Raw genomic sequence first — 42,749 nt, 5'->3', positions numbered from 1 at the left:
TTTTGGCCAAGTCTTGCTATTCAGCCAACTGAATTATGAAATTGACTCTATTGTGCAGTTAAAAACAGCGAAAAGGGCTGCCCGCATTTTATAACTGTATTCTGTACAACTAAATCTGCCCGAATGGGTGAGAACCAAGGTCCAAAGGCAGTTTAATTGTACGAAATACAACTAAACGGATAATCGGCTGAAAATCAGACGTTTTAGTTGTACAAAGTACAACTAAGCATACGCATATACCGGAATAGGGTCACTGCAAGCAAACCATCAGTAAGCGATTTACAAAATTAGTTATCATTAGTTTAAATCAGCCCCGTCATTCTTAATCATAGTGTCACTGTGACTAATCACCGTTTGAATAAATTTCAGTGAAGCCTGCAGTTCCGCTTCCGAGAATGTGTTCAAACCCTGAATAAAGTTCTGTTCAAGGCTTTTATGCATCTCGGCGTGAACGGCAAAGAGCTGCCTGCCTTTGGGCGTAAGGCTCAAATAGACTTCTTTCTTGTTGTCATTCATCCGGCTGCGCTTAATGCAGCCTTCCTGGAGGAGCTTGCCGCTGATTTTCGTAATGCTCGCCTTGGACAAATTCATTTTTTCCGCAATCGAGGTGCTGTTAATGGGCTCGTGGTTGCCGATGCAGTCAATGACATGAATGCTTGTCAAAGAGTTTGAATTGAAACTTAGCCCATACTGACGGGTAAGATCAGCGAAAGCATCGAGCTCGGATGCAAAAAGCTGTTCGTTTAAATGCGTTAAGTGGAGTAATCGGCCATACAGCAGCCGCTTAAGTCCTTCGGATGAGTTCATAAGGCTGGGCATCTCCCTGTTATGCAAAATTATCTTTATCCTACCCCGAAATTATTCACTTGTAAACTAACGTGCAGTTTCGCTGTTTAGCTATTAAAGCTCAGCCTATATTCTAATAAATAGATTGACAGCTATGTTATTGCGAAATATAGTTTACTGGTAAACAATTTAAATTGTTGAATGTTAACAATATTCCGGGGAGGATAAGCATGAAGAATGTGTCTCAAACGATAAGAGAACGGCGGACCATTCGGAAATTCAGCGTAAGGCCGGTCGGACAAGAAGGGATCGTTTCTTTGCTGAATGAGGCGGCAAACCTGTACGAAGCTGAGGGGACGCCGCATTGGCGCTGTCTTTATTTCGGCACACCGGAGTCACGTGAAGAGCTGGCTGACAGTATGATTGCCAAGGTGAAGGATAGTCATCTGGGAAAACTCCTTCCTGCCAGGATGACCGGATTTCTAAAAAAACAAATCACTGCTACTCCCGCCCACATCATCTTCATTGCTGAATCCGCCGAAACGCAGCGGCAGCGCGACGAAAATTACGCCGCCGTTTGCAGCATTATGCAGAACGTTCAACTGCTGGGCTGGGAACAAGGGCTAGGAATGCTGTGGTACACGGATTCCATGTTTTGCAGCGGGGCATTTTTTGAGAAAATGGGCTTGAAAGAAGGAGAACGGTTCGCCGGAATGTTGGAAATCGGCTACTTTGAGAAAACGCCGAGGGCCCGGAAAAGAACCCCGGCAGAGGAGAGTTGGAGTATAATAGGTGAGGACGACAGATTCCATCCGGATCTCAACCCTGTTTCTTCGCAAAGCGTCCTGAAATTGCTCAACGAGGCTGTATGGGCACCAAATGATGGAATGAGAGAACCCTGGCGTTTTATCTATGTAACGGGTGGTCAAGCTGCCCGGAAACTGCGATCCCCTGGAGAGGAAGCTTCAACACCTTTCCTTATGGTCGTGGCCACGGAGGAATCGGATCTTCACCGACAGGAAGAGGATTATGCGGCGGTGTGCTGTCTGATCCAGAACTTTCAGCTGCTGGCCAAGTCCGAACCATGGAACCTGCGCCGCCTGATTCCGGAATGGATTTATGACGCGGAGCAGTGCAGGTCATTCGGAATTCGCCCCCGGGAACGGATCGTTGCTGTGCTTGAACTGGGGGGAGAGAAGAGAGTCTCTAATTCCGTGTCTGCTCCAGTGGTTTTCGAACAGTTCAGCAGGGGGAGCGAGCTCGGGCAATAATTTCTATTATTAGCTGTAGATACAGGCGACAGAGTTATAAAATTAAAAGTCGGTATTTGTAAAAATCGGGCCTTTGTAATAAAATTAGTGAGAATCATTGATAATCATCCTGATTCAATTTATAATAATTACAATGTGATATAAAATCTAATTGCTTGTAATCAGGGAAATCCTGTGACAATACAACTTTCTGATTTCGCAAATCGATCAATGGAGGGAATAATAATTATGGCAGCAGATTTTGTCATTGAGGGACTGAAAGCGACGATTGAAGGAAAAGAAATTCTGAAGGGGATCAACCTTCAAATGAAAGGCGGAGAAATTCACGCCATCATGGGACCGAACGGTACTGGTAAAAGTACTTTGGCCTCAGCCTTGATGGGTCATCCGAAGTATGTGGTTACAGAAGGCACAGCCGTGCTTGAAGGTGAAGATCTGCTGGAAATGGCGGTGGATGAACGCGCCCGTGCCGGCCTGTTCCTAGCTATGCAGTATCCGAGCGAGATCAGCGGGGTAACCAATTCCGACTTCCTGCGCAGTGCAATTAATTCCCGGCGTGAAGAGGGCAGCGAGATTTCCCTGATCCGTTTCATCCGGCTGATGGAAGCTAAAATGAAGGAACTGGATATGAATCCTGAATTCCTGCACCGCTACCTGAACGAAGGCTTCTCCGGCGGTGAGAAGAAACGTAATGAAATTCTCCAAATGATGATGCTGGACCCTAAGATCGTCATTCTTGACGAAATCGACTCCGGCCTTGATATTGATGCACTCAAAATTGTTGCCGATGGTGTGAACTCCATGCGCAGTCCGGAACGCGGATTCCTGGTTATCACTCACTATCAGCGTTTGCTTAACTACGTCAAACCTGATTATGTACATGTCATGATGCAGGGACGGATTGTGAAATCCGGCGGCCCGGAGCTTGCAGAACGTCTGGAAGCAGAAGGTTATGAATGGGTTAAGGAAGAACTCGGCATTGAAGACGAAACTGTAGGACAAGAAGCTTAGAAACGCTGGAAGGAGGAAACCACTTATGACGACGCAAACCATTCTTCCCGTGGATGCCCAGAAGCTCGGCGAATTATCGCAGAGCAGCGGCGAACCGGGCTGGCTGAAGGACAGCCGCTTGAAGGCACTGGAGCTTGCCGCTGAGCTTGCCCTGCCGAAGCTGGAGAAGACACGGATTGACCGCTGGAACATTAACAACTACGGAGAGTACAAGGCAAGCCAGACTTTCACATCTCTTGGCGAAGCACCTGCTTCAATTGCCGCTCTGATTAAGGATCAGGAGGAAGGCAGCCTGATCATTCAGCGCAATTCGGGAGCCGTATATGCCCGTCTGGCTCCTGAGCTGGCTGCGCAAGGCGTGATATTCACCGATCTGCAGACAGCAGTCAGAGAGCATGGAGATCTGGTGCAGCGTTATCTGCATAAGGCAGTATTGCCTGAAGAGCATTCCATCGCCGCACTGCATGCAGCGCTGTGGAACGGCGGGGTATTCCTCTATGTTCCGAAGAATGTCATCATCGAAACCCCGCTGCAGGCGGTGCTGTTAACGGATGATGCCGAGGCTGCATTTGTTCCGCATATTCTGATTGTTGCCGATAGTAATAGTTCATTAACCTACGTGGATAACTATGTATCAGATAAGTCCGAAGCGGGTCTGCATAATGGGGCCGTTGAGGTATTTGTAGGCGCAGGTGCCACAGTACGCTATGCTACGGTGCATCAGCTTGGGCAAGACACCACGGATGTTACCTACCGCCGTGCGGTAGTGGAGAATGACGGAACGATCGAATGGATCATCGGTGAGATGAACTATGGCGATACCGCCAGCGACACCAAGTCTGTGCTGAAGGGTAACGGCTCAAGCTCGGATGCCAAAGTAATTGCTGTAGGTACCGGTTCGCAGAAGCTGAGCTACACTACGCAGGCCCAGCATTTTGGCAGAAACACTCCGAGTGATATGATTACCCGCGCAGTGATGCGGGATTCGGCCACTTCCATTATTAACGGAATTACGAAGATCGAGAAAGGTGCGACAAGAGCGGACGGGCAGCAGACCGAGAAGGTTCTGATGCTGAGTCCCAAAGCACGCGGCGACGCCAACCCGATCCTCCTTATAGATGAAGATGATGTAACTGCAGGCCATGCCGCTTCCGTAGGACAGGTCAATTACGAGCAAGTCTATTACCTGATGTCCCGGGGAATTACGCGGCATGACGCAGAAACACTGATCATATACGGCTTCCTGGCTCCTGTTGTGTCGCAAATTCCACTGGAGGGACTGCGCAATCAGCTCCAATCTCTTGTGGAAAGGAAGTTAGGCCAATGATTAGCAGCTCAATTCGGGAGCAATTTCCCATCTTGAATCAGAATATTAACGGCCACCCGCTGGTGTATCTGGACAGCGCGGCAACTTCCCAGAAGCCGCGCCAGGTCATTGAGGCGGTCAAGTCTTATTATGAATGGGATAACGCCAACGTCCACCGCGGAGTGCATACGCTGGGCAGCCGGGCAACGGATGCATATGAAGGCGCCCGCGAGAAGCTGGCTAAGTTCATTAATGCCCGCAGCACGAAGGAGATTATTTTCACACGCGGTACTACAAGCGCACTTAACATTGTAGCTTCCTCTTACGGACCTTCTGTCCTGCAGGAGGGGGATGAGATCGTGATTACCCAGATGGAGCATCACAGTAACTTCATTCCCTGGCAGCAGCTGGCCAAGAAGACAGGGGCAACCCTGAAATTCATTCCTCTGCAGAAGGATGGTACGGTGACGCTGGAGGATGCAGAGAAGACGATTACGGCTCAGACCAAGATCGTAGCTATTGCTTATGTATCCAATGTTATGGGTATCACACATCCTATCAAAGAGCTTGCAGCAATTGCTCACCGTAACGGCGCCGTAATCGTGGTGGACGGAGCACAGAGCACGCCGCATATGAAGGTGGATGTGCAGGATCTGGACTGTGACTTCTATGCACTGTCCGGTCACAAGATGCTTGCCCCTACGGGAATCGGCGCTTTGTACGGTAAGAAGGCACTGCTAGAGGCCATGGAGCCTGTCGAGTTCGGCGGCGAGATGATTGATGATGTAGGCCTGTACGAATCGACCTGGAAAGAGCTGCCCTGGAAGTTCGAAGGCGGGACACCGATTATTGCGGGTGCCGTTGGACTGGGAGCAGCGATTGATTTCCTGCAGGAGGTTGGACTGGATAATATTCACCGTCATGAGATGCAGCTTGCCGCTTATGCGGAGGAGCGCCTGTCAGAGATCAGTGATCTGACGATCTACGGTCCCCGGAACCGTCAGGTTGGAGTAGTAACCTTCAACCTTGGTGATGTTCATCCGCATGACGTAGCTACCGTGCTGGATGCGGAAGGGGTTGCTGTCCGTGCCGGACATCATTGCTGCCAGCCGCTGATGCGCTGGCTGGAGGTCAGCTCAACAGCCCGGGCCAGCTTCTACCTGTACAATACGGAACAGGATGTAGATTCGCTGGTTCAAGCCTTAATTAAGGCAAAGGAGTATTTCGCCTATGAACTTGGATGACTTATATAGACGCGTAATTATGGATCATTACAAAAATCCCCGGAACCGTGGTTCATTCGAAGATGACGCACTGAAGATTGAGCTGAACAACCCTACCTGCGGCGACCGCATTACGCTTCAGCTTAAGGTAGAGGACGGCATCGTCAAGGATGCCCGTTACAGCGGCGAAGGCTGTTCGATCAGCATGTCGTCGGCTTCGATGATGACGGAAGCGGTCAAAGGCCAGACTGTAGCGCATGCGCTTGAGCTGGCGGACAGCTTCTCCTCTCTGATGAAGGGTGAAGCAGCAGATTTCGGAGACTACGAAGATATTGAAGCCCTGTCCGGTGTTAATAAATTTCCGGCGCGGATCAAATGTGCCACACTGGCCTGGAACGCGCTTCGCAAAGGCATAGATACGGAAGAGAATCACCCACAACATTAGAAACAAGGAGGCTGACACCATGGCTAAGAAAGCGCCTGATATGGAAGAGTACCAGTATGGATTCCGTGACGAGCACAAGTCGATATTCCAGTCTGGTAAAGGGCTCACGGAAGAAATTGTCCGGGAAATCTCCGCAATCAAAAACGAGCCGGAATGGATGCTTAATTTCCGTCTGAAATCCCTGGAGCAGTTCCGCAAAATGCCAATGCCCCAGTGGGGCGGCAATATGGACGATCTGGATTTCGAGGACATTCAATATTATGTAAGACCTTCTGAGAAACAGGGTAAGACTTGGGAAGAAGTGCCCTCCGAGATCAAGGAAACCTTCGATAAGCTGGGCATTCCGGAAGCGGAGCAGAAATTCCTGGCCGGTGTCTCGGCGCAGTACGAATCCGAGGTTGTTTACCACAGCATGCAGAAGAACCTTGAAGATCAGGGTGTAATCTTCACAGATACGGATTCTGCACTGCGTGATCACCCGGAGTTGTTCAAGAAGTTCTTCGGGACGATCATTCCTCCGGCAGACAACAAGTTCGCCGCACTCAACAGTGCAGTCTGGTCCGGCGGTAGCTTCATCTATGTTCCGAAGGGTGTGAAATGTGAAGTGCCTTTGCAGGCCTACTTCCGGATCAACTCCGAGAACATGGGACAATTTGAGCGTACGCTGATTCTTGCAGATGAGGATAGCTTCGTGCATTACGTCGAAGGCTGTACCGCACCGATCTACAGTACCAACTCCCTGCATAGTGCAGTGGTTGAAATTCTGTGCATGAAGAATGCCCGTGTTCGTTACACGACCATTCAGAACTGGGCGCCGAATATCTACAACCTTGTAACGAAACGTGCGGTAGCCGAAGAAAATGCCACCATGGAATGGGTAGACGGCAACATCGGTTCCAAGCTGACAATGAAATACCCGGCTGTCGTGCTTAAAGGCCGCGGAGCCAAGGGTTCGGTATTGTCCATCGCAGTAGCAGGCAAAGGCCAGCACCAGGATGCAGGCGCCAAAATGATTCATCTGGCACCGGACACCACATCCACCATCGTCTCCAAGTCGATCAGCAAGCATGGCGGCAAGGTCACTTACCGCGGACTCGCTTCCTTCGGCCGTCAGGCGGAAGGTGCGAAGTCTAATATCAAATGCGATACGCTCATTATGGATAACCAGTCCACGTCGGACACGATTCCTTACAATGAGATCATGAACGATAACATCGTGCTTGAGCATGAAGCTACAGTATCCAAGGTCTCTGAAGAGCAGCTGTTCTATCTCCAGAGCCGCGGCCTGACGGAAGCTGAGGCTACGCAGATGATCGTTATGGGCTTCATCGAACCGTTCACCAAAGAGTTGCCGATGGAATATGCGGTAGAGATGAACAGATTGATTAAGTTCGAAATGGAAGGAAGCATCGGTTAAACAGAAGCTTCGAGTATAACCAAGTAATATCCAGTACGTGCCCACAGATTCTTGACGCAATATTGTCTAAGATCTGTGGGCATTTTTATGTGGTATGGGAAATTGTACAACGTGAAATAATGTAGTGGACACAGGAGAAACCGCGTAAATTATATCTTTCCGGTCCCAAGGAGGCCCCGATGAGAAAATTGGTCGTATCAGAGTTTTTGACGCTCGATGGAGTAATGGAGAATCCGCAGTGGACTTTCGCCTATGGAAGTGAAGAACAGGAGAAATACAAGTTCGGTGAATTGAAGGATGCCGATGCTCTGCTGCTGGGGCGTGTGACGTATGAGGCATTTGCCGCTGCCTGGCCCAATATGCTGGAGCAGACCGGGGAATACGGCGAGATGATGAACGGTTATGCCAAACATGTCGTCTCCACAACGCTCTCCGAAGTCACCTGGAACAATTCAAGCCTCATTAAGGACAACCTGCCGGAGGAGATAACTAAGCTTAAACAGCAGCCGGGCCGAGATATCCTGGTATTCGGCAGCTGTACGCTGGTACAGAGCCTGATCCGTCTGGGTCTCGTGGATGAATTCCGCCTGATGGTATTCCCGGTGCTGCTTGGCAGCGGCAAACGGCTATTCGGTGAAGGACTTAAGGAGCAGGGACTGCACTTGACAGATACCCGGAGATTCTCCCCGGGTGTGGTTGTTGCCAGCTACGGACCGGTTAAGGATTAGGTCCATGGCAAATCGGATGAAACAAGCTTAATGAACAAGTGCAAGCACCGGAGCATAGCTGTTATGTTCTGCTGCTTGTGCTTTTTTGTGTGTAGTCACGATGAAGCGGACTGAGATTCCGTTATCCTGTATTTTCGCGTCTGAAGGTAGGGTCGAACGGCCAAATAAAGGAATGTGAGTCCGGGTGACGGGCAAATCCTCCTGATTTGCCCGATTAGCGGATTTTCAGTCCGCCTCAGGCAGGAGGGGTCCGTTAAAGGCTTGCAGCGACGCTTTTGTAATATTAATACATAATATTCCTTTTAACGGACGGCCAAAAAGCAGTTTCGCAGGGTTGAATCTTGCTATATCTTAATTGAGCAGTATTTACGAGGAAATAGGAGGAATTAAAGCTATGGGAGGGCTTTACTACCTGCTTAAGCCTAGTTTTTTCCGAAAAAACAAGGAAAATGCTCATTTCTCCCCTTTGCCGCATTAAATCATGGGTGATAAACTGCTTAAAGTCCCTAAATTGAAAGCGCATAAAAAGGTGGCTTAAGATGTGAGGTTTGGGGGCTAAGACCATGCTTACGAAGTAGCTTTACTTCGTAAAGCTTTAAGGAGGAGAGATATGGATGTTCTCAGGCAACTGCGGGGCTTTTATCGGGAGAAACTGCATTATTTGATTCTGTCGATTATATGTTTGGCGGCCGCAACTGCAGTGGGGCTTATTACCCCCAATTTGTTAAGGAGATTGATTGATGATGTTATTGTTCCCCTAAAGTTTACTGAGGTGCCCGTACTCGCTCTTAGTGTGCTTGCTGTAATTATTGTTAAGGCCTGCCTGCAATTTGCCCATGGCTTCTTCGGTGGACGGCTGGGGAATTTTCTGGCCTACCGGCTGCGCAATGCCTGCTATGAGAAGCTGCAATTCCTGTCCTTCCGTTACTATGATACGGCGAAGACAGGTGACCTGATGTCCCGGCTGACCGGGGATTTGGAAGCGATCCGGATGTTCATCGGCTTCGGATTTGCCCAATTGCTGAATGTATTTTTCATGGTTTTGTTCGGTTCCATCATGATGTTCACAATCAACTGGCAGCTTACGCTGGTTACTCTGATCACTATGCCGTTCCTGGCTGTAGTTGCACTCAGATTCGAATCCAAGATTCACCCGGCCTTTCAGGAGATGCGTCTGGCGTTAAGCTCCCTGACAACGGCTGTACAGGAGAATGTCACCGGTGTGAGAACAGTCAAATCGTTTGCCAGAGAGGCTTACGAAGTTGAGAAGTTCTCACACCGTAATGAACGTTATAAGGATAATCAGATTTTTGCCGCCGAGCTATGGAGTAAATTCTTCCCTGTGATGGAGCTGTTGGCTTCGGTCAGTGTAGCGATATTGCTGGGGGTTGGCGGTACACTGGTCATTAACAAGCATATGTCGCTCGGAGAACTCGTCGCTTTCTTCAGCCTGATCTGGTATATTATCGGCCCGGTATGGGGCCTTGGCTTCCAAATCAACAACTATACCCAGTCCAAGGCATCCGGAGAACGCGTGCTTCAAGTCCTTAATCAGCAGATCGATGTGAAGGATAAAGAGAATGCAAGTGAGCTTGTACCGTCCGAAGTGAAAGGCGAAGTGGATTTCGATCATGTTACTTTTGCTTACGGGAACAAGATGCCGGCAGTCAAGGATATTCATTTCCATGCTGAGCCAGGTGCGGTCATCGGATTCCTGGGAGGAACCGGCTCCGGGAAGTCAACCATTACCCAATTGATGATGCGCGCTTATGATGTGAATCAGGGAAGTATCAAGCTCGACGGGGTGGATATCCGTGAATTCCAGGTCCGCAGTCTGCGGGCACAGATTTCGACGGTGTTCCAGGAGACGTTCCTGTTCTCCTCCTCCATCCGCAATAATATCTCCTATGGACTCAAAAATGTCAGCATGGATGAAATCATCCGTGCCGCCGAGCTGGCGAAGGCGCATGAGTTCATTATGGAGATGCCGGAGGGCTATGATACCGTGGTAGGTGAACGCGGGATGGGCCTATCCGGCGGACAAAAGCAGCGGATTGCCATTGCCCGCGCGCTGCTGAAGAACCCGCGGATTCTCATTCTGGATGATGCGACCAGCGCGGTCGACATGGAGACGGAGCATGAGATTCAGGCAGGATTCCAGGAGGTTATGCGCGGACGTACAACCTTGATCATTGCCCACCGGATTTCCTCTCTGCGCCATGCCGACCAGATTATAGTTATGAATGAAGGGAAGATGGTGCAGCAAGGTACGCATAAGGAACTGATTGAGGTTCCGGGACCTTACCAGGATGTATACCGGATTCAATATGCCGATTATTTGGCCAGGGATAATGAACTAGGGGCAGGTGATCCGGCATGAAGCTTGAGACATCCAAGCAGACCGCAAGTGCGCCATTAGAGAAGGATAACAGCAAGGCAGAGGAACAGACTTTGGAGGAGCGTTTCGTCTATAAGGATGATGACGTGATTGACAAGGCTTTTGACTGGAAGCAGTTCACCCGCCTGTTCGGCTATATGAAGCCGTATGCCAGGCAGATGCTGCCGCTCGTCGCGGTAATGATGATTCTGGGTACAGTGACGAAGCTGACGGTTCCGTTCCTGACAAGTATGGCGATCGATAAGGCAATTGCTCCCGAGGACGGCAACTCAAGTCTTACGCTGCTATACACGCTGACGGCCAGTGTTATTGTGCTATATCTGATCCAGTGGATCGCCGGTGTGTACCGGATTAAGTATACGAATGTGATCGGGCAACGGGTCATTTATGATCTGCGTTCGGATCTGTTCCGCCATATTCAGAAGCTCTCCTTCAACTTCTTCGATAAAAGACCGGCCGGATCAGTACTGGTGCGGGTGACGAATGATATCAACTCGCTGCAGGATTTGTTCACGAATGGGGTCGTCAATCTAATGATCGACTGTGTGCAGCTGGTCGGCATTATGGTCATTCTGCTGCTGATCAACTGGAAGCTGGGACTTGCGGTAATGATTACTGTACCGGTTATGTTCCTGATCTCCACCAAGCTGCGGCAGCGGATCCGGATCGCCTGGCAGGATGTGCGGATGAAGAATTCCCGGATCAACTCCCATCTGAATGAATCGATTCAGGGGATTCGCGTGACCCAGGCTTACACCCAGGAAGAAGAAAATATGCATTATTTCGATGCCATGAACATGGACAGCCGGAAATCCTGGAACAAGGCTTCGGCAATGAACCAGGCGTTCGGTCCGATTATTGAAGTCACCGGCGGCTTCGGAACGATGATTCTCTTCTGGTTCGGGGCTTATCTGATCCAGTCCGGTGAGCTTACCGTTGGTTTCCTGGTAGCCTTCAGTACGTATGTCAGTAACTTCTGGGACCCGATCAACCGCCTCGGCCAGATGTACAATCAGCTGCTGGTGGCCATGGCTTCCTCGGAGCGGATCTTCGAGTATCTCGATGAGCAGCCTGCGGTTCAGGATAAGCCGGGTGCAACGCCGCTGTCCAAGATTCAGGGAGACATTCACTTTAACAAGGTCGTATTTGAATATGAAAAAGGCCGCGCCGCGCTCAAAGGCATTGATCTCGATGTGAAAGCCGGCCAGTCGATTGCCCTCGTCGGCCATACCGGCTCCGGTAAAAGCACGATCATCAACCTCATCGGCCGGTTCTATGATATCAAGAGCGGCGACATCACGATCGACGGCAGAGATATCCGTGATGTAACCCTGCAGAGTCTGCGGGAACAGATCGGGATCGTGCTCCAGGATACCTTCATCTTCTCAGGAACGATCCGGGACAATATCCGGTTTGGACGGCTGGATGCTACAAATGAGGAGATTGAAGAAGTTGCCAAGGCAGTGGATGCTCATGACTTCATCATGAAGCTGCCGGGTGGCTATGAGACCGAAGTTGAAGAGCGCGGCAGCGCACTGTCCATGGGCCAGCGCCAGCTGCTGTCCTTCGCCCGGGCGCTGCTCGCCGATCCGCGGATTCTGATTCTGGATGAAGCGACAGCCAGTATCGATACGGAGACGGAGATCAAGATCCAAGAAGCGCTGAAGCTGCTGCTTCAGGGCCGGACCTCCTTCATCGTAGCCCACCGGCTCTCCACCATCCGCCATGCGGATAAGATTGTGGTGCTGGATCATGGCGAGATCAAGGAAGAAGGCAATCACGCCGAGCTTACCGAGCGTGACGGCATTTATAACGGTTTAATTGAAGCGCAGTTCCGCTTCTTATAGCAGAAGACAAACAGCAGCCCTCCCCGGCACACTTTAATTAGCAGGGAGGGCTGCTGTTATTTTTATAGAATTCACCCCTGCCGCTTGGCGGCTCTGCCGGTTACCCGGACCTCCAGCATCTGTGCACTGATCTCCTGCTGCCACTGAGAGTCTTTCGTATGTGCCGCCAGCATGGCTTCATTGTTCAGCCGGGCCATTTCCCAGCAGTACACCGTGTTGACATGAAGGCAGTGCTGCTGCTCGTCACGTTCCGCTGCGGCCAGCGGCCGCTTCAGACTTAGGGTATACAGCTCCGCAAGGCGCTGATGAACTGCAAGCATAGGTTATCTCCTCCAAATGATCGTTTGCTATCAGCCTAGCCTTGGAGGCCGGGATTCAAACCGGGGAAAATAAAGTTCTTGAAATCGCTTTTTTTTATGCTACAATAACAGTAATACAGGATTGTGACCGGTAACGCGGGCAATGCCTAAGCTGATGCGAGTATCATTTTCTTAATGATATTGGGATCAACTTAGGCTTTTTTTGTACAAACTATATGGCAGGAGGTGAGATAGAGATGATTATCGAGAAGGTACTGAACAACAATGTACTTCTGACCAAGAATCAGAAAGGCAAGGAAGTCATTGTCATGGGCAGAGGGATTTCCTTCAACAAGGTGGCAGGGGATTATGTAGATCCGGCTAAGGTGGACAAGATTTTCCTGCTCAATGAGAACGAATTCACGGCACGGCTGACAGAGCTGCTGAATGATATTCCAGTGGTGCATCTGGAGCTGGCCAATGAGATCGTGATGTATGCGAACGGGGTGCTGGGCACAGAGCTGAGTGATAATCTGTACCTGACGCTGACGGACCACATTCATTTTGCGCTGCAGCGTTTCGAAAAGGGAATCATGCTGAAGAACGCGATGCTGTTCGAAATCAAACGCTTTTACAAGAAGGAATATGAGATCGGGCTGGATGCCCTCAAGATTATCGAGCAGGCAACGGGCCTAGCGCTAGGTGAAGATGAAGCCGGTTTTATTGCCCTGCATCTGGTGAATGCCAGGATGGATGGCGGCAATGAGATGAGATCAACCGTCAAGATGACGGAAATCGTGCAGAATATTCTGAATATTGTTACCTATCACTACAAGCTGGTGCTTGATGAGACTTCGCTGAATTACTCGCGGTTCCTGACGCATCTGCAGTATTTCTCCATGCGGATCCTGAAGAAGGAGAGCAATAACAGCGGCGAGGAGTTTCTGTATAACCAGGTGAGGCAGACTTATGTCAAGGCCTTCGAATGTGCAAGCAAGATCAATGAGTATCTGGAGAAATCCCATGGCCAGAGCTTAAGCAAGGATGAATATGTCTATCTGACCATTCACATCCAGCGGGTGACGGACCGTAACAGTCTGGAATAACACATCCCCTAAGCGAACCCTCTAACTTCATATTTTCCATCCTACAGGGTGTAACTGGTAATGCAGGCAAAACCTGAACTGATGGCAAAACTAGCGTTTTTTGACGCCCTTTTGCCCTGAGTTCAGGTTTTTCTTGTCTGCAGGGGGGGATAATAGAACTTGCTGGCACAACCCGCCTTTGCAGCGATGTTTAATCAATCGAGAAATATAAAGGAGCATACCCAAGTGAGCAATAAAGACTTATCCAAACAGATTATTACACTCGTTGGCGGAGAAGGTAATGTGAATTCCGTATTCCATTGTGCAACACGCCTGAGATTCAAATTGAAGGATAACAGCAAGGCCAATAAAGCAGCGCTTGAAAAAACGCCGGGAGTCATTACCGTGGTGGAGAACAGCGGCCAGTTCCAGGTCGTTATCGGCAACAATGTCAGCCAGGTGTTTGAGCAGATTATGAAGGAAACCTCTTTGCAGGATGCAGAGAAAAGCGGTAATGACGAAAGCTCCGAAAGTACCGGTGTAGTCGGCAAAGCGGTCGATATTATTTCAAGCATTTTCTCTCCGATTCTCGGTGCGCTCGCCGGTGCAGGGATTCTCAAGGGCTTGTTGGCTTTGATTCTCTCGCTGGAATGGATCAGCGGCACCAGCGGTACGTATCTGATTCTCAATGCAGCGTCGGACAGCGTGTTCTACTTCCTGCCTGTGTTCCTGGCAGTTACAGCGGCGCGTAAATTTAAAGCTAATCAATTTGTCTCCATAGCAGTAGCCGGGGCGCTGATATACCCTTCGGTAATTGCTGCTGTGGGTTCGCCGGACCCGCTGAACTTCCTGGGGATCAAGATTGTGCTGATTAACTATTCCTCCAGTGTAATTCCGATCATTCTGGCGGTATGGGTACAATCCTATGTGGAGAAATGGTTCCGTTCGTTCATTCATGAATCGGTCCGAAATATTCTGGTTCCCATGTTCGCGCTCTTAATTGTAATTCCGCTTACGTTCCTGGCCTTCGGACCTGTAGGCTCACTGATCAGTGACGGTTTGGCTTCCGGTTATACCTGGTTGTACAATCTTAGTCCTTTGGTTGCCGGGGCTATTGCCGGGGCATTCTGGCAGGTATTCGTGATCTTCGGCGTGCATTGGGGCTTTGTGCCGATCATGCTCAGCAACATTGCTACGCTGGGGTATGATACGATGCTGCCAATACTCTGCGCAGCAGTTCTGTCTCAGGCCGGTGCAGTATTCGGCGTATTCCTGAAATCCAGGAACCCGCAGCTCAAAGCTCTGGCCGGTTCTTCCACACTGGCAGCCATCTTCGGGATTACTGAACCGACAATCTACGGGGTTACCCTGAAGCTCAAGAAACCGTTCATCTATGCCTGTATCTCCGGTGCGATCGGTGGGGCGATTATTGCACAAGGCGGCGCAAGAGCACTGTCCTTCTCCTTGCCGGGACTGCTGGCCTTGCCGACTTATTTCGGAACTGGATTCCTCTGGGTAATCATTGGGATACTCGTAGCCTTCTTGCTCGCTGCCATTCTGGTATTTGTCCTTGGATTTGATGACCCGGCAGCTGATACTGCAGCTTCTGTTAACTCAAGCGGACCGGCTACCCCAACTACACCCACGATGATTGACAAAGAATTGGTGGTAAGTCCTCTGGCAGGAGCACTGCAGCCGCTCGAAAGCCTGCCCGATGAAGCTTTTGCTTCCGGCGCAATGGGTAAAGGCATTGTCATCGAGCCGTCCTCCGGAAAGCTGACTTCTCCGGTGAACGGAACGGTAACCACGGTATTCCCGACAGGGCATGCGATTGGCATTACTTCGGATGGCGGCGCAGAGCTGTTGATCCATGTAGGAGTCAACACGGTGAAGCTGAAAGGTAAACATTTTGACAAAAAGGTACAAGAGGGAGATAAGGTCGTGCAGGGTCAGCTCATACTGGAATTTGACCTGGAAGCTATCCGTGCGGCAGGCTTTGTAACAGCGACTCCGGTCATTGTCACCAACTCGGCAGAATACCTCGATGTTCTGAAGAATACCGGAAGCGAAGTGACAAACGGCGAAGCTTTGCTAACCCTAATACACTAGAACCCGTGCTTCAATGAGCAGGTACTTACGACTTATAAAAAGGAGATACACATGACTAATTTCAAACAGAAATTTCCGGATAACTTCCTGTGGGGCGGGGCTACGGCCGCGAACCAGCTGGAAGGCGCTTTTGATCAGGGCGGAAAAGGCCTGTCCAGTGCGGATATGGTAGCTTATGTGCCGAAGGCAGAGCGCAGCAATGATCATGCCATCGAAATCAGCTCCGAGCGGATCGCTCAAATACTGTCCGGCGAATTCAACGCACGTTTCCCGAAACGTGAAGGGGTCGACTTCTACCACCGCTACAAAGAGGACATCGCTTTATTTGCTGAAATGGGCTTCAAGGTGTTCCGTCTGTCGATCAACTGGGCCCGGATTTATCCGAATGGCGATGATGCCCAGCCGAATGAGGCCGGTCTTAAATTCTACGACGATGTATTCGATGAGCTGCATAAATACGGGATAGAGCCGCTGGTTACCCTGGCGCATTACGAAACTCCGCTCGGTCTGACGCAGAAATACAACGGCTGGGCCTCCCGCGAACTTGTGGGCTGCTTCACCCGCTATGCCGAAACGGTGTTCCGGCGTTATAAGGATAAAGTGAAATACTGGATCACCTTCAATGAGATCAACATGATGACCCTTAGCCCGTTCACCGGCGGCGGTGTTGTCATTGACCGTGCCGGGAATAAGCTGCAGACGATATACCAGGCCCTGCATCACCAGTTCATTGCGAGCTCGCTGGCTACCAAGCTGGTGCATGAGATTATCCCCGGTTCCCGGATGGGCTGTATGCTGGCGCGGATGGAGAGCTATGCGGCTACCTGTAATCCCGAGGATGTGCGGCTGAACCAGCATGAGAATCAGCTGAACCTGTACTTCACCGATGTCCATGCACGCGGCGAATATCCGAAATATATGGACCGTTATTTTGCAGAGCACAATATTGAACTCCACAAAGAGCCGGGCGATGATGAACTTCTGAAGCAGTACACGGTGGATTATGTGGCATTCAGCTACTATATGACCCTCACGCTGTCTGTTAGTCCGGAAGGGGAGCGGGCGCAGGGTAATCTGTTCGGCGGGATAAGAAATCCTTATCTCAAGGCCTCGGAATGGGGCTGGCAGATCGACCCGACCGGGCTGCGGATTATGCTGAACACGATGTATGACCGTTACCAGAAACCGCTGTTCATCGTTGAAAATGGGCTTGGTGCGTATGACAAGGTTGAGCCGGACGGCTCCATCCATGACAGCTACCGTATCGATTATCTAAGGCAGCATATTGCCCAGATGAAGGAAGCCATTATGGACGGTGTGGAACTGATCGGCTATACAAGCTGGGGACCGATTGACCTGGTGAGTATGTCTACTTCGGAAATGTCGAAGCGCTACGGCTTCATCTACGTGGATCTGGATGATGACGGCAACGGAACGTTGGACCGTTCGAAGAAAGACTCTTTCTATTGGTACAAAAAGGTCATCGCCAGCAATGGTGAAGAACTATAGCCTGCTTTAAAAGAAAAGGAGATTCGCTGACCCGTATCCGGGTTCAGGAATCTCCTTTTTGCAAGAATTTATATGTAACCGGCCTATTCCATATAGATCTCCACGACCGCAATTTTGCGTTCGCGCGACAGATCAAGGAATTTGCCTTCGCTCTGTACGAGCGGACGGAAGACATCCAGAGGGTTGTTCATAATGATTACACCCATATCTCCGGTGCTGAGCAGTACGCGTTTGCCGATAAAATTAGGCATCAGATGCTGAATGAAGGCTTGTACCGGTTTGCCGTTCAGCTTGCCGAAGCTGAGCGAGTTGATCTCGCGCAGTACGGAAATCAGTTCCTGCTTGGACTGGTAGACCCGGTGGGAGGTCATGGCGCTGTATATATCGGCGACCGCTGCAATCTGGGCATAAGGATGAATATCGTTCTTGGTAAGCTGATGCGGATAGCCGGAGCCGTCTTCACGTTCATGATGCTGCAAGGCGACTAAAGCTGTGAAAGGATCATTCATGGAATTCTGAATGATTTCGTGCCCGTAAACCGTATGTAGTTTGATTTCGTCGAATTCGGCAGCGGTCAGCTTGCCGGGTTTGTTCAGAATATCAGGGGAGATCCGGCATTTGCCGATATCGATCAGGTATCCTGCACGGCCGATCTCATAACACTCCGCCTTGGAATATCCCAGCCAGGAGGCAATATAATAAGATAGCATCCCTACCTGCAGGGAATGGTTGTAGGTATAATTGTCTTCCCGGTCAAGCAGCAGAAGGAGTGAGACGACATCTTTGTGTTTGTCGAGCGTGGATAGCGTCGGCTGGAGAATATCGTCTACAACGGACTGATTGAAGCTTCCCTTAGTGAGTGCTTCCATATATAGAGATTCAAAACCATCGATCATGATGTCGAAGCTGCCGGAAGCAGCCTGGATGATTGAGGACCTGCTTGAGGGTGCGGGTTCTTCCTGCACCGTTTCAATATCTACATAATCTACGCCATGCTGTATCAGCTTGGCGATCTCCTCCAACTGAAGCCGTGATCCTTTGGGGAGTACATGCAGCCCGCGTGAGCTGAAGGTATCCATCCGCAGATGATCACCCGGTTTTAGATCCATGACGTGTACTCTCAATGAATATGCCACCTTACTATAGCGATTTTTTCCAGCATAGCAACAAAGTCGGGAATATTCAATGGTTTAGGAGTACTGTTTATAGCTGGAGGATTCTTCAGCCTGGAGATCTTTCCCGAGCCACTGTGAGCCTGAATCCCGGATGTCCTTTTTCCATACGGGGACTGAGACTTTAAGCGCCTCAATGGCGTAACGGCTGGCCTCATAACAGGTATCACGATGCGGTGCGGACACGGCAATGACAACACTGGCTTCTTTGATCCCTACGAGCCCGATCCGGTGTGCAATTGCGCAGTGAGCCTGCCAGCGTTCTTGAATCTCGAGGCCTATTTCCTGCAGCTTCTTCAGCGCCATGGGCACGTAAGCTTCATAATGAAGGGCGGTTGTCTGCTGATCTCCAGTCATCTCCCTGGTGGTGCCGACAAAGAGGAGTGAGGCTCCGTGGTTAACATCCTGTACCTTCTCCAGGAGCAGCTCAGCCTTCAAGGGCTGATCCGTAATGCTGAACAGGCCGTCTGCTGTCTCGTCAGCGGCAGCTTCAGGTTCTCCGCCGGATACGGGCGGGATCAATGCCACCTCGGAGCTTTCGGCAATCTCTGTATCATCCGGGGCATATTCCCGGTCAACAGCAACCAGGGATACATTGATCTGCGGAGCAGCATCGGGATACGAAGCGGAGAGCAGTTCTTTCAGTTTGCCGGCTGTCAAAGGCGACTCATGGGCATGAAATGTCAGAGTAGAGGAGCCGATGACTTCGGCCAGACCCGCAAACAGTCGAATGGACACATGCATGATTTAATCACCTCGTAATTACATAAGTTAGGACAGCTTATAATGATTACAATATACCATAATGAGCCTGAAAATGTTATGCTAACTCTAGAAGAGCACAAGCCTGCCGCTTACACTATAAACGGCTGTACAAGTGGGAGGGAAGCAAGCTTATGAAGCCTGAGCCGCAAAGATTAACCATTCTTCATACCAATGACATACATAGCCATTTTGAAATGATGAGTCCTGTCGCGGCAGAGATTTCTGCAATGAAGGCTGCTGCAGGCGAAGGTCCGGTGCTGCTGCTGGATATCGGCGACCATATGGACAGGGCTGCCGTAGAGACGGAAGGCACGATGGGGCAGGCTAACATCGATATTATTAATCTGACCGGATATGATGCCGTAACTATCGGCAACAACGAAGGCCTTACCTTCTCACAGGAGATGCTCTCGGCTATATTTACCGGCATCCAGTGTCCTGTTGTCTGCTGCAACTTCCTGGAGTCTGCAACCGGAGAGCCTCCGCACTGGATGCAGCGCCATGCCATCCTGGAGAAGGACGGGATCAAGATCGGGCTGACCGGTGCCACGGCAGCGTTCACTTCCTTCTACTCCCTGTTGGGCTGGGATGTGCTGGACCCTGAAGAAGCGCTGCGCGAGCAGTGTGAACTGCTGGCACCGCAAGTGGATATCCTGATTATTCTGTCTCATCTGGGGCTGCCCGCAGACCAGAAGCTGGCAGAGAATCTGGAAGGTGTACATGCCATTCTGGGCGGACACACCCACCACATGCTGGAGAAGCCGCAGATGATAGGCGGCACGGCCGTATGCGGCGCCGGCAAATTCGGCCGGTATCTCGGACGGCTGGTATTTGAGCGGGAGCAGCCGGACGGAGCCTTCCGGCTGGCTGAAGGGGGATGTACGGCAGTCAATGGCGCGCTGACTGAAGAGATCATCGCTCCGGCGGCAGCAATTCACCTGCAGCGCGGCCGTGAGGTGCTGCAGGAGACCGTTGCCATCAGCGACCGCGGGCTGCCGCTCGACCTGCAGGGCGAATCCCCGTTTGGCAACCTGCTGGCACAGGCTGTCCGCCGCTTCACGGGCAGCTCCTTCTCGCTTGTCAATTCCGGGCAGCTGCTCGGCTCCCTGCCGGAGGGCAATATTACGGCAGGCATGCTGCATGCCCTATGCCCTTCCCCGATTAATCCGTGCATTGTGCAGCTTACCGGCAAGGATATCCGCACTGCGCTGGAACAGAGTCTAATGGAGGAATACCGCAACAAGGTAATCTACGGCTACGGATTCCGGGGGAATATGCTGGGCAGTCTGGCTGTCGACGGATTAAAAATCTTGTACGATCCAAGGGTCATGCCGTATGATAACGGTATTGCGATTTTTGTCGGCGGAGAGAAGCTGGAAGACGGACGGGAGTATAGCGTCGGCACGCTGGATATGTTTACATTCCGCACCGGGTATGAGAGTATAGCGAATGGCCGGGAGCCTGTCTATTTGCTGCCTCATTTTCTGCGCGATCTGCTGCGGATGGAGCTCCAGCGCCCGGGGAGTCTCGACGAGAGCGAAGTTGCCCGCTGGGTGAGCCTGGCCACCTGATACATCCCGCAATTCATGCAAACATTAGAAGTCATAGCTGCACCAGGTTTCATTGACTAGATCAGGAGGATTATATGGATACAATTACAGCAATAATTCTGGCAATTGTAGAAGGAATAACCGAGTTTATCCCGGTATCATCAACGGGACACATGATTCTTACCACGAAGCTGCTGGGGTTTGACGAGCAGGATTCCATTATGAAGACGTATGAGATCGTGATTCAGCTTGGGGCCATTCTGGCCATTGCCATTGTCTACCGCCAGCGGATTCTGAATCTGCTGGGGATCGGCCGCAGCGGCAGAAGCAGAGGCGGAGTCATGCCGGCATCACGCCTGAACCTGATTCATGTGCTGCTGGGTATAGTGCCTGCGCTAGCGGTAGCTTTTTTCGCCCGTGATTTCATCAAAGGCCTGTTCGGCGCATCTACGGTTCTCTGGGCACTGGTGGCCGGCGGGATTCTGATGATCATCGCGGAATGGGTCAACAAACGCAAGATTCGCGTGACCGCGCATGAGCTGGATGATCTGTCCTACGGGCAGGCGCTGGCCATCGGACTCTATCAGATTATTTCCGTACTCTGGCCAGGGTTCTCCCGTTCCGGTTCGACAATCTCCGGGGGGATGCTCAGCGGGGTCAGCTACAAGGCTTCGGCGGATTTCTCCTTCCTCATCGCGATTCCGATTATGTGTGCGGCCTCTGGCTATGAACTGCTGGATTCCTACCGCAATTTCACGAATGATACGATCTGGTATTTCGCCATTGGCTTCGTGATTTCTTTCGTGGTGGCCTATGTGGTAGTTGTTCTGTTCATGAGGATGATCCAGAAGATCAGACCGACCCATTTCGCGATTTACCGGTTCATACTTGCGGCCGTCTTCTGGCTGTTCATTATGCGTTAAGCTCACCCGGCTTAGCATCACCGGGCAAGAGAGGCAGTCTTACATACATCCGCTTGTCCGGTCGCTCAAGGTAACGGTATAGGCACAGCGTTTGACCCAAGGATTCCGAAGCAGAATAGCAATTTACCGTTAAAGGCAGGAGTGAGCCAAGGTGCGTTTAGTATCCGTGAATCGGCTTCAGGCGGGAATGAAGCTGGGTAAAAAAATTTATAATGATGAAGGACTGGTTCTGCTCGCTGATGGAGTAGAGCTTACTGATGCCCTGATCAAGCGGCTCGCTAGGATCGATATCGGCTATATCTATATAGAGGATTCCGTCACGGAAGATGTCGTGATTCCCGGAATGCTGCAGGATGAGACGCGAAATCAGGCGCTCAAGGTAATCAGAAATCAATTTCAGCAAATGTCCGGCGCTTCGGGAATTACCAAAGGCTTCTACCACCTGGATAAGAAGTTCTCCAAAGTGATGGATTCCATACTGGACGATATGTCGGCTCAGGAAGATCCGATGATTATGCTGCTGGATATGCACACCGCAGACAACTATCTTTATGTGCATTCCCTGAATGTATGCCTCTACACACTGGTGCTTGGCATTGCCCATGGCTACAGCAAGGAAGAACTGCGGGTCATCGGACTCGGTTCGCTGCTGCATGACATCGGCAAGACACAGATTCCGGTCAAAATTGTTCAGAAGCCCGGGATGCTCAGTGAAGATGAATTCAAGCACATGCAGGCGCATACCGAGATCGGTTACCGGATTCTTAAGGAAGAGCCGAATATCCCGCTGCTCGCGGCCCATTGTGCACTGCAGCATCATGAGCGGATCGACGGTTCCGGATATCCGCGCGGTCTGACTGGTCCGCAGATTCATGAATATGCGAAGTGGCTGGGTGTGGCGGATTCCTATGATGCGATGACCTCCAACCGGATCTACAAAAAAGCCATGCTGCCTCATCAGGCGGTCGAGGCGCTGTACGTCGGCTCCGGCACGCTGTATGAGCAGAAGCAGCTGGAGATTTTCAGGGACCGTGTGGCGATCTATCCTCTGGGGCTTACCGTCAAGCTTAGCACCGGCGAGAGCGGTGTTGTGGTCAAGATTGATCCCAGCATACCGCACAGACCTGTTGTACGCGTGCTTAACGGCCCGGAAGGGGAACCGGTCACCCCATATGAGCATGATCTGGGCAAGGCCCTCTCTGTAGTCATTGTAGATGTGACTGATGGCGGAGAAATTATAGTGAAGAGCACTTGATAGGCGTTGTTAGCAGCGAGGAAAGAATACAGGCGTCCGCTTGGCTGCGGAGCTGTATTCTCAGCCTTGCTGTTTTTTTGAAATCAAAGCAAATAAGCGGCAAATGCGCAGTTTTTCACTTGTCGTGGTATGATATAGCGTAAGTTATCGTTCTTTTTCAATTGTTTTGGGTTAATAATAAGGAATAAGCATTAAAGGAGCATTAAGAAATGAGTATATTAGAGCCATCATCATCGTCAATACCTGTACAAGAGCTGTCGCCGGAGTTCGATCCCTGGGATCCGATTACCTCTCTTCGCCAGCACGGGCGGCATGTGCTGACCAGCGTAGAGATGACGGTGACCAATCTGTGCAACATGCGCTGTGAGCACTGCGCAGTTGGAGACAGCCTGACTATGAAAGAGGGGGAGCTGCTGCCACTCACCAATATGCTGCGCCGTCTGGAAGAGGTAGAGCATCTGCAGACCATCAGCATCACCGGCGGGGAGCCGATGTTCCGTGCCGGAACTGTGGAGAACACCATTGTGCCGCTGCTGAAATATGCACGTGAGCGGGGGATCCGTTCTCAGATCAACTCGAATCTTACCATGCCGTATTCCCGTTATGAGCAGCTGCTTCCATACCTGGATGTCATGCATATCTCTTTCAACTACGTTAACGGGGATGACTTCCATGAGGTGGGCTTCGCGAACAGCGGACATCCGGTCTCGAAGGAAGCCGCCTACCGGCTGTATGACACCATGCTGGAGAATTCCCGCCGGCTTAGCGATGACGGTATGCTGATCTCCGCGGAGTCGATGATTAATTACCGTACGCATACCAAGCTCCCGCAGATCCACAAGCTGATCGGGGAGATGGGAGCAAGACGCCATGAGGTGCATCCGATGTATGCCTCCAGCTTTGCTTCGAAGCTGCCTGTATTGTCACTCCAAGAGATGAATGCAGCCATTCATTCCCTGCTGGATGCCCGTGACCCTGAGATGTGGATGCTGTTCGGCACGCTGCCGTTCTTCGCCTGCAGCTTCCTCGAGGAAGACCAGCTGCTGCTGCGCAGACTGCGCAGTGAGAAGAATGTTACCCTGCGCAATGACCCGGACGGAAGAAACCGGGTGAACGTAAATTTATTTACGGGCGATGTATTCGTAACAGATTTCGCCGATATTTCTGCATTTGGCAATATCAGCAGCACCAGGCTGGATGACATTTTCACCGAGTGGCAGACTAAGCATCCGCTGAATCAGAAAGTGAATTGCCACTGCGATGCCGCTGGCTGCTGCGGGCCCAACCTTCTGGTAGCCGATATGTATTATCCTGAGGTTGATTTCAAGACAAGAAAAGCGATCACTCTGTAGAAATGGGGCGTTATTATAGTGCATACGGAATTTGACATAGGAAGCTTAGTGCTTAATCTTTTGCTCGTTCTGGTGCTCGTATTATTGAATGGGATCTTCGTTGCGGCGGAGTTCTCGCTGGTGAAGGTCAGACAGTCACGTCTGACCCAGCTGGTCAGCGAAGGCAACAAAATGGCCGGGTATGCGCTGAAGGTCAATAAAAGACTGGATTCGTATCTGTCTGCCACCCAATTCGGGATTACGCTCGCCTCGCTGGGACTCGGCTGGGTCGGAGAACCGGCGATCTCTGAGCTGCTGGTTGAACCGCTGATGTATCAGCTTGGTGTTTCGGATCAGACCCTGATCTCCACGGTATCTGTGATTATCGGTTTCTCGATAATTACCTTCTTACATATTGTGCTGGGGGAGCTTGCACCGAAGTCCCTGGCGATTCAAAAAACTGAAGGCTCAGCGCTGCTGCTGTCCGCTCCGCTGATGTTCTTCTATAATTTGTTCCTGCCCTTCATCTGGGTGCTGAATGCGTCGGCTAATGCGCTGCTGAGGCTGGTTGGTGTTGAACCGGCCAGTGAAGCCGAAGCTGCCCACTCGGAAGAGGAGATCCGTATCCTGATGAATCAGAGTGCGAAGAGCGGGGTTATCGACAAGGACGAGATGAAGCTGATGGACAACATCTTCGAATTCTCCGATCTGCTGGCCCGTGAAGTGATGCTCCCGCGTACGGATATGGATGTACTGTACAGCAATCTCCCGCTGGAGGAGAATATGCGGATCATTACGGAAACGAAGCATTCCCGGTATCCGGTAGCCTTCGAGGATAAGGACCGGATTATCGGCTTCATCCATATTACAGATCTTCTCTTCGCACCGCTGGAGCAGCAGAATGACCTGGCTTCACTGGTCCGGCCGATTCTGAATGTGCCGGAATCGATGGAGATCAGCCATGCGCTCCGTCTGATGCAGAAGAACAAAGCCCAGCTGACCCTGGTCGTAGATGAATATGGCGGGACTGCGGGGCTGCTGACGGCTGAAGAGATCCTTGAGGAGATTGTCGGCGATCTGCATGATGAGTTCGAGGATGAACGTCCCAGTGTGGAGCGCAACGGAGAATATATTTCCGTTGAAGGCCGCATGCTGATCGAAGACGTGAATGATCTTACAGGCGTCATCATCGAGGATGAAGAAGTGGATTCGATTGGCGGCTGGCTGTTCAAGGAGCTGGAGGGCAATCCGTCCAAAGGCAAACAGGTAGTGGTCGGCGATGTCACCTTTGAGGTGGAGGAGTCCACCCGGCTGCGGATTACCCGGATTAATATCCACCGGGCGAATCTGCCGGAGTCCGCAGAGGATGCAGAAGATACGGAAGAAGAGAAAGAGTAAGCAGAGCAATTGCTGAAATGAAGCAGTTAAATTGTAACAGGGTACATTGGCAGCCGCTAAAGGCTGCTGGTGTGCCCTGTTTTTTTGCAATATCGTTCTGATATCCCTTAGAGCTGTCATAAATTAGTTATGAAGAGAGTCCGATGTAGCAGGGGCTGTCCAGTTAGCCGTTCAACGGCTGCCAGGGCAGCCTCTTTGAGCTAATCGGGAGCTGGCGAGTGCATCCGTAATCCAGCTGTTTCACACAAATCTCGCTATGCTCCATGCACTCACTCACTAACTTATGAGCCCCGCAGCACATCAAATTGAAGCTTATAAATTTTGGTGGGGCGGCCCCGCAGCTTCTCCTGCTTCTGGTAGCTTACAGTTGCAACTCCCTTTTCGGTTAACAGGTTCATAATCCGGTTGGCGTTGCGCAGCGTAATCCCCAGATGAAGAGCAATATCCTGGCTCGACAGCTCATCACGCTTCAGCTTGTGCATGACGGCTATAATCTTTTGAACCTGAAGCGGCGTGATACCTATATGCCGGCCCCATGCTTCGGCTTGGGGGTCATGGGCATGCGTAAACTCCAGACGGTTAGACTCGCCAAGCGGTCCGATGATGCGTTCATCCTCCATAACCGCGAAGCTGCTAGGCAAGGGCTGCCGCTCTGCAAGCGTTAGCGCGTTTTGCCCATGAAAGCGGGCCTTATACAGTGTCTCCCCGGCTCCCCAGCCAATATCCACGCGTACAGACAATTGATCGTTCAGGAAAGCCAGCAGTTGGCAGCTAGCGAATCCGCCTGTCCATTTCTCCTCCATATCCTGCTGAGATACCAGCAGCTCGAAATAATCTGCATGCTTCTGAACAATAAGAGGCAACTCCTCCCGGCCGGAAAAAGTCAGCAGCGCTTTGTGTAGTGTCGCCATAACGAGCACGGCTTCGGGATCATCCTGCTCGCGCAGCTTGCGGAGCCCTTGAGCCTGAACCTGTCCGACGGCTGTGCGGTTGGCTTTCATTTGCAGCCGTTCTATTTCTTGAGCCATATGGTTGAACGCTTCAAGAATGGTTTCGTCTGAGGGGAATAAGTGGACAGCATTTACCCCTTGCTCCGTCAGCTTATCGACCAAATTACCGTAGCGGGTAACGGAGAGGTCGATGTTCCCTTGTTCCCATAGTTCCAAATGAAACCGGAGCATATCTTCATACGACAGCCTGTCCGCTTGCTCTTCAGGCATATAGGGTAGCAATTCAGGCTGCAGTAATTCTTTTATGCCGAGAAAGCCGTTATCCTGGTCCAGGAAGTCAACAGCCATTCGCGAGCTGCGCAGCTCCGGATGAGCCGAGTGGGCTTGAAACATCAGTTTATAGAAGTCGCGTTCCGTAACATCCAAGTAGCTCATCCGGATAGGATACGGGCCGTTGATCTCCTTCTGCAAAGCTAAATAAGCAAGCTCTCCGCCAAAAATAACAGCGTCCAGCGTCATCGGCCGGGATAAATAAAGGGCTGTGATTTCATCCAGCGAGCGGTAAGGGAGCAGAGTCAGCTCGCATACCTGCTCCAGCTGTCCTTGCACCTGCTTCAGGCGTTTCACCGAGTGCTCCGCTACAATAAAACCGATTTTTAACATGTGCGCACGTCCAATCTTTACTCGTATTCATTGAATAGGCCTCTTAAGTATACTATAATTTTGGAAAAGGTAATAATACGTCCAAAATATATCGGAGGTGCATCTTGAAGAATATACGTGAGGATCAGCAAGCTGATTATAACTGGTTGGCGGATAGGATTGAGCATAAGCGGGAAATGTTTACGCAACTAAGCGATCAAATCTGGGGATTGGCAGAAACCAAGTTCGAAGAGTTTGAGTCGGCGGGTCTGCTGGCAGATCAGCTGGAGCTGTCCGGCTTCCGGGTCGAGCGTCGTGCCGGGGGTCTTCCAACCGCATTTATCGGTACGTATGGCTCGGGAAGTCCGGTTATTGCCGTATTGGGGGAATTCGACGCGTTGCCAAATATGAGCCAGCAGGCGGGTGCAACGGTTGAACAGGCGCTTCAGAACAAGGGGAACGGTCACGGCTGCGGCCATCATCTGCTTGGAACGGGCTCACTGGCAGCCGTTATCGCCGTTAAGGAATTTATGAACAAGAAGGGGCTTCCGGGAACGATCCGTTACTACGGCTGTCCGGCTGAGGAAGGCGGATCAGGCAAAACCTTCATGGTACGCGAAGGCCTCTTCGATGATGTGGATGCAGCCTTAACCTGGCATCCGGGCTATAACAATGCAGTGGTGTCACAAACCTCATCGGCCAATATCCAGCTCCGCTACAGATTCCAAGGCAAAAGTGCGCACGCCGGCATAAGTCCTCATAAGGGAAGAAGCGCCCTGGATGCCGTGGAATTGATGAACGTGGGGGCCAATTACTTGAGGGAGCATATCCCCCCGGGAGCACGGTTCCATTACGCGGTGACCGAGACGGGCGGACATTTCCCGAACGTGGTGCAGGCTGAAGCTGAGGTTGTTTATTTGATTCGCGCGCCGGAATTGCAGCAGGTGGAGGAGATAAATCACCGGATGAACGATGTGGCAAAAGGCGCTGCCCTGATGACCGGTACGGAAGTGGACATCCGGTTCGAAAAGGCCTGCTCCAATCTTATTCCAAACGTAACGCTGGAAGAGCTGATGTACCGTTGCTTCACAAGTCTGGGTGTGCCGGTATTCACAGAGGCTGAGCAAAGCTACGCAAGCGAAATCTTAACTACGCTGGAGCCTGTACAGACAGGGGGGGTGAGCGGGGGAGGATTGCTGAATACGTTTGACCCATACGAACCTGTCAGCGGAATGATGTTAGGCTCTACTGACGTCTCGGATGTAAGCTGGGTTGTGCCGACGGCTCAGCTGGAGACCGTCTGCTACGCGTCAGAAACGCCATTTCATTCCTGGCAAATGGTGGCGCAAGGGATGGCCTCAGCCAGCCATAAGGGCATGCTGCATGCTGCAAAGGTTATGGCTGCTACCGCAGCGGAACTGCTTATGCACCCTGACATTCTGGAAGAAGCGAAGCAGGAGCTTAGAAACCGGGGCGGCATGGAAGGTTATACCTGCCCGATTCCCGCTCATATCAAGCCACCGGTGAAGGAACGGTTATTCCGGCAGCAGCCTGAATAACGCTGATGAAATGGCTGCACTGCTGTGCGGTTTATGAACAATAAGCAAAAGCAGCATTCTGTCCGTATGGTCCCCGGCAAGGGAACATACGGCAGAATGCTGCTTTTTTTCCTTCTATATACATACAAGCATATAAGGATTACAGAGATAGGGCGAGAACCTGCTCTGTGGTTATATTAGCACCGGTCTGCAAGTATTCCATGTTCTTGAGTGCCATGTTGTGTGCCTGATGACTGGTGCCGATTACGGCGTCTGATACGACATGAAAGTGATAGTCATGCTGGTGTGCATCGACGGCTGTGAAGCGGACGCAGATGTCTGTCATGCCGCCGATGAGGAATAGGCGTTTGACGCCTAGGCAGCGGAGCAGCAGGTCGAGGTCAGTCGCGAAGAAGCCGCTGTACCGCCGTTTGGTAATAATATATTCGCCTTCGATTGGCGCGGTCGACGGATGGAATTCTTCGGCCGGAGTGCCTTCCAGGCAGTGAATCTTCTCCACACCGTCGAGCTCGCGCCCGAAATCGCTGAGGTCGGCGCGGTGAAGCTCGCGGATTTGGATGACTGGCAGTCCCAGCTCACGGAAATGCTTGATGACCTTGGGAGAGTTCAACATGCAGGTGCCGCCCTCCATGACGGGGATGGCATCACTTCCGATGTCATTCTGTATGTCTACGACGATGAGGGCGCTATGTTCAGGTATTTTGTTCATGAGTAATCTCCTTTCTTCTCGCTGGATTAGTTATACAGATCCTCGACCGAAATGATCGAACCAGTTTGGAAATATTCAATATTGTCGAGTGCGGCTTGAGCCACTTCGTCGCTGCTTGGAGTGCCTACGGCTTCCTTAAATACATGCACATGATAGTTGTATTGATGCGCGTCTACCGCAGTATAATGCACACAAATGTCTGTCATGCCTCCAACCAGGAACAGGTGCTCGGCCTTGAGGCCGCGCAGCAGAATTTCCAGGTCAGTGCCGAAGAAGGCACTATAGCGGCGTTTGTCGACCGTGTACTCTCCTTCGATGGGTGCTGTAGGCTCATAATAGGTGGCTTCGGGATTCCCCTCCACACAATGGATATTCTCAGCGCCGTCAAGCTCCCGGCCAAAGTCGATCAGGTCTTTGCGGTGAATCTCGCGAATATGCACAATCGGCACATCGCCGCGTGTGCGGAAATATTCAGTTACGCGTTCCACGTTTTTGAGATAAGCCTGTCTTTGTGGAGTCAGGCCACGCGATTTTGCAGGATCCGAGTTCTGCACATCAATCAGGATGTACACGCTATGTTCGGGTATCGTAATCATTAAGGATCGCCTCCGTTATATTAATAGATTGCGGGCTAGCAGCTATTCCCACAAAAAGTCTGTAGATACAAGCTGTGTTACGTCAAACGGTTCTTTGATAATGCCGATGGATGTGTAGAAATCAACGACGTCCTGCATGGTGTCGTAAATCCAGCCGCCTTCACCAATCCCTTCCACATTATCGGCCAGTGTGTACAAATGAACGGTAGGGAACATCGCTTTGACTTCTTCGGCACTTACTTGCAGATCGTCAGCCGTCAACTCCGCAGCTGCATCCAGATCACCTTCGATGTATTGAGTTGCGTCTTCTACCGCCTTAAGCGTGTTTAGCAGCCATTCCGGTTTCTCTGCGGCGTTTTTGGCGGATACCACCACGACGTCCAGAATCGTATTCTCCATGTCGGCAGTCGAAATGATAATATTACCATCGCGAGAGGTTGTACCTTGGGACAGATAAGGCTCGAAAGTGGTTGCTGCATCTACGCTGCCGGCCACAAACGCGGCGCCGCCTTTGCCCGGCCCCATATCTACGAGCTTGACATCGTCCATAGTCATCCCTGCCGAAGCAAGTGCCTTGGCCAGCATATAGTGGGTTACCTCGCCGTATTGAGCACTAACAGATTTTCCTTTCAGGTCAGCCACGCTCTTGATGCTTGCATCGGCTACAATACCGTCTGCGCCCGTAGAAGCATTATGCAAATAGACGATTTTTGGCAGCGTGGTAATATCGGAGCCTTCCTCAATAAGTGCATTCACTGAAACCAAATAGGATTGGAGAGTCGTAAAGGCCATGTCTACATCGCCAGTCATAACACTCATCAGAGGAGAGGTGGCTCCAAACGCGCCGATTTTCAGGTCAACGTTATGGTCGAGGTCGAATTTCTTATCATCCAGCGCATAAATGCCAATACCGCCGATGAATGGCGCATAGGCCGTTTTCACGGACACAGGACTTTTTGCCGGAGCGGCAGAGCTGTTGCCGCCTGCAGCATCAGCTGAACCATCCGCCGAATTCGTGTTTCCGCAAGCCAATAAGCTGGACAGCATGGCCACCGAGGCCAGTAGGGTCGCACCGGTTTGAATGAAGCCGAATTTTTTTTGTTTCATGTTGAATTCTTCCCCTCCATTTGGTTTGTATATGATCAACATCCGGCAGCATGATTCCAAGGAATTATTCCACCAGATTGTGAATCCACTTGTTGCCCCGAATCCGGATGCGTACCAGCGTAAACTTGAACAAGTCATCCAGGATTACGAATAGAAACACGATTTCGATGCCGAGATTAAGCGCGTAGCCGGTCAGGAATGTGAGCGGAAGGGATACGCACCATAGGGCTACATTATCAATGATGAAGCACATCTTCGTATCACCGCCGGCCCGGAGCGTTCCCATAATGTGAATGAAGTTCATTCCCTTGACGGGCATGATGACTGCCAGATAGATGACGATCAGGACAATGGTATCGCGGACTTCCTGCGAAATTCCCTGATACAGGTTCAGGAAGAGAGGCACACAGGTCATCATAATAATGCCCAGCAGCACACCGCCGAGAGCGGTATAGGTCGCCATACGGTTGGAATAATAAGGCGCCTTCTCCGGTTTGCCTTCCCCAATGGTCTGCCCGAGAATAATCGCGGCAGCTTGTCCGGTTCCGATAAACAATGCGATTAGCAGCTGTTCCAGCACTTTGGCGATCCCGACGGCAGCCCCGACCGCGTAACCCATATGATAGAAGACCACGCTATACAAGGCGTAACCGATACTCCACACCGTCTCATTTAAAATGACCGGAGCTGAGGTTTTGAAGAATACCGCTAGAAATTCCTTTTTTGCCGAGAACAAATCCCGGAGTGTCGGAGCAAAGCTTCTGAACTTGCTGTACAGAATGGAAGTCGTAATCAGCATTTCTATCGTTCTGGCAATTACAATGGCAACGGCAGCCCCCTGAATACCGAGAACAGGGAGACCGGCATAGCCGAAGATGAGCATATAGCTGAGAATAATGTCGATGATGATCGTCAAAAGAGTGATCCGGAGAGGCAGGCCGGCCCGCCCGATATTACGGTAGATCATTGTGCAGGCCAGGGACAACCCCGTAGGCAAGTAACTGATGCACACCGTCTGCAGATAATTGGCAGCCTGCTCAACCACCTCTTGCTCATTGGAGAAAATATGGAGCACCTCTGCCGGGAACAACAGGCCGATCAGAGTGAACAAGGCACTAACCGCAAGCACGAGGGCAAATGCGACAGCCGATGCGATCTTGAGATTGTGCTGATCGCCTTTACCGTAATATTGCGACAGAAAAATGGTAGAGCCGCTGACAATGCCGACAATCATTAGATTGAGAATGAAAAAGACTTGCCCCGCCAGACTGACAGCAGATACCTGCAGGTCTCCAAGCTGGCCTACCATTAAGGAAGCGAAGGTGTTGGTGATGCTGGTCAACATGCTTTGCAGGCCGATAGGAAGGGATAAGAGCAGGAAGCTTTTCAGAAAAGCCTTATCCTCATGGAATGTAGCGATAAAGCTAGCTTGTCGCATGAAGGTCATTTCCGAAATCTTTTGAATGCAAAAGGCTATGAATTTTTTTGCGGATTTGGATAAATTCCGGTGTGTCCTTAAGCTCCAGATCGCGCTTCTGCGGCAGATCAATCGGGATATCCGCAATGACCCGCCCCGGGCGGGAGCTCATAACATACACACGCTGGGACAGGAATACGGCTTCCTCAATGTCGTGAGTAATAAAGATGACGGTATGCTTCTCCTTCTCCCACAATTCCCGCAGCTGCAGCTGCATATTTCCTTTGGTGTCGGGATCAAGTGCGCCAAAGGGCTCGTCCATCAGCAGTACCTCCGGGTTGTTGGCTAGCGCTCGGGCAATGGCTACCCGCTGTTTCATACCGCCGGACAGCTCTTTGGGCAGCCTGTTGCGAAAATCGGTTAAGCCCACTAGGTTCAAGTATTTCTCGACGATTTGATCCGCCTCCGCCTTGGGCATTTTCTTCAGCTTTAGGCCAAAGCGGATGTTCTTTTCTACCGTCAGCCATGGAAATAGAGTATACGCCTGGAATACCATGCCGCGGTCCGCGCCCGGGCCGGTCATGACGCGGTTGTCGAGCAGGATATCGCCGGAGGTTGCTTCGTCCAGTCCGGCAAAGATGCGGAGCAGGGTCGATTTGCCGCAGCCGGAGGGGCCAACGACACTAATGAATTCATTGTTGGCAATATCAATGTTGATGTTCTCAAGCGCGAAGGTTTCCGTTTTTTTGGATCGGTAGATCTTGTTGAGGTTTTTGCAGGAAATTTTGATGGCTGGCGCTTGCTGCATATGAGTGGTCCCCTTTCGAGTGTGGCTGCTTTACACGTCTTCGGCCCAGTGGAACAGGCGCTTGTTGATGAAGGCAAATATACGGTCGAACAGCAAACCGAGAATTCCGATGACAAAAATGCCGCCAAAGATGATGTAAGTCTTCATAAACCGTTCTGCGATCATGATGTTGTAGCCCAGCCCGGAGCTGGAAGCCAGCATTTCCGCCATAATCAGGTACGTCCATGCCCAGCCCATAACCATACGCATCGTGTCCATGACATTCGGCATAATGGCGGGGATAATGACATTGCGGATCACCTGGGCTTGAGAGGCTCCCAGTGTGTAAGCAGTGTTGATCAGGTCGATCTGAATGCCTTTGACGATATCTGCAATCATGGCGGTCATCGAAAAGACGGCGCCGACGACAATAATCGTAATTTTTGCGGTCTCACCTACGCCTGTCCAGACCATGATCAGCGGTATCAGCGCCGATACGGGCAGGTAGCGGAAGAATTCGATCAACGGTTTGGTTACAGCGTTTATGATTTTATAGGTGCCTGACAGCAAGCCCAGAGGAACGCCGATCACAACCGCGATAAGAAAGCCCATCAGCACGCGATAGCAGCTGATAGCGATATCCTGCCAGAGGCTTCCATCCAGGATAGCTGTGAACAGGTAAGAGAAGGTCGCTTGAGGTGTAGGCAGGAAGATCGGGTTGATGCCCGAAAAGTTGCTCCCAACGTACCACAGCAAAATCAGCAGCAAGAAAGTGATGATCATAATAGAATTAAATAGACGAGGATTAATATCCCGACGAATCCGAAACAGATTTCGCAGCAGACCTCTGTTGTTCACTGATAACTCCCCTTTCAAAGTATGTTCGCTCTACTCACCCATTTCGTAAATCTTCAAACCCAGCTGTAACTGAAGCCGTGATTCCGGATCGTCGAACGAGATGCCGAGTATCGTCTTGATCTTATCGAGGCGGTAAACGACGGTATTATAGTGGGTATACATGGCTTTTGCTGTGATTTTGATGTTGCAGCCCATTTGAAAGTAGGCGGTCAGTGTTAGAATTAAGCTGGAATTATGGGCTTTGTCGTACAGCACGAGCGGCCGGATAAAGCGGTCGAGAAACTTCTCGACGTTGGCATGCTTGGGGAGCAGTGAGAGTATCGTATAGATGCCAAGCTGCTTCCAAGTAATCAGTCTGGAATTCTCCCGGCTGATACAGGAGGCAATATATAAATTCTCAGTATCGATATATCCCGTATTAATAGAGAGCGCACTGCTGGATTCGCCAATGCATAAGGAGAACTCTGTTGTGCCGCATGCTTCCGCAATCTGTCTAGCCAAGGATTCCGCCTCATTATGCGGATCATCGCTGCTTCCGTCAGTCTGAGGCATAAGCGCAACGATTTTGCCGGACATCGACGTAAAGAGGGATGGACTTCTGGGCTCCATATGGTTAAGCCTCGATAGAATGGCGGAGTCCGGTGTCGGCTGCACGCTGGAGTGGAATTTCACGATGACCACACGGTAGTTGCAGGCTGACAGATTGGTGCACCCGTAGAACTGGCCTTTAATATCGAGATCCTCGGAGCTTGGGATGCAGCCCATCAGCCAGTCTTTCAGGAAATCATCAAAGTATTTGGCCTGAACCAGCTTATAGGTGTTCTCACCGCTAAGCCGGATGTTCAGCAGCGGGAGAATCCGGGACACTGTGGACAGATCGAGTTCGCTGCAGGCTCCGTTCTTCTCCGCGACCAGCACCAGGATCGGGTCTCTCTCTGTCTCCCATAGGTTGAAGATATGCAGGTTGACGTTGTGACCTGCGGCATCCATGGCATGAATAGTGCTGTGCTTGGGAGAAGATATGGAATCAAAGCTTAGAAGGTAATCGTAGAAAGACTTGAAATAGTCCAGCTGCCCGGGGGAAACGATGAACTGGCTGAAAGCATTCAGTATAGAGATCGGATTGCCGATCATCTCCCCGACGACCTCAAGAATTCCCGGCATATCATACCCGTGGAGCATCAGCTCCGATACCTGTTCGAGGCGGCGCTGGAGCAGCAGAATGTTCCGGGTTTCAAATGTGATCACCTTCTCCATGACCTCACGCACCACATTGGAGAAAATGGTCGATTCCGGAAGCTCGAACAACGGCAGCCCGTGAGCTTCTGCGCAATCAATGATCTTCTGCGGAATCTCGGCAATAAACCGCTTGGGCTTAATGCCGAATGCCGCTACACCCCGGTTGATCAGATGGGGGATAAGCTCAAGGAAGGCGTCCATATTATTCTGGTAGGAATAGCCGGTGGTCACCAGAAACTCATTTGCCTGTGCCCAGTTCTGAATATCCGGAACTTCCATGATGTTGACCCGGCTAATGATATTATCCAGCCGGTCTTTACCTGCGAGCAGCTTAAGATTCTGAAGGGACTCCATATCATACAGATCACTGCACCGAAATGACGGTGAAGTTTCTTCAGCAGACACTCCGGTTGGTGTCATCATTCCCGCCTCCCTTCCTTATCAGCATAGTGATCAGCCTGTAGCAGGGGTATCATTCTGGAACCTGTCTAGCTCCGCAGCTGCCCATCCGCCGTATCCTGTAATATCCTCGCCGTTTATCTCGGCATAAGGCTCACATATAAATCCGGTGATCTCACTTTCGTCTTCCAGCTTGATTCTGCCGATTCCAAGCGGTGCTGGCACCAGCCGGATGAATTCGCCAAGCCGGCCAATCGGAATTCGCCACACTTCAACGGCAATGGAGCTTCCTTGCTCAGAACGGATCAGTCCAGGCTTGGCAGGGACGGAGTTAAGACGAATCAGCCGGTAGCAGGGAGCTGTCCGGTCGGAACGGATGAAGGAAGCGTCACAGTCGAGCAGTTGCTTCTCTAGCGGGAAACCCCGCATGTGCAGCCCGCAGACGGCAAGCTCGATGGCTTCGGTCTTCATAAATTCGCCAGCCGCACCTTTCAGCATGTTTTCCTGGCCTCTCATGGCAAACATCGTAATGCCAAAAGGCAACTGCTCCCCTGCATAGTCGGAAGGCAAAGCGACAGCATTTAAATCAAGCAGATTACAATGGTTCGTATAATGGCCCATGTCGCTATTGGTGGATACCGGGGAAACTGCAACCTGCTCTCTCGTCCAGGTCCCGCCGCAGGTCGGCATTACGAGCACAGCGTCCTTCAAGAGCAAATCAGCTTGTTCTTTGTATTCACGAAGCTCATGGAGCGCTGTGAAGACAGAAGCTGCATCGTAGCCCTTCACCAGCGAGGAGCGCAGAATCTGTTCGGTAACGGGAAAGATGTCCCCGGGGTGGTTTTCGACGAATTCTCCAAGGTCGGACCAGCGTTCGGCAACCCAAGGACCGTCGTATAGAAGACTTGAGGTCTTGTTGAACAGACTGCAATCGACATATTCTATAGGAATTCCGCACAATTCCAGGCGCCTTACAGCCGCTTCCCATGCCGTGCGGTAGGCATCTTTGAACTCGCCGTAAAAGTATAGAGGTTCCTTGGGAAGCAGCAGCTTTTGAGGTTTCACGGAAGCGATGGTTTCATATTTGTCTTTGCCATTGCCGCCCGGCTGCTTGCCGCGGGCGACAGCATCCACAAGATAAACGTCGTCCAGTGTGCTTGCGAATACCGTTACGCAATCCAGAGTGGCACAGGCCGGCACCACACCCCGGGTAGGCCAATCGCCGATATTTGATTTGTAGCCTACCAGGTCATTAAGCGCCGCCGGCACACGTCCCGACCCGGCAGTGTCGGTTCCAAGCGAGAAGACGGCTTGTCCTCTTGCGACGGCTACGGCAGAACCGCTGCTGGAGCCACCGCTGATCAGCTCGGGCTTAAGCGCGTTATGCGTTTCTCCAAACGGGCTGCGTGTACCGACAAGGCCGGTCGCGAATTGATCCAGATTCGTTTTTCCTATTGGAATAGCTCCTGCTTCCACCAGCCTGGTGATGATGTCTGCACTCTTCTCAGGTTGATAGGAGTAAGCGGGGCAGCCGGCTGTTGTTGTCACGCCTGCCAAATCGATATTATCTTTAATGGCAAAAGGGATGCCCCACAGCGGATATTCATCCGGATTCATCTGTTCAAGCTTGTCCAGGTACGGCTGGATATGAGCTAACACAGGGGGGGTGATCCAGATGTTGTGCTCTTTTTCCTGTTCGGCCTGCCTGATAATGTCCTCCATTAATGCCAGAGGTGTCAGTTTGCCGTTTTTGTACATCGTCTTCAATGTGCTGATCGTCATTTTTTTCAAGATGGTTGAAACCCCTCTCTGTCAGATAGTTAACCAAGGTGTTTTGTGAAAGTTAAATAATGAAGTTTTGTGTTAGATATTGTGACTTTATCGAGAGCTAAAACGATGGTGAAGAGAGAAATTCAATATTTTGATGTTAAGTAGTTTAACACGTTAATTATGTTCTTCATTATCGTTCCCGCTCTGGAAGACTGTCAAGGCATCGCAGGAGCATGGGATGATTTTCATCATGAGTTGACAGATTAGGCCGTTAAAGACAGGTGCTATTTGTGAAGTGTCGCTAAATAAATCGCTCCGGATTTGTGAACGATTAATCAAAGATGCCCTTAAATGTCTGCTGTTTCGGCTATTTGGAGCAAGGAATTGGGAGGAGAAGGGAAGTGTTTTGAGAGAAAGTTTCGATTTTACATAGATGAATGTTCCTCCGGGAACCTTGCGGGAAAGATTCAGAAAGAAGCGGTGAGACATTCATTTATAATCAAAACTATATATTTTCTGGTTTGACAATTATCGAAATGATATGTTATCTTGCCTAACATAAAGTTTGATGTGACTGCTGAGCTTTAGAGCGGATTGAAACAGCTGCTGACAAGAGGGGAAAAGGAGTGGAGTTGTTGATGAATGCCATTTGGAGTGAAACGATGCATCCGGGAGGCAAGTGGTCCGGCATTGTTGGCAGAGGGAAGCTGATTCGTCTGACGGCACTCGAAGCGGGCGCCAATGTCTCGATGCTGATGTATCATGCACGAGATTTGTCTGAGCGTTACAATATGCCCGATACACTGAAGGCGCAGCATACTGCCCACTTAACCAGGGGCAATGTGCTTATGAGCGATAACGGAAGGGCGCTGGCCAGCATTGTGCATGATGATTTGGGCTGGCATGATCCGCTGGGCGGCTACACGACAAGGGCAGGCACGGACAGCAAATACGGAGTCAGCTGCTACCAGGAAAGCCGCAATGGCTGGCTGCGCAGCGGCCAGGAGAATCTGGCGGTTGAGCTTGTAAGGAATGGCTTGGGTGAGCGGGATATTTCTCCTGTGGTGAACTGGTTCTCCAAGGTTGTCTGCGATGAGGAAGGGAATATGCGGTTTGCTGCAAATCACTGTGCTGCCGGTACAACGGTGACGCTTCGCCTGGAGATGGATGCACTCCTGATCTTCTCCAATACGCCGCATCCTCTCGATCCGCAGGGGGAGTATCCATCTGTGCCCGTCAAGATTGAGGTGCTTCCTGCCGTGCAGGTGGATGCAGGGGACTATTGCGTCAATTTCCAGCCGGAGAACCGCCGCGCTTTTGACAACACTTGGACGTATTACGCACTGCAAAACTAGCAGAAAGTCTTGTTAAGTGAGGGAGGAAGAACATGTTAAAGGCATTTCATCGCGTGGAAAGCCCCCGGAAACCGGAGGCTGCTGTTTATAATCAGGTCATTCCGGCCGGAGAAGGCTGGATGTATGCGCTGCAGCCGGGACAGGTGCTAAGAATCGTCGATGTGGAAGGAAACCAGGCCGCAGATACGCTGCTGTACGATGCGGATAATCCGGAAGATCATTACAGCGCTGTGCGGACAATCAACTCACAGAGCAATATTTATTTAACGACAGGCTCAACTCTGTTGGCGGAATCCGGCAAGGAGCTTGCCAACATAGTAGCTGATACCTGCGGACGTCATGACACCTTGGGCGGTTCCTGCTCTTCCCAGAGTAATACAGTCCGGTATGCGCATGAGAAGGGCCACATGCATAATTGCCGGGATACGTTTATGCTGGAGCTTGCCAAACATCCGGAAGGCCACCGTTATGCAAAAAGAGATCTGTCTCCGAACATTAACTTTTTCATGAATGTACCTGTAACGCCTGAGGGCGGGTTAACGTTTGAGGATGGCGTGTCGGGACCAGGATGTTATGTGGAGCTCCAATCCAGCTGCCATTCCATGGTGCTGATCAGCAATTGCCCTCAATTGAACAATCCATGCAACGGCTATAATCCTACGCCGGTCCAGGTGCTTATTTGGAACGAATAGAGCAGCTGGATTATATGGCATACGTTAACGAATACATTTGGCAGCCAGTCTAAGGACAGGCTGCTTTTTGGCGTGACCGGTAAAAGACTTCAATTTCAAAATATTATTACATCAGGGCTGGCTGCATTTTCTAGAGATTGCCCTTCACCTTACGCACCGCTATCCGCATAGACAGGAAGGATCTGTTTCAAGTGAATATTGTTAGCGTTGGCGAGCAGGACAAGCAGGACCATGTTCATAATAATCGGTCCTAGGAATTCGCTGCAGCGGACAATCCCTTCGATCGATCCCGCATAAGTGGCTTATGTAATTAACAGGACCATCAGCAGAATAATTGATTTTATAGGCGTTTCTGGAAGGGGTATAATATTAACAAGGTCGGTAAACTGGCGAAGTAGAATTGGGATGATCGTATACCACTGAACAAGATAGATCATAATTACCAGGTTGCCCATCCATGTTCCGAGAAGTAATCCACTGTATTCAATCAGACTTTGACCAGGGAACAGCATATTTTGGATTTGCTATTTTTTTCAAATAAGCACAGCCTTGCATTTTTCCTATTTGTTCAATTTGAATAAGAAGCAGACCAGCTTCTGTATTTCACCCCTATGCACAGGGATATTCACCTCCCGTGTGCACAAGCGGGAGGAATAAGCGGCAAACCAATCTTGTATTGAATATAGAGACCTTGACATTTGTTATATGCATCGTTAATATATCGATATATATAAATGTATTCATCTATGGAAAGGGGAGCCTGCTATGAAGCTTGACGACAACGAGCTAAAAAATGCGGTGAAAATATATAAAGCCCTCGGGGAGCCTACACGATTGAAAATAGTTGCTCTGCTCAGCAAGCATGAGGAACTCAGCTGTTCCGGGATCGGGGAGCATTTGAACTTTCCGGGTTCAACTCTTTCCCATCATTTGAAGCAACTGCAGGAGTGCGGCCTGCTTGAACTGGTAAGAAAAGAAGGAACCTATCATATCTATAAGCTAAACCAAGCAACACTTAAAAATTATATTTCAGCAGAGTTTGAAATGTAATTTTTTTTGCTCAATAGATCGATATATTTAAATGTATTAAAGGAGGGGTATCCGAGTAACCGTCCGCTTCATCTTATATCACTTTGGAGGTGTTCAAATATGTCAAGCTATACCTTAACAGCAGACAATAAGAAAATTACGTGGGGAACTTCTGTTGAGATTGCTCCGTTACTCCGTGCCAAGCCTTCTATTCTTACAGTGCAGGGGGATGGGAGCGTAGATTGGCGTCTTGCCGAGGGCGTATATGTAGCCAAGGATATTGTAAGAGAACTGGATATTTTATTGGAAGCTGTGCTGCTTAAACTTGGTGAAGCGGCGGATCACAGACTGCTGCTCGATAATCTGCAGGCTAATCTGGCGATTGAGGGCAGAGAAGCGGATTTGCCGCTGGGCCAGCTGGGACTTACGGGAAAGGCAGGAGTTGAAGTGACCCGCCAAGCCAGACAGATTGGGGAAAAGCTGTCCCTTTGGGCCCGCGAATATAATGTGGAGAAGTCAGCTGCCAGACAGCATGACCCTCAAACGCTGGGAAATGTGTATTTCCGAAGCCATTGCGAGAACCATCTTTGGACGCACAGAGTAGCGAATTTATTGATGGGTCCGGCTGGAGGACCAGTAGTTATGCAGATGTTCAATGAATATTTGCACCAGTTCATTCTCTTAAGAGATGCGCTGCTTCCTTTTAAGAATTGGGAGGAGGTTCCGATTGAGATCAGGCAGGGGGCAGGCAGCGACAGAGGAGTAAGATTTATTGAACAACCGCGTGCCAAGTTCCTCACGGCAATTATGAGCAAGAAAATCACGCACAAAGCGTTGGTTGAATACGCACAAGGCTGGTTAAGTCCTGAATTATCCGCTGTGGGATACGGGTTCCAATACCGGCTGGGGACGATTCTTCCGGCGAGTCTGAACGGACATCCGGGAACTGCCCCGGGCTATCTTCTTCAGTGGTATCCCGTATGGACGGTTTCGGCGGATGCTGCAGGTGCAGCTGTGCCTGTTGCTTTCCGCTACGGGGAAGAGGAGTATTTTGCGGCACCGCGAAGCCAGGTCCTTGCGGGGGAAGCATGGAATCTGGCTCAGCCTGATCCACAGCAATTGCAGCACGTTACCGAAGCACGTATCGTCCCGGTTACGGTTCAAGATCGTGTACTCCTTAACTATGATTTGGAGCTGGATGGGGTTACCTATCAGGTGGACCTGGGTCAAATCTTCAGAGGGCATCGCTTTATGTACCGGCCGAACGGTCAGGTTGAACCCGGGCTGCCAGCAAGCCCCGCAGAAGCGGATATTGCCGGACACCGTCCAGCAGATATTCTCGGCTTGCCGGGGCTGGTCACGGATAAGGAAGGCATCCATGTGATCTCCGCCGGAGGAAATCCGCTTGTGCTGTGGGCCTTGCTCGGGAAAATATACCCAGAGAATGTTGTTGTGTTAGACAGCCTTTCCGATCACGGGCTCCGGTCTGCCCAAAGTGCGGGAAAAGGATTTGGACCCAAATTTTTATTGTCTTTAGGAAATTCTGGACAGTGAAAAGTTCTTGTCGGAAAATCGATACACAGAAAAATAACCCAATTGGGAAAATTGTGGTATCCTTTAGTTCTGACACGAAAGGAATAATCGCCAAATGGGTTACAAAAAGCAGTTTACCCTATTTGCAAGCGATTGAACATACCTATGGTAATTTAATTTAATACCTCTTCATGCGGATATTCATACTAAATTTTCTTTCTGGTTTACTTATTATTAACTCAACTTTCGCACCTAGAAAATCGACTTAAACCCTTGAGG

General features: G+C 50.7%; 36 protein-coding genes. 22 read left to right on the top strand and 14 right to left on the bottom strand.

Annotation, left to right across the window (positions count from 1 at the left end):
- Positions 1–297: 297 nt before the first annotated feature.
- Positions 298–807: a MarR family transcriptional regulator gene (locus QW71_RS16015; protein ID WP_039300239.1), complete on the bottom strand. Its 510-nt coding sequence runs from the start codon at positions 805–807 to the stop codon at positions 298–300.
- 209 nt (positions 808–1,016) lie between these two features.
- Here QW71_RS16015 and QW71_RS16010 point away from each other — a divergent pair, with 209 nt between their 5' ends.
- The 9 genes from QW71_RS16010 (at position 1,017) to QW71_RS15970 (ending at position 12,432) form a co-directional block, all read left to right on the top strand.
- On the top strand, positions 1,017–2,057 hold the full coding sequence (locus QW71_RS16010) for a nitroreductase family protein (RefSeq protein ID WP_047013801.1): 1,041 nt from the start codon (positions 1,017–1,019) through the stop codon (positions 2,055–2,057).
- A gap of 228 nt (positions 2,058–2,285) precedes the next feature.
- Complete coding sequence (gene sufC, locus QW71_RS16005; RefSeq protein WP_039300236.1) at positions 2,286–3,068, top strand: Fe-S cluster assembly ATPase SufC; 783 nt, start codon at positions 2,286–2,288, stop codon at positions 3,066–3,068.
- A gap of 25 nt (positions 3,069–3,093) precedes the next feature.
- Positions 3,094–4,395, top strand: coding sequence for a Fe-S cluster assembly protein SufD (gene sufD / locus QW71_RS16000; protein WP_039300233.1), 1,302 nt, complete (start codon positions 3,094–3,096; stop codon positions 4,393–4,395).
- A complete protein-coding gene (locus QW71_RS15995; protein ID WP_039300231.1) occupies positions 4,392–5,618 on the top strand; it encodes a cysteine desulfurase in 1,227 nt (408 codons plus the stop codon). The genes sufD and QW71_RS15995 overlap by 4 nt, the downstream gene beginning before the upstream one ends.
- Entirely contained in the window at positions 5,605–6,042 is a 438-nt protein-coding gene (gene sufU, locus QW71_RS15990; protein ID WP_039300228.1) for a Fe-S cluster assembly sulfur transfer protein SufU, read from the top strand. The genes QW71_RS15995 and sufU overlap by 14 nt, the downstream gene beginning before the upstream one ends.
- A 19-nt stretch (positions 6,043–6,061) precedes the next feature.
- On the top strand, positions 6,062–7,459 hold the full coding sequence (gene sufB / locus QW71_RS15985) for a Fe-S cluster assembly protein SufB (protein ID WP_039300225.1): 1,398 nt from the start codon (positions 6,062–6,064) through the stop codon (positions 7,457–7,459).
- Between the two features lie 179 nt (positions 7,460–7,638).
- Complete coding sequence (locus QW71_RS15980; RefSeq protein WP_039300222.1) at positions 7,639–8,187, top strand: dihydrofolate reductase family protein; 549 nt, start codon at positions 7,639–7,641, stop codon at positions 8,185–8,187.
- Between the two features lie 610 nt (positions 8,188–8,797).
- A complete protein-coding gene (locus QW71_RS15975; protein ID WP_039300219.1) occupies positions 8,798–10,567 on the top strand; it encodes an ABC transporter ATP-binding protein in 1,770 nt (589 codons plus the stop codon).
- Complete coding sequence (locus QW71_RS15970; protein ID WP_039300216.1) at positions 10,564–12,432, top strand: ABC transporter ATP-binding protein; 1,869 nt, start codon at positions 10,564–10,566, stop codon at positions 12,430–12,432. The genes QW71_RS15975 and QW71_RS15970 overlap by 4 nt, the downstream gene beginning before the upstream one ends.
- A 71-nt stretch (positions 12,433–12,503) precedes the next feature.
- On the opposite strand, the gene QW71_RS15965 is transcribed toward QW71_RS15970, so the two are convergent.
- A complete protein-coding gene (locus QW71_RS15965) occupies positions 12,504–12,752 on the bottom strand; it encodes a hypothetical protein (RefSeq protein WP_039300213.1) in 249 nt (82 codons plus the stop codon).
- 236 nt (positions 12,753–12,988) lie between these two features.
- Between QW71_RS15965 and licT the strand changes: the two genes are divergently transcribed.
- The 3 genes from licT to QW71_RS15950 all read left to right on the top strand — a co-directional run bounded on the left by licT (position 12,989) and on the right by QW71_RS15950 (position 17,434).
- Positions 12,989–13,837, top strand: a complete 849-nt coding sequence (gene licT / locus QW71_RS15960) for a BglG family transcription antiterminator LicT (RefSeq protein WP_039300211.1) — start codon at positions 12,989–12,991, stop codon at positions 13,835–13,837.
- 225 nt (positions 13,838–14,062) lie between these two features.
- A complete protein-coding gene (locus QW71_RS15955; RefSeq protein WP_039300208.1) occupies positions 14,063–15,925 on the top strand; it encodes a beta-glucoside-specific PTS transporter subunit IIABC in 1,863 nt (620 codons plus the stop codon).
- A 51-nt stretch (positions 15,926–15,976) separates the two neighbouring features.
- Positions 15,977–17,434: a glycoside hydrolase family 1 protein gene (locus QW71_RS15950; protein ID WP_039300205.1), complete on the top strand. Its 1,458-nt coding sequence runs from the start codon at positions 15,977–15,979 to the stop codon at positions 17,432–17,434.
- An 83-nt stretch (positions 17,435–17,517) separates the two neighbouring features.
- Here the strand turns inward: QW71_RS15950 and QW71_RS15945 are convergent, their stop codons facing one another.
- Entirely contained in the window at positions 17,518–18,558 is a 1,041-nt protein-coding gene (locus tag QW71_RS15945; protein ID WP_039300202.1) for an HD-GYP domain-containing protein, read from the bottom strand.
- Positions 18,559–18,624: 66 nt separating this feature from the next.
- Entirely contained in the window at positions 18,625–19,350 is a 726-nt protein-coding gene (locus tag QW71_RS15940) for a molybdenum cofactor biosynthesis protein MoaE (protein WP_039300198.1), read from the bottom strand.
- A 152-nt stretch (positions 19,351–19,502) separates the two neighbouring features.
- Here QW71_RS15940 and QW71_RS15935 point away from each other — a divergent pair, with 152 nt between their 5' ends.
- From QW71_RS15935 to QW71_RS15915, 5 genes are all read left to right on the top strand, one after another.
- Positions 19,503–20,942 carry a bifunctional UDP-sugar hydrolase/5'-nucleotidase gene (locus QW71_RS15935; RefSeq protein WP_039300195.1) on the top strand — a complete coding sequence of 480 codons (1,440 nt, stop codon included), beginning with the start codon at positions 19,503–19,505 and terminating at the stop codon, positions 20,940–20,942.
- 74 nt (positions 20,943–21,016) lie between these two features.
- Positions 21,017–21,844, top strand: a complete 828-nt coding sequence (locus tag QW71_RS15930) for an undecaprenyl-diphosphate phosphatase (protein ID WP_039300192.1) — start codon at positions 21,017–21,019, stop codon at positions 21,842–21,844.
- Between the two features lie 151 nt (positions 21,845–21,995).
- Positions 21,996–23,099 (top strand): HD-GYP domain-containing protein, encoded by a 1,104-nt coding sequence (locus QW71_RS15925; RefSeq protein WP_039300189.1) that lies wholly within the window; start codon positions 21,996–21,998, stop codon positions 23,097–23,099.
- 209 nt (positions 23,100–23,308) lie between these two features.
- Entirely contained in the window at positions 23,309–24,451 is a 1,143-nt protein-coding gene (gene yfkAB / locus QW71_RS15920; RefSeq protein WP_039300187.1) for a radical SAM/CxCxxxxC motif protein YfkAB, read from the top strand.
- A gap of 18 nt (positions 24,452–24,469) precedes the next feature.
- Entirely contained in the window at positions 24,470–25,828 is a 1,359-nt protein-coding gene (locus tag QW71_RS15915; RefSeq protein ID WP_039300184.1) for a hemolysin family protein, read from the top strand.
- Between the two features lie 281 nt (positions 25,829–26,109).
- Here QW71_RS15915 and QW71_RS15910 read toward each other — a convergent pair whose 3' ends face one another.
- Positions 26,110–27,441 carry a hypothetical protein gene (locus QW71_RS15910; protein ID WP_039300182.1) on the bottom strand — a complete coding sequence of 444 codons (1,332 nt, stop codon included), beginning with the start codon at positions 27,439–27,441 and terminating at the stop codon, positions 26,110–26,112.
- Positions 27,442–27,545: 104 nt separating this feature from the next.
- Between QW71_RS15910 and QW71_RS15905 the strand changes: the two genes are divergently transcribed.
- A complete protein-coding gene (locus tag QW71_RS15905; RefSeq protein WP_306766046.1) occupies positions 27,546–28,979 on the top strand; it encodes a M20 family metallopeptidase in 1,434 nt (477 codons plus the stop codon).
- A 139-nt stretch (positions 28,980–29,118) separates the two neighbouring features.
- Here QW71_RS15905 and QW71_RS15900 read toward each other — a convergent pair whose 3' ends face one another.
- From QW71_RS15900 to QW71_RS15865, 8 genes are all read right to left on the bottom strand, one after another.
- Positions 29,119–29,688 (bottom strand): cysteine hydrolase family protein, encoded by a 570-nt coding sequence (locus tag QW71_RS15900; protein WP_039300179.1) that lies wholly within the window; start codon positions 29,686–29,688, stop codon positions 29,119–29,121.
- Positions 29,689–29,714: 26 nt separating this feature from the next.
- Complete coding sequence (locus QW71_RS15895) at positions 29,715–30,284, bottom strand: cysteine hydrolase family protein (protein ID WP_039300176.1); 570 nt, start codon at positions 30,282–30,284, stop codon at positions 29,715–29,717.
- Between the two features lie 42 nt (positions 30,285–30,326).
- Positions 30,327–31,391, bottom strand: a complete 1,065-nt coding sequence (locus QW71_RS15890; RefSeq protein ID WP_039300173.1) for an ABC transporter substrate-binding protein — start codon at positions 31,389–31,391, stop codon at positions 30,327–30,329.
- A 64-nt stretch (positions 31,392–31,455) separates the two neighbouring features.
- Positions 31,456–32,829: an MATE family efflux transporter gene (locus QW71_RS15885; RefSeq protein ID WP_039300170.1), complete on the bottom strand. Its 1,374-nt coding sequence runs from the start codon at positions 32,827–32,829 to the stop codon at positions 31,456–31,458.
- Positions 32,816–33,616: an ABC transporter ATP-binding protein gene (locus QW71_RS15880; RefSeq protein ID WP_039300168.1), complete on the bottom strand. Its 801-nt coding sequence runs from the start codon at positions 33,614–33,616 to the stop codon at positions 32,816–32,818. The genes QW71_RS15885 and QW71_RS15880 overlap by 14 nt, the downstream gene beginning before the upstream one ends.
- Positions 33,617–33,646: 30 nt before the next feature.
- Positions 33,647–34,453 (bottom strand): ABC transporter permease, encoded by an 807-nt coding sequence (locus tag QW71_RS15875; RefSeq protein WP_083442573.1) that lies wholly within the window; start codon positions 34,451–34,453, stop codon positions 33,647–33,649.
- A 30-nt stretch (positions 34,454–34,483) separates the two neighbouring features.
- Positions 34,484–36,115, bottom strand: coding sequence for a PucR family transcriptional regulator (locus QW71_RS15870; protein ID WP_235441469.1), 1,632 nt, complete (start codon positions 36,113–36,115; stop codon positions 34,484–34,486).
- Positions 36,116–36,145: 30 nt separating this feature from the next.
- A complete protein-coding gene (locus tag QW71_RS15865; RefSeq protein ID WP_047013802.1) occupies positions 36,146–37,873 on the bottom strand; it encodes an allophanate hydrolase in 1,728 nt (575 codons plus the stop codon).
- 626 nt (positions 37,874–38,499) lie between these two features.
- Between QW71_RS15865 and QW71_RS15860 the strand changes: the two genes are divergently transcribed.
- Positions 38,500–39,216, top strand: a complete 717-nt coding sequence (locus QW71_RS15860; protein ID WP_039300163.1) for an urea amidolyase associated protein UAAP1 — start codon at positions 38,500–38,502, stop codon at positions 39,214–39,216.
- Positions 39,217–39,248: 32 nt separating this feature from the next.
- A complete protein-coding gene (locus tag QW71_RS15855; protein ID WP_039300161.1) occupies positions 39,249–39,908 on the top strand; it encodes an urea amidolyase associated protein UAAP2 in 660 nt (219 codons plus the stop codon).
- Positions 39,909–40,210: 302 nt separating this feature from the next.
- Here the strand turns inward: QW71_RS15855 and QW71_RS41350 are convergent, their stop codons facing one another.
- Positions 40,211–40,420: a GerAB/ArcD/ProY family transporter gene (locus QW71_RS41350; protein WP_039300158.1), complete on the bottom strand. Its 210-nt coding sequence runs from the start codon at positions 40,418–40,420 to the stop codon at positions 40,211–40,213.
- A 253-nt stretch (positions 40,421–40,673) separates the two neighbouring features.
- Here QW71_RS41350 and QW71_RS15845 point away from each other — a divergent pair, with 253 nt between their 5' ends.
- A complete protein-coding gene (locus QW71_RS15845; RefSeq protein WP_039300156.1) occupies positions 40,674–40,958 on the top strand; it encodes a helix-turn-helix transcriptional regulator in 285 nt (94 codons plus the stop codon).
- A gap of 99 nt (positions 40,959–41,057) precedes the next feature.
- Complete coding sequence (locus QW71_RS15840) at positions 41,058–42,491, top strand: hypothetical protein (protein ID WP_039300153.1); 1,434 nt, start codon at positions 41,058–41,060, stop codon at positions 42,489–42,491.
- Positions 42,492–42,749: the final 258 nt, after the last annotated feature.

It is taken from the genome of Paenibacillus sp. IHB B 3415, assembly GCF_000802655.2.
Taxonomy (GTDB): Bacteria; Bacillota; Bacilli; order Paenibacillales; family Paenibacillaceae; genus Paenibacillus_AQ; species Paenibacillus_AQ phytohabitans.
This window is presented reverse-complemented; position numbering and strand designations above follow the sequence as displayed.

Bases quoted from the DNA above. Each gene is read 5' to 3' on its own strand.
- sufC (WP_039300236.1), top strand. From the start codon at position 2,286: ATGGCAGCAGATTTTGTCATTGAGGGACTGAAAGCGACGATTGAAGGA.
- QW71_RS15890 (WP_039300173.1), bottom strand. From the start codon at position 31,391: ATGAAACAAAAAAAATTCGGCTTCATTCAAACCGGTGCGACCCTACTG.
- QW71_RS15930 (WP_039300192.1), top strand. From the start codon at position 21,017: ATGGATACAATTACAGCAATAATTCTGGCAATTGTAGAAGGAATAACC.
- QW71_RS15950 (WP_039300205.1), top strand. From the start codon at position 15,977: ATGACTAATTTCAAACAGAAATTTCCGGATAACTTCCTGTGGGGCGGG.
- sufU (WP_039300228.1), top strand. From the start codon at position 5,605: ATGAACTTGGATGACTTATATAGACGCGTAATTATGGATCATTACAAA.
- licT (WP_039300211.1), top strand. From the start codon at position 12,989: ATGATTATCGAGAAGGTACTGAACAACAATGTACTTCTGACCAAGAAT.
- QW71_RS15880 (WP_039300168.1), bottom strand. From the start codon at position 33,616: ATGCAGCAAGCGCCAGCCATCAAAATTTCCTGCAAAAACCTCAACAAG.
- QW71_RS15995 (WP_039300231.1), top strand. From the start codon at position 4,392: ATGATTAGCAGCTCAATTCGGGAGCAATTTCCCATCTTGAATCAGAAT.
- QW71_RS15935 (WP_039300195.1), top strand. From the start codon at position 19,503: ATGAAGCCTGAGCCGCAAAGATTAACCATTCTTCATACCAATGACATA.
- QW71_RS15885 (WP_039300170.1), bottom strand. From the start codon at position 32,829: ATGCGACAAGCTAGCTTTATCGCTACATTCCATGAGGATAAGGCTTTT.
- QW71_RS15855 (WP_039300161.1), top strand. From the start codon at position 39,249: ATGTTAAAGGCATTTCATCGCGTGGAAAGCCCCCGGAAACCGGAGGCT.
- QW71_RS16015 (WP_039300239.1), bottom strand. From the start codon at position 807: ATGAACTCATCCGAAGGACTTAAGCGGCTGCTGTATGGCCGATTACTC.
- QW71_RS15865 (WP_047013802.1), bottom strand. From the start codon at position 37,873: ATGACGATCAGCACATTGAAGACGATGTACAAAAACGGCAAACTGACA.
- QW71_RS15965 (WP_039300213.1), bottom strand. From the start codon at position 12,752: ATGCTTGCAGTTCATCAGCGCCTTGCGGAGCTGTATACCCTAAGTCTG.
- QW71_RS15845 (WP_039300156.1), top strand. From the start codon at position 40,674: ATGAAGCTTGACGACAACGAGCTAAAAAATGCGGTGAAAATATATAAA.
- QW71_RS15870 (WP_235441469.1), bottom strand. From the start codon at position 36,115: ATGATGACACCAACCGGAGTGTCTGCTGAAGAAACTTCACCGTCATTT.
- QW71_RS15980 (WP_039300222.1), top strand. From the start codon at position 7,639: ATGAGAAAATTGGTCGTATCAGAGTTTTTGACGCTCGATGGAGTAATG.
- yfkAB (WP_039300187.1), top strand. From the start codon at position 23,309: ATGAGTATATTAGAGCCATCATCATCGTCAATACCTGTACAAGAGCTG.
- QW71_RS15970 (WP_039300216.1), top strand. From the start codon at position 10,564: ATGAAGCTTGAGACATCCAAGCAGACCGCAAGTGCGCCATTAGAGAAG.
- QW71_RS15895 (WP_039300176.1), bottom strand. From the start codon at position 30,284: ATGATTACGATACCCGAACATAGCGTGTACATCCTGATTGATGTGCAG.
- QW71_RS15940 (WP_039300198.1), bottom strand. From the start codon at position 19,350: ATGCATGTGTCCATTCGACTGTTTGCGGGTCTGGCCGAAGTCATCGGC.
- QW71_RS15910 (WP_039300182.1), bottom strand. From the start codon at position 27,441: ATGTTAAAAATCGGTTTTATTGTAGCGGAGCACTCGGTGAAACGCCTG.
- QW71_RS15975 (WP_039300219.1), top strand. From the start codon at position 8,798: ATGGATGTTCTCAGGCAACTGCGGGGCTTTTATCGGGAGAAACTGCAT.
- QW71_RS15860 (WP_039300163.1), top strand. From the start codon at position 38,500: ATGAATGCCATTTGGAGTGAAACGATGCATCCGGGAGGCAAGTGGTCC.
- QW71_RS41350 (WP_039300158.1), bottom strand. From the start codon at position 40,420: ATGCTGTTCCCTGGTCAAAGTCTGATTGAATACAGTGGATTACTTCTC.
- QW71_RS15840 (WP_039300153.1), top strand. From the start codon at position 41,058: ATGTCAAGCTATACCTTAACAGCAGACAATAAGAAAATTACGTGGGGA.
- sufD (WP_039300233.1), top strand. From the start codon at position 3,094: ATGACGACGCAAACCATTCTTCCCGTGGATGCCCAGAAGCTCGGCGAA.
- QW71_RS15900 (WP_039300179.1), bottom strand. From the start codon at position 29,688: ATGAACAAAATACCTGAACATAGCGCCCTCATCGTCGTAGACATACAG.
- sufB (WP_039300225.1), top strand. From the start codon at position 6,062: ATGGCTAAGAAAGCGCCTGATATGGAAGAGTACCAGTATGGATTCCGT.
- QW71_RS16010 (WP_047013801.1), top strand. From the start codon at position 1,017: ATGAAGAATGTGTCTCAAACGATAAGAGAACGGCGGACCATTCGGAAA.